This is a genomic window from Bacillus sp. RE35 (genome assembly GCF_052146655.1).
Classification (GTDB): domain Bacteria; phylum Bacillota; class Bacilli; order Bacillales; family Bacillaceae_G; genus Bacillus_A; species Bacillus_A cereus.
This window is the reverse complement of sequence record NZ_CP197377.1, coordinates 3,796,951-3,854,621: the sequence shown is the minus strand read 5'-3', so window position 1 is coordinate 3,854,621 and position 57,671 is coordinate 3,796,951. Positions and strand designations below refer to the sequence as shown.

The window sequence follows — 57,671 nt, the reverse complement described above, 5'->3', positions numbered from 1 at the left end:
AATCGATTTCACCTAGTTTTTTTGGTCAATATTTAATATAATATTTGAGGGGAGGTGAATGGAATGGCAGATGTTTTAGAGCGCGTAACAAAAATCATCGTTGATCGTTTAGGAGTAGAAGAGACTGAGGTAGTACCAGCTGCAAGCTTCAAGGAAGATTTAGGAGCAGACTCCCTAGATGTAGTAGAACTTGTAATGCAATTAGAAGATGAATTCGAAATGGAAATTTCTGATGAAGATGCTGAAAAGATTGCTACTGTTGGCGATGCTGTGACTTACATAGAGAGTCATCTATAATGCTTAAGTGAAGTCCCGTTTTTTAGCGGGGCTTTCTGGCTTATATCTGGAGGGACCTATGCCGTACCGAAAATATAGAGAAAAAAAATACGAAACAAAATATCGTGAAGCATTTAAAGTGTTTCAAGAAAAGATAGGTATTACGTTTACAGATGAAAAATTATTGATTCAAGCATTTACGCATTCATCGTATGTGAATGAGCATCGAAAAAAACCGCATGAAGATAATGAGCGTCTTGAATTTCTTGGAGATGCAGTATTGGAACTGACTGTATCGCAGTATCTGTTTCAAAAATATCCGACAATGAGCGAAGGAGAGTTAACAAAACTACGTGCAGCTATTGTATGTGAGCCATCTCTTGTTCGTTTTGCGAACGAATTGTCATTTGGTAGCCTTGTTTTATTAGGAAAAGGTGAAGAAATGACAGGTGGACGTGAACGACCAGCTTTATTAGCGGATGTCTTTGAAGCGTTTATTGGTGCCCTTTATCTTGATCAAGGGCTAGAAACAGTTTGGGAATTCTTAAAAGAAATTGTATATCCGAAAATTAATGAGGGTGCTTTTTCTCATGTGATGGATTATAAGAGTCAGTTGCAAGAATTGATTCAGCGTGATGGCAGTGGCAATGTTGAGTATCAAATTTTGCAAGAAAAAGGACCAGCTCACAATCGAGAATTTGTGTCACGTGTTACGTTAAATAACGTAGCTTTAGGTCTTGGTAGTGGTAAGTCGAAAAAAGAAGCAGAGCAACAAGCTGCTGCAGAAGCATTGAAAAAATTAAAAGAACAACTATAAGGAATCCCCCTTTGAATGAGGGGGATTCCTTGTGCATAGAATGAAACTTTCTTTTTGTTTATAATGAAAAAGAAGGTAAATCCGTATAATACTTGTTTTTGTATAGAGAACATTTATAACGACGGAGAATAGGAGGAAGGCCTTTCGTGTTTTTAAAAAGATTAGAAATAGCAGGGTTTAAGTCTTTTGCTGAGCGTGTATCTGTTGATTTTGTCCCAGGTGTAACTTCTGTAGTAGGACCTAATGGAAGCGGGAAAAGTAATATTACTGATGCAATTCGCTGGGTACTTGGTGAACAATCTGCAAAATCATTACGTGGTGCAAAGATGGAGGATATTATTTTTGCAGGCAGTGATACGAGGAGAGCGGTTAATGTTGCTGAAGTAACAATAACTTTAAATAATGAAGATCAACGTTTACCAATTGAATACAATGAGGTGTGTGTAACACGTCGTGTATCTCGTTCAGGTGATAGTGATTTTTATATTAATAAACAATCATGTAGATTGAAAGATATTATCGATTTATTTATGGACTCTGGTATGGGAAGAGAAGCTTTTTCAATTATTAGCCAGGGGAAAGTGGAAGAGATTTTAAGTAGTAAGTCAGAAGAGCGTCGAGGTGTATTTGAAGAAGCGGCAGGCGTACTAAAATACAAACTTCGCAAAAAGAAAGCTGAAGGGAAATTAGCAGAAACACAAGAAAACTTAAATCGTGTACAAGATATAATTCATGAATTAAGTAGTCAAGTAGAACCTTTAGAAAGACAAGCTTCTATTGCGAAAGATTATCTTGAGAATAAAGAAGAATTAGAGAAAGTAGAAGCTGCGCTTATTGTCCATGAAATTGAAGAATTGCACGAGAAATGGGAAGCGCTTCGAAATCAGTTTGGGCATAATAAAAACGAAGAAGCTAAAATGTCAACGAATTTACAAAAAAGTGAAGAAGAGCTTGAGGAATTACGAGGACAATTACAAGCGGTAGATGAGTCTGTAGACTCGTTGCAAGAAGTACTTCTTCTTTCTAGTAAAGAGCTAGAAAAACTTGAAGGGCAGCGCGAGTTGTTAAAAGAGAGAAAGCAAAATGCTACGACGCATTGTGCGCAACTTGAGCAGTTAATTGTTGAATTAACAGAGAAAACTAAAAGTTACGATGGTGAGATTGAGTCAAGTACAGAAGCTTTAATGCAATTTGTGAATGAAGTAAAAGAGTTGGAGCAAAAATTGCATGATAATGAGCAACTGCTTGCTACTTTTGCTGACAATTTAGAGGAACAGATTGAGAATTTAAAAGGTGACTATATTGAGCTTTTAAATCAACAAGCTAGTCATCGTAATGAATTATCTATGATTGAAGAACAATCTAAACAGCAAACGTCTAAAAACGAGCGTCTAGATGAAGAGAATGCGAAATATGTAGAAATGCGTATGGAAATTACAGCGAAAAAGACGAAACTTGTAGAAAGTTACGAACAAGCGAAAGGAAAAGTAGCTGGCATTCTCTCAAACATACAGAAGACAGAGGCGGCGCTTGGGAAATGTAAGACGCAGTATAGTGAAAATGAAACAAAACTGTATCAAGCATATCAATTTGTGCAACAGGCACGTTCTCGAAAAGAAATGCTTGAAGAGATGCAAGAAGATTATTCTGGATTCTATCAAGGTGTACGTGAAGTATTGAAAGCTAGAGAAAATAGGTTGCAAGGTATCGAGGGTGCTGTTGCGGAACTGTTAACGGTACCGAAAGAATACGAAGTTGCAATGGAAATTGCTCTAGGTGCAGCGATGCAGCATATTGTTGTACAAACAGAGGAGCATGCTCGTAATGCGATAGCATTTTTAAAGCAAAATAAACATGGACGTGCAACGTTTTTACCGCAAGCTGTTATTAAAAGCAGGTCTTTATCATTTGAGCAATTACGCATTGCAAATCAACACCCATCGTTTGTAGGTGTGGCGGCAGAACTTGTGCAGTACAACAATAAATATGAAAATGTAGTTTCAAATTTATTAGGTACGGTTATTGTTGCGAAAGATTTACGCGGAGCAAATGAGTTGGCGAAACAACTGCAATACCGTTATCGCATTGTAACAATCGAAGGTGATGTAGTGAATCCTGGCGGTTCTATGACTGGTGGGGCGGTAAAGCAAGCGAAATCTTCTTTATTAGGACGCCAACGTGAACTGGAAGAGTGGACTCGCAAGTTAACTGATATGGAAGAAAAAACAATGAAGTTAGAAAACTTTGTTAAAGCAGTAAAACAAGAGATTCAAGAAAAAGAAGTGAAAATACGCGAACTAAGGCAAACTGTAGAAGTAGATCGTGTAGATGAGCAGAAATTAAGAGAAGAGATTAATCGTCTAGAATTAGAAGAACATCGTATTAATGATCGATTGTCTATTTATGATTTAGAGATTGAAGGGTTTTTACAAGATCGAGTAAAAATGCAAGGGCGTAAAGAGGAGTTAGAAGGGATTTTAACGAATCTTCAAGCTGATATCACTAAGTTAGATAGTAAAATTGTAGCTTTAACAAAACAAAAAAGTGAGCAACATTCTTCGAAAGAAAAAGTTCAAAAAGAAATGACGGAGTTAAAAGTGCTGGTAGCTGAAAAGCAACAACGCTTATTTAATCAAAAAGAAAAAGTTGAACGATTGACGAAGGAAAAAGAAGAAACGGATGCGACACTTGTAAAAACGAAAGAGGATTTAGCGTTCTTAAAACAAGAAATGACATCTAATTCAAGTGGTGAAGAGCAAATTACGAATATGATTGAGAAGAAAGCATATGATCGTAATCAAACTTCAGAATTAATTCGCTCTCGTCGTGAACAACGTGTATCGTTGCAAGAGAGGGTAGAACATTTAGAGCGCAATTTGAAAGAAACGACAGGTAAACATAAATATATTCTTGAAATGTTGAAAGATCAAGAAGTGAGAATAAATCGACTTGATGTAGAGTTGGAAAATAGATTACAACATTTACGTGAAACATATACGATTTCATTTGAAGCGGCAAAACTAAAATATACAATGACAATGCCTGCAGAAGATGCGCGTAAGAAAGTAAAATTAATCAAATTATCTATAGAAGAGTTAGGTACAGTGAACCTAGGGGCAATTGATGAATATGAACGTGTAGCGGAGCGTCATACATTCTTACTAGAGCAGAGAGACGACCTAGAAGAAGCGAAAGCGACATTGCACCAGCTTATTACCGAAATGGATGAAGAAATGAAAAAACGCTTTTCTACTACGTTTGAAGGCATTAGAATGGAGTTTCAATCGGTATTCTCTGAATTATTTGGAGGCGGTAGAGCGGATTTAGTAATGACTAATCCAGAGGATTTACTAAATACGGGTATTGATATTGTAGCACAACCGCCAGGGAAGAAACTGCAGAACTTAGGTTTACTTTCAGGTGGAGAGCGTGCTTTAACAGCAATTGCGCTTTTATTTGGTATTTTAAAAGTACGCCCAGTACCATTCTGTGTACTAGATGAGGTAGAGGCGGCCCTTGATGAGGCGAATGTAGCTCGTTTTGCACAGTATTTAAAGAAATTCAGTAATGAGACGCAGTTTATTGTAATTACACATAGAAAAGGTACAATGGAAGAGTCTGATGTGTTGTACGGTGTAACAATGCAAGAATCAGGGGTATCTAAACTTGTTTCGGTTCGTTTAGACGCCGGAGAAGAACTTATTGCAAGTGAATAGGAAGGATGGGAAAGTATGAGTTTTTTTAAAAAACTAAAAGAAAAAATTTCAAAACAAACGGATACAGTTACAGAGAAATTTAAACAAGGATTAGAAAAAACGAGAAATTCATTTGCGGATAAAGTGAATGATTTAGTTTATCGTTACCGTAAAGTGGACGAAGATTTTTTCGAAGAGTTAGAAGAGATCTTAATCGGTGCAGACGTTGGCGTTGCGACGGTAATGGAATTAATTGACCAATTGAAAGAAGAAGTACAACGTCGTAACATTCAAGATCCAAAAGAAGTACAAGCTGTTATTTCAGAAAAACTAGTAGGAATTTACAAAGGCGACAGCGATTTTAGTAACGAAATTAATATGCAAGAGGACCAATTAACGGTTGTTTTATTTGTTGGTGTTAATGGTGTAGGAAAAACGACGACAATTGGTAAACTGGCGCATAAGTTTAAATCAGAAGGTAAGTCAGTCCTATTAGCGGCAGGAGACACATTCCGTGCTGGAGCGATTGAACAATTAGAAGTATGGGGCGATCGCGTTGGTGTAGAAGTGATTAAACAAGGATCTGGATCTGATCCAGCGGCGGTTATGTATGACGCTGTACAAGCTGCGAAAGCACGTAAGGTAGATGTATTACTATGTGACACAGCAGGACGCTTGCAAAATAAAGTAAATTTAATGAAAGAATTAGAGAAGGTGAAGCGTGTAATTGAGCGTGAAGTACCAGGTGCTCCTCATGAAGTATTACTTGTTATTGATGCAACAACAGGACAAAACGGTTTAAGCCAAGCGAAAACATTCCGTGAAGCAACGAATGTAACTGGTATTGTTTTAACGAAGTTAGATGGAACTGCTAAAGGTGGTATTGTATTAGCGATTCGTAACGAAATGGATGTACCAGTGAAGTTTGTTGGATTAGGAGAGCAAATGGATGACTTGCAACAGTTTGATCCAGAACAATATGTGTATGGTTTATTTGCGAACTTAGTAGAAACAGAAGAAGTATAAGTGAAAGGAGCGGTATTTCCGCTTCTTTTTCTATAAAAAATATATGATGTTAAGAAAAAAACTTGACACTCTTTTGGACTACATGTAAACTAATTCATGTAAAGGGAAATCACTTAACAAAGGATGATCCAACATGCTCGAAAAAACAACGAGAATGAACTATTTATTTGATTTTTATCAATCGTTGTTAACGCAAAAACAAAGAAGTTATATGTCGCTTTATTATCTAGATGATTTATCTCTTGGTGAAATTGCGGAAGAATTTGATGTAAGTCGCCAAGCCGTGTATGATAACATTAAACGGACTGAAGCGATGCTTGAAGAATATGAAGAAAAATTAGTATTACTTCAAAAGTTTCAAGAGCGACAGCGACTTGTTGCAAAGCTAAAACAGCTAATCAGCGAAGAAGAGCATGTAAATGAAGAAATGAAACAAGTTGTTGAAGCTATCGAAAAATTAGATTAGGAGGGCGGCAATATGGCATTTGAAGGATTAGCCGACCGACTTCAACAGACAATGCAAAAAATCCGCGGCAAAGGAAAAGTTTCTGAAGCCGATGTGAAAGAAATGATGAGAGAAGTTCGTCTAGCTCTTTTAGAAGCAGATGTTAACTTTAAAGTAGTAAAAGATTTTGTGAAGCGTGTGTCTGAACGTGCTGTCGGACAAGATGTAATGAAAAGTTTGACACCTGGACAACAAGTAATTAAAGTTGTACAGGAAGAACTTACAGAACTTATGGGCGGAGAGCAAAGCAAAATTGCTGTTGCTAATAAGCCACCGACTGTTATTATGATGGTTGGTCTGCAAGGTGCGGGTAAAACAACGACGACAGGTAAGCTTGCGAATTTGCTTCGTAAAAAGCATAACCGTAAACCGATGCTTGTTGCAGCGGATATTTACCGTCCAGCAGCGATTAAACAGCTTGAAACATTAGGGAAGCAATTGGACATGCCTGTATTCTCTTTAGGAGATCAAGTAAGTCCTGTTGAAATTGCGAAACAAGCGATTTCAAAAGCAAAAGAAGATCATCACGATTATGTTTTAATCGATACAGCGGGTCGCCTGCATATTGATGAAGAACTAATGGATGAATTAGCGAAAGTTAAAGAAGTTGCGAAACCGGATGAAATTTTCCTTGTTGTCGATGCGATGACGGGACAAGACGCGGTAAATGTTGCGCAAAGTTTCCATGAACAGTTAGGTTTAACAGGTGTTGTATTAACGAAATTAGATGGTGATACGCGCGGTGGTGCTGCATTATCTATTAAGGCTGTAACAAACACGCCGATTAAATTTGCTGGTATGGGTGAAAAACTAGATGCAATTGAAGCGTTCCATCCAGAGCGTATGGCATCCCGTATTTTAGGGATGGGCGATGTCTTAACATTGATTGAAAAAGCGCAAGCTACAGTTGATGAAGAGAAAGCGAAAGAACTTGAGCAAAAAATGCGTACGCTTTCGTTTACGCTTGACGATTTCCTAGAACAACTTGGACAAGTGCGTCAACTTGGGCCGCTTGATGAATTGTTAGGAATGCTTCCTGGTGCAAATAAAATTAAAGGGCTGAAAAATGCACAAGTTGATGAAAAACAAATTGGGCATATTGAGGCAATTATTCGTTCTATGACTAAATTAGAACGAGAACAACCGGAAATAATCAATGCTAGTCGCAAAAAGCGCATTGCCAAAGGTAGCGGTACAACTGTACAAGAAATCAATCGTCTAATTAAACAATTCGATGACATGAAAAAAATGATGAAGACGATGACGGGAATGCAAAAAGGTAAGAAAAAAGGACTAGGTGGATTGAAGTTTCCATTCATGTAAGGAAAAAAAGATGGCTCTGTTAAGAAAAAATACTTTACAAAGCAATAGTCTTTTTGCTAATATAATTATCTGTGTGAAATAAATTCGGAGGTGCTTTATAAATGGCAGTTAAAATTCGTTTAAAACGTATGGGAGCTAAAAAAACTCCTTTCTATCGTGTAGTTGTTGCAGATTCTCGTTCTCCTCGTGACGGACGTTTCATTGAGGAAATCGGAACTTACAATCCAGTTGCTCAACCAGCTGAAGTTAAGATCAACGAAGAAGCAGCATTAAAATGGTTAGGAAATGGTGCTAAACCATCTGATACAGTTCGTAACTTATTCTCTAACCAAGGTATCATGGAGAAATTCCACTTATCTAAACAAGGTAAGTAATTGAGGCAATGACTATGAAGAAGTTAGTCGAGACGATTGTCAAGCCTCTTGTCGATTATCCTGAAGATGTAAAAGTTACACAGGAACTTTGCAACGGAGAGATAAAGTATCGATTAACTGTACATCCTGAGGATGTTGGAAAAGTCATTGGAAAGCAAGGGAGAGTTGCGAAAGCGATTCGAATGCTCTTGTATTCAGTGGGACATCATAATGATGAAAAAGTAACACTGGAAATTCAATAAACGTAAAAAAGGGCGAGGAGTTATTCCTCTCCCTTTTTTAACATTTAAATAGAGAGTGCATGTTCCATCTGTGAAATGGAGATGCTTAATTTATATAGAAACCAGGGGTGACATACTATTTATGACAAAATGGTTTAACGTAGGGAAAATTGTAAATACTCATGGCGTAAGAGGAGAAATCCGTGTTATTTCTCGTACTGATTTTCCAGAAGAGCGATATAAAGTAGGAAACACGTTATACATATCGAATGAGAAAGGCACAGACTACCTTCCGGTGAAGGTAACTTCTCATCGCCAACATAAGACATTCGATTTATTAACATTTGAAGGATATAACAATGTAGATGAAGTAGAGAAGTTTAAAGGTTCTTTAATAAAAGTACCAGAAGAGCAGTTAGGTGAACTTGCTGAAGGTGAATACTACTATCATGAAATTATTGGTTGCAGTGTTGTAACGGAAGAAGGAGAAGCGCTAGGGACAATCAAAGAGATTCTATCTCCTGGTGCAAATGATGTTTGGGTAATTAAACGCCCGAAGGGTCAAGATCTCTTAATTCCTTATATCGATGACGTTGTACTTCAAGTTAATATTGAAAATAAATTAGTAACCATTCATGTAATGGAAGGGCTGCTATAATGAAAATTGATATTTTAACATTGTTCCCAGAAATGTTTACCGGTGTATTTGGATCTTCTATATTAAAGAAGGCACAAGAAAAAGAAGCGGTAAACCTTCGTGTTGTTAACTTTCGTGATTATACAACAAGTAAGCATAATAGTGTAGACGATTATCCTTACGGCGGAGGAGCTGGTATGGTGCTTACTCCTCAGCCTATTTTTGATGCTGTAGAAGATTTGACGAAAGAGACAGAGCGTAAGCCTAGAGTTGTCTTAATGTGTCCGCAGGGCGAAAGATTTACGCAGAAGAAAGCGGAAGAGCTTGCAGGGGAAGAACATTTGATCTTCGTATGTGGGCATTATGAAGGGTATGACGAACGAATTCGTGAGCATCTCGTAACGGATGAGATTTCTATTGGTGACTATGTATTAACGGGCGGAGAATTAGCCTCTATGGTTATTACTGATAGTGTTGTACGTCTCTTGCCAGGTGTGCTAGGAAATCATGCTTCACAAGTAGAGGATTCGTTTAGTACAGGTTTATTAGAGCATCCTCATTATACACGTCCGGCTGATTTTCGTGGTATGAAGGTACCGGATGTATTAATGTCAGGGAATCATAAAAACATTGATGAATGGCGACATAAGGAATCTTTGCGTCGAACGTATACGCGTAGACCGGATTTGTTAGATGAGAGAGAGTTATCTAAACAAGAGAAAAAATGGCTTGAGGAAATAAAGCGAGAGCAGTAATAACTTCATATATTTGCTATTGCAACAGGCCTAGTAATATGCTATTATAACATTTGTGCTACTGAAATCAGTAGCCGTATTAACGATGTTCCGCTGTAATTTATTAAGACTTTATAAGAGCATCTGTTTAAAGGAGAGAATTTAATATGCAACAATTAATCGCAGAAATTACAAAAGGCCAATTAAAAACTGACCTTCCTTCATTCCGTCCTGGTGACACTTTACGTGTACACGTAAAAGTTGTTGAGGGAACTCGTGAAAGAATTCAGCTTTTCGAAGGTGTTGTAATTAAACGTCGTGGTGGCGGAATCAGTGAAACATTCACAGTTCGTAAGATTTCTTACGGTGTAGGTGTTGAGCGTACATTCCCAGTTCACACGCCAAGAATCGCGAAAATCGAAGTACTTCGCCGTGGTAAAGTACGTCGTGCTAAGTTATACTACTTACGTAACCTTCGCGGTAAAAAAGCACGTATTAAAGAAATTCGATAAGACATGTATGGGAGCTTGTAAATGCACAAGCTCCCTTTTTCCAATCTATATGAAATTTTGGTATAATACGAGCAGTTTACATAACCGTGGAGGGGAAATGCATGAAAAAAGAGAAGAGTTCACTTTGGGAATGGATTAAGGCAATTTTGATTGCTGTTGTATTAGCTGGTGTTATTAGACAGTTTTTCTTTGCGCCAATTCTCGTAGACGGGGTATCGATGGCACCTACTTTACATGATCGTGATCGAATGATTGTGAATAAAATTGGTTATCACATTGGAGATCCAAAACGCTTTGATATTATCGTATTTCGAGCAACAGAAGATAAAGATTACATTAAGCGCATTATAGGCCTGCCAGGCGATGAAATAGAGTATCGTAATGATAAACTGTATGTTAACGGAAAGGCTTATGAGGAGCCGTATTTAGACAAGCAGAAAAAGCAAATTGCTGACGGACCGCTTACATATGATTTTAATCTTGAAGAAATGACAGGCAAGAAAACCGTTCCAAAAGATCAATTATTTGTTTTAGGTGATAATCGTCGTTTTAGTAAAGATAGCCGTTCAATCGGTACGATTTCAATGGATCAAGTAATTGGTAAAGCTAATATGTTATATTGGCCGTTAGAAGACGCACGTATTGTGAAATAAATGAAAAAGAAGGTGGCAACATGGTAATTCAATGGTTTCCAGGGCATATGGCGAAGGCTAGACGCCAAGTAACGGAGAAATTAAAATTAATTGATGTTGTAATTGAACTTGTAGATGCTCGATTACCATTATCATCTCGAAACCCAATGATTGATGAAATCATTACACATAAGCCAAGGCTTGTTGTTTTAAATAAAGCGGATATGGCGGATGATCGTTTAACAAAACAATGGATCGCATATTTTAAAGAAAAAGGCCATATGGCAATTTCGATTAACGCGCAAGCTGGACAAGGTATGAAGGAAATTGCAGCAGCTTGTAAAGTGCTTGTTAAAGAAAAATTTGATAAAATGGTTGCAAAAGGTATTAGACCGAGAGCGATTCGTGCATTAATTGTAGGTATACCAAATGTTGGTAAATCTACATTAATTAATAAATTGGCAAAGAAAAATATTGCTAAAACAGGAGATCGTCCAGGTGTGACAACAGCTCAACAATGGATTAAAGTTGGGAAGGAAATGGAATTGTTAGATACACCAGGTATTCTGTGGCCTAAATTTGAAGATCAATTAGTGGGTCTTCGTTTAGCGACAACGGGTGCAATTAAAGATTCAATTTTAAATTTACAAGATGTAGCTGTTTACGCATTACGTTTTATGGAGAAACATTATCCAGAACGCTTGAAAGAACGCTATAATTTAAATGAGATTCCAGAAGATATTGTGGAATTATTCGATGCAATTGGAAAAAATAGAGGCTGCTTAATGGGCGGCGGAATGATTGATTATGATAAGACATCTGAGCTTGTGCTTCGTGAGCTTCGTGGTGGCAAACTTGGAAAAATGACGTTTGAAACACCGGAAGAGTTTGGAGAGCAAGTGGAAGATGTGGAAAAAATAGAAGAAGTATAAGACGTGCGTTTGTGCGTCTTTTCTTTTTGGATATGTTTAAAAAGGAGCTTGTATAAATGCAAACTATGACGATAAAAGAAGCGGAAAATGTATTGAAAGAAATTATGAATGAAGAAGATGATCGCTTTCAGCTGTTAATGAAAGATGATCGAAAAGGTGTTCAAAAGCTCGTTTTGAAGTGGTATAAACAAAAAGAGTTAGAACAGAAAGAAAAAGAGAAGTTTTTTGAAATGTCCAAGTATGAAAATGCTTTGCGTGAAAAAGGGGTCACATATATCGCGGGTATTGATGAAGTAGGGCGCGGGCCATTGGCTGGGCCTGTTGTGACGGCAGCTGTCGTTCTTCCTGAGGATTTTTATATTCCAGGGTTAAATGACTCGAAAAAGTTGAGTGAAGCGAAACGTGAGCGTTTTTATGATGAAATAAAAGTACAAGCAATTGCAATTGGAGTAGGAATTGTATCACCGCAAGTTATTGATGACATTAATATTTACCAAGCAACGAAACAAGCGATGTTAGATGCAGTTGCAAATTTATCTTGTACACCTCAACATTTATTAATTGATGCGATGAAGCTTCCTACACCAATTCCGCAAACATCAATTATTAAAGGTGATGCGAAAAGTGTTTCGATTTCAGCAGCATCCATTATAGCAAAAGTAACGAGAGATCGTATGATGAAAGAACTGGGAGAGAAGTATCCTGAATATGGATTTGAGCAACATATGGGATATGGCACAAAGCAACATTTAGAGGCAATTGAAGTGCATGGAGTACTAGATGAACACCGCAAGTCATTCGCACCAATTAAAGATATGATTCAAAAATAAGCTGTAAATATACAGCTTATTTTTTTATTTTGGCATATAAACATTACTATTTTCGAAAAAGAATAAAGCGATTTCAGTTTTCTGACACTTTATTGTAGACAGCGTGCCAATCATCTTATACAATGGCAATGTAATGTTTTTTAAACATTAAAAAACTTTTCGAGTAAAACAGGAAAACAGGGGAGGATGGGACCATGAATATCCATGAGTACCAAGGTAAGGCAGTCCTTAGAAGCTATGGGGTTAGCGTTCCGAACGGGAAGGTTGCGTTTACAGTAGAAGAAGCTGTAGAAGCAGCGAAAGAATTAGGAACAGATGTATGTGTAGTGAAAGCACAAATTCACGCTGGTGGACGCGGCAAAGCTGGCGGAGTAAAAGTTGCGAAAAATTTAGATGAAGTTCGTACATATGCAGAAAGCATTTTAGGAACTACACTTGTGACACATCAAACAGGTCCTGAAGGTAAGGAAGTAAAACGCTTACTTATCGAAGAAGGTTGCGATATTAAAAAAGAATATTATGTAGGTCTAGTTTTAGATCGTGCAACTTCTCAAGTTGTTTTAATGGCGTCTGAAGAAGGCGGAACAGAAATTGAAGAAGTAGCAGAAAAAACACCTGAAAAAATCTTTAAAGAATATATTGATCCAGCAGTAGGCTTGCAAGGTTTCCAAGCGCGCCGAATTGCATTTAACATCAATATTCCAAAAGAGCTTGTAGGACAAGCTGTGAAGTTTATGATGGGCTTATATCGTGCGTTTATCGAAAAAGATTGCTCTATCGCTGAGATTAACCCACTTGTTACAACAGGCGAAGGTAAAGTTATGGCATTAGATGCAAAATTAAACTTTGATTCTAATGCGTTATATCGCCATAAAGACATTTTAGAGCTTCGTGATCTTGATGAAGAGGATTCAAAAGAAATTGAAGCTTCAAAATACGACTTAAACTACATTCCTTTAGATGGAAATATCGGTTGTATGGTTAATGGTGCAGGTTTAGCGATGGCTACAATGGATATCATTAAACATTACCACGGTGACCCAGCTAACTTCTTAGATGTTGGTGGCGGTGCAACTGCAGAAAAAGTTACAGAAGCATTCAAAATTATCCTTTCTGACAAAAATGTAAAAGGTATCTTCGTTAACATTTTTGGTGGCATTATGAAGTGTGATGTTATTGCAGAAGGTGTTATTGAAGCAACGAAACAAGTAGGTCTTGAGTTACCTTTAGTTGTACGTCTTGAAGGCACAAACGTAGAACTAGGTAAGAAAATTTTAAATGAGTCTGGCTTAAATATTGTTGCAGCAGAATCTATGGCAGACGGTGCACAAAAAATTGTTTCACTAGTGGGCTAATAGAAAGCGGGGGAGAAAAATGAGCGTATTAGTTAATAAAGATACAAAAGTTATTGTTCAAGGTATTACAGGTTCTCAAGGTTTATTCCATACAAAACAAATGATTGAATACGGTACGAAAATTGTCGGTGGTGTAACACCAGGTAAGGGCGGCACTGATATTGAAGGTGTACCAGTATTTGATACAGTAGAAGATGCAGTGAAAGCAACAGGCGCAAACGCTTCAGTTGTATACGTTCCACCCGCTTTTGCGGCAGATGCAATTATGGAAGCTGTTGATGCAGAAATTGATTTAGTAGTATGTATTACTGAAGGGATTCCTGTATTAGATATGGTAAACGTAAAGAGATATATGGCGGGTAAACATACACGTTTACTTGGACCAAACTGCCCAGGTGTAATCACACCAGATGAATGTAAGATTGGTATTATGCCAGGATATATTCATAAAAAAGGTCATGTTGGTATCGTATCTCGCTCTGGTACATTAACTTATGAAGCTGTACATCAGTTAACACAAGAAGGTATTGGCCAATCTACTGCTGTAGGTATCGGCGGAGACCCTGTTAACGGTACAGACTTTATTGATGCGTTAAAAGCATTTAATGAAGATGAAGAAACACATGCTGTAATTATGATTGGTGAAATCGGCGGTACAGCAGAAGAAGAGGCAGCTGAATGGGTAAAAGCTAATATGACAAAACCTGTCGTAGGCTTCATTGGTGGTCAAACAGCGCCTGCTGGCAAACGTATGGGCCATGCTGGTGCAATCATTTCTGGCGGTAAAGGAACTGCTGCTGAAAAGATTAAAACAATGGAAGCTTGTGGCATTAAAGTAGCTGAAACTCCAGCAGTTATGGGAGAAACGCTAATCTCTGTTTTAAAAGAAAAAGGTTTATTTGAGACTTGTAAAAACTATTAATCTGTTGAAAGACACCTTCTTACTTGAGGGTGTCTTTTTACACTTTTTTCTGTTTACATAATAAAAATTATGGGTAAGGAGAATCAAGATGAAAAGAGAGAGATTATTACATGTTCATTACTTGCTAGCAGATTATTGGAAAGCGATGGAGAGGCTACTATATGTCGATCCAGAATTAAAGAACATATATAATTTTAACGAAAAACAAATGGAACACTACACTGGAATATCCTCGAAAAAATCTTCAGAACTAGTAAAATTTCTTCAAAATTCAAATCTTCCGCAATATATATCTTATTTAGAGAGAAATCGTATTTTTTATATAACGATATGGGATGAAGATTATCCGCAATTATTACGTGAAATACAAGACCCTCCCTTCGTTTTATATGGAAAAGGAGAGAAAGATTTCCTGAATAAAGTAAATAAATTAGCAGTTGTTGGAACGAGAGAACCATCATTATATGGTCATGAGAGTTTGAAGTTTATTTTACACCCTTTATTAGAAAGAGAGTGGCTTATTGTCAGTGGGTTTGCAAAAGGGATAGATACAATGTCTCATGAGATTACAGTAAGGCATCATTGCCCGACTATTGCGATATTAGGGCATGGATTGTCTTTTATGTATCCGAAAGAAAATAGACATTTATATGAAATGTGGAAGGAATATATATTGTTATTGACAGAGTATCCGCCGCAATATGCACCGAAAAAATGGTATTTTCCAAAAAGGAACCGGATTATTAGTGGTATAAGTAAAGGTGTTTTAGTTGTAGAAGCGAAATCGAGAAGTGGAACACTTATTACTGCAGACCTTGCGTTAGAGCAAAATAGAGAGGTGTTTGCGCTTCCTGGACCTATATTTGTAGAGGGGGCATCGGGAACGAATCATCTTATTCAGCAAGGAGCAAAACTAGTAAGAAATGCAGAAGATATCTTGGAAGAGATTTTAAATTAACCTTATATTTTTATGTTTTTATTAAACAATTATTGACAAATGGTAGATTGGCACTGTATGGTATATTCATTCTTGATTGACAAAAACAAGAGAAATCAATAAGATTAATGAAGACTTGAATCCACCTCTTAAGGAGGCACTAGCATGTCAGATTACCTCGTAATCGTGGAGTCGCCTTCTAAGGCGAAGACCATTGAGAAATATTTAGGGAAAAAATACAAAGTTGTCGCGTCTATGGGACATGTTCGCGATTTGCCAAAAAGTCAAATGGGGATAGAAGTAAAGAACAACTTCACCCCGAAGTATATTACCATTCGTGGTAAAGGTCCCGTCTTAAAAGATTTAAAATCAGCGGCGAAAAAAGCAAAGAAAGTCTATCTCGCGGCCGATCCAGACCGTGAAGGGGAAGCGATTGCTTGGCATTTAGCGAATACGTTAAATGTGGACGTTGAATCAGATTGTCGGGTTGTGTTTAATGAGATTACGAAAGATGCAATCAAAGAATCATTTAAACATCCTCGTGCAATTAATATGGATTTAGTGGATGCACAACAAGCAAGACGTATACTTGATCGTCTTGTTGGTTACAATATTAGTCCTTTATTATGGAAGAAAGTAAAAAAAGGATTAAGTGCAGGACGTGTACAATCTGTAGCAGTTCGTTTAATCATCGAGCGTGAAAGGGAAATTCAAAACTTTGAACCTGAAGAATTCTGGACAATTAAAACAGAATTTGTAAAAGGAAAAGACACATTTGAAGCAAGCTTTTACGGTGTAGATGGTGAAAAAGTTCAATTAACAAATGAAACGCAAGTGAATGAAATAATTGAACAGATGAAAGACAATGCGTTTTCAGTTGAAAATGTAACGCGCAAAGAGCGAAAACGTAATCCTGCATTACCGTTTACAACATCTTCCTTGCAACAAGAAGCAGCACGTAAGTTAAACATGCGAGCAAAGAAAACAATGATGCTTGCACAGCAATTGTATGAAGGGATAGATCTTGGAAAACAAGGAACTGTAGGTCTTATTACGTATATGAGAACTGATTCAACACGTATCTCAGAAACAGCTCAAACAGAGGCTCGTACTTACATCACTGAAGCGTATGGTACGGAATACATAGGAACAGAAAAGAAGAAAGAAACGAAAAAGTCAAATGCGCAAGATGCGCATGAGGCAATTCGTCCTACTTCGGTAATGAGAAAGCCAGAGGAACTAAAAAGTTTCTTAGGTCGTGATCAACTTCGATTATATAAATTGATTTGGGAGCGATTTGTTGCAAGTCAAATGGCGTCTGCTATAATGGATACTGTGACAGCGAGACTCATTAATAACAATGTTCAGTTCCGTGCAAGTGGATCGGTTGTAAAGTTCCCAGGATTTATGAAAGTGTATGTAGAGTCAAAAGATGATGGTGCTGAAGAAAAGGATAAGATGTTGCCACCTTTAGAAGTAGGGGAAACTGTATTTTCAAAGGATTTAGAACCAAAGCAACATTTTACACAACCTCCTCCGCGCTATACAGAGGCTCGCCTAGTAAGAACACTTGAAGAACTTGGAATTGGAAGACCGTCAACATATGTACCTACACTTGAAACAATTCAAAAGCGTGGGTATGTAGGTTTGGATAATAAACGCTTCGTTCCGACTGAACTTGGTGAAATAGTAATTGAACTTATTTTAGAGTTTTTCCCAGAAATTATTAACATTGAATTTACTGCCAATATGGAGCAAAGCCTTGATGAAGTAGAAGAAGGAAATGCGAATTGGGTAAAAATTGTTGATGATTTCTACGTAGGTTTTGAACCGCGTTTAGAAAAAGCGGAAAAAGAAATGCGTGAAGTGGAAATTAAAGATGAACCAGCTGGGGAAGATTGTGAATTATGTAATCACCCAATGGTCTTTAAAATGGGTAAATACGGGAAATTTATGGCTTGCTCGAATTTCCCAGATTGTCGTAATACAAAGCCGATTGTGAAAGAAATCGGTGTTACTTGTCCAAAGTGTGATAAGGGTCAAATTATTGAACGCCGTAGTAATAAAAAGAAACGTCTTTTCTATGGGTGCGGTACGTATCCGGAATGCGACTTTGTATCTTGGGATAAGCCAATTGGTCGTAAGTGTCCGAAGTGCGAAGGCATGCTTGTAGAGAAAAAGTTGAAAAAAGGCGTGCAAGTACAATGTATTTCGTGCGATTATGAAGAAGAACAACAAATGTGAGCGTAACTGCTCACATTTTTTTCGGGAAGAAAAGGAAAGGTGATATAAATGACAACACAAGTAGTAAACGTCATTGGCGCAGGTCTTGCAGGAAGTGAAGCAGCTTACCAAATTGCAAAACGTGGTGTCCAAGTTAGATTATATGAAATGAGACCGGTAAGGCAAACGCCAGCTCATCACACAGATAAATTCGCTGAATTAGTATGTAGTAACTCACTTCGTGCAAACACTTTAACAAATGCAGTTGGAGTTATTAAAGAGGAAATGCGCTTAATGGATTCTGTAATTATTCGTGCGGCGGATGAGTGCTCTGTACCAGCTGGAGGTGCTTTAGCTGTAGATCGTCATGAGTTCGCAGCTAAAGTAACAGAATACGTAAAGAACCATCCAAATGTAACTGTAATGAATGAAGAAATTACAGATATTCCAGAGGGACCGACAATTATTGCTACAGGTCCATTAACATCTCCTGATCTTTCTGCAAAATTGAAAGAATTAACAGGAGAAGATTATTTCTACTTTTATGATGCTGCAGCCCCAATCGTAGAAAAAGACAGCATTGACATGAATAAAGTGTATTTAAAATCGCGTTATGACAAAGGTGAAGCTGCATATTTAAATTGCCCAATGACAGAAGAAGAGTTCGATCGTTTTTATGAGGCTCTAATTGCTGCTGAGACAGTGCCTTTAAAAGAGTTTGAAAAAGAAATTTTCTTTGAAGGTTGTATGCCAGTAGAAGTTATGGCAAGTAGAGGGAGACAGACGTTAGTATTTGGACCTATGAAACCTGTTGGATTGGAAGATCCCAAAACAGGGAAAACGCCATATGCTGTTGTTCAGTTACGTCAAGATGATGCAGCGGGAACTTTATACAATATCGTAGGTTTCCAAACTCATTTAAAGTGGGGACCGCAAAAAGAAGTGCTACAGTTAATTCCGGGATTGGAAAATGCAGAGATTGTACGTTATGGTGTAATGCATCGTAATACGTTTATTAATTCACCTAATTTGCTTCGTCCAACATATCAATATAAACAACGTGATGATTTATTCTTCGCTGGTCAAATGACTGGAGTAGAGGGATATGTTGAATCAGCAGCATCAGGATTATTAGCAGGAATTAATGCTGCGCGTCTTGTGCAAGGTGAAGAGCCAGTTGTATTACCGCCAGTAACTGCGATGGGTAGCATGGCAAATTACATTACGGCAACGAACGCTAAAAACTTCCAGCCGATGAATGCGAACTTCGGTCTATTTGCACCGTTAGAGAAGAAGATTAAAAAGAAAGCAGAACGAAATGAAGCGTACGCAGCACGCGCTTTAGAAACGATTCGAAATTTTGTAAATATTTAGTTAAATTTCTTGCAAAGGCTACTAAGTTGTGATACGATTTAGTAGCCTTTATTGAGGTGAGTTGTGTGAATGTGAAGAAATTGTTACAATTATTCGTTGGATATTTACAAATTGAAAGAAATTATTCAAAATATACAATTGCAAGTTATCAAAATGATTTAGAACATTTTGTGCAATTTATGGAACGAGAAGGCATATCCTCTTTTTTAGACGTTACATACGCGGATGTTCGTTTGTACTTAACGACGTTGCACGATGAAAAGTTAGCCCGTAAATCTGTCGCAAGAAAAGTATCAAGCTTACGAAGTTTATATCGTTTTTTGATGCGTGAAGGTTATCGAAAGGATAATCCGTTTGCACTTGCGTCACTCCCCAAAAAAGAATTGTCAATCCCAAAGTTTTTATATGCTGAAGAGTTAGAGGAATTATTTGAAGTTTCTGACACGGAAACGCCATTAGGTCAAAGGAATCAAGCTTTATTAGAGTTGATGTATGCGACTGGGATCCGTGTGAGTGAATGTGTCAATTTACAACTTACCGATATTGACTTTGCGGTGGGAACAATTTTAGTAATGGGAAAAGGAAAAAAACAAAGGTATATTCCGTTCGGAAGCTATGCGCAAGATTCTTTAATTACTTATATAGAGAATGGGAGAAAACAGTTAGTTAATAAGACTGACGAAGATTCTCATATGGTATTTTTAAATGCGAAAGGTACACCGCTAACAAGTCGTGGGGTTCGTTATGTTTTAAATGAACTCATTAAAAAGGCTTCGCTGACAATGCGGATAAGTCCCCATATGTTAAGGCATACATTTGCTACACATATGCTAGATGAAGGGGCGGATTTACGTACTGTACAGGAGCTATTAGGCCATGAAAATTTGTCGACGACACAAATTTATACGCATGTCTCTAAAGAAAGATTGCGTTCTGTTTACATGAAGCATCACCCGCGGGCATAAATTGCTTTAAAAGCTATAAAAACAAATAAAGGAGTTTTTTCTATGGGAAATTTCCACGCTACAACGATATTTGCAGTTCATCATAATGGAGAATGTGCAATGGCTGGAGATGGCCAAGTGACAATGGGAAATGCTGTTGTAATGAAACATACAGCTCGTAAAGTTCGTAAACTTTTCCAAGGTAAAGTTTTAGCTGGTTTCGCAGGATCAGTTGCTGACGCATTTACTCTTTTTGAAATGTTTGAAGGGAAATTAGAAGAGTATAATGGCAACTTGCAGCGTGCTGCTGTTGAAATGGCAAAACAATGGCGTGGCGATAAAATGTTACGTCAGCTAGAAGCGATGCTCATTGTCATGGATAAAACAACTATGCTCCTTGTTTCAGGTACAGGAGAAGTGATTGAACCGGATGATGGTATTTTAGCAATTGGATCTGGTGGGAATTATGCACTTTCTGCAGGTCGTGCTTTAAAGCAATATGCAAGTGAACACTTAACAGCGAAGCAAATTGCGAAAGCGAGTTTAGAGATTGCTGGCGATATTTGTGTTTATACGAATCACAACATAATTGTTGAAGAATTGTAGAATCGTAAGGGAGGCATTTTATATGCATTTACATTTTACTCCGCGCCAAATTGTGGAAAAATTAGATCAATACATCATCGGTCAAAAAGACGCAAAGAAAGCGGTTGCTGTAGCGTTGAGAAATCGATATCGCCGTAGTAAATTAGCTGAAAATTTACGTGACGAAATTGCGCCTAAAAATATTTTAATGATTGGACCGACAGGTGTTGGGAAAACAGAGGTAGCACGACGAATGGCGAAACTCGTTGGAGCACCTTTTATTAAGGTTGAGGCTACAAAATTCACAGAAGTTGGATATGTGGGTAGAGATGTAGAGTCGATGGTACGTGACTTGGTGGAAACATCGGTTCGTATCGTAAAAGAAGAAATGGTAGTGAAAGTTCAAGATAAAGCAGAAGAGCAAGCGAATCAACGTCTTGTTGAAATTTTAGTGCCGAGTCCGGAGAAGCAATCTGGATTCAAAAATCCATTAGAGATGCTTTTTGGAGGCGCTCAAAATTCGAATCAAACGTCTGATACACAAGAAGATGTTGAAATCGAAAAGAAACGTCAAGATGTGGAGAGAAAGCTTGCTGCAGGGCTTCTTGAAGAAGAAATTGTATCGATTGAAGTGACTGAACAACAGTCTTCCATGTTTGATATGTTACAAGGAACTGGCATGGAACAAATGGGAATGAATTTCCAAGATGCGCTAGGAAGTTTTATGCCGAAAAAAACGAAAAAACGTAAACTTTCTGTAAAAGAAGCAAGAAAACTCTTGACAAATGAAGAGGCACAGCGCTTAATTGATATGGATGAAGTTACACAAGAGGCTGTTTATCGTGCTGAACAGCTCGGGATTATTTTTATCGATGAAATTGACAAAATTGCTGGTAAGCAGTCGAATAGCGTAGATGTATCACGTGAAGGTGTGCAACGTGACATTCTGCCAATTGTAGAAGGGTCGAATGTTGCGACAAAATACGGATCAGTAAAAACGGATTATATTTTATTCGTTGCAGCTGGAGCGTTCCATATGTCTAAACCGTCGGATTTAATTCCGGAATTGCAAGGGAGATTTCCGATTCGAGTAGAATTAACAAAATTATCGACAGACGATTTTGTTAAAATATTAATCGAGCCTGACAATGCGTTAATTAAACAATATATGGCATTATTAGCGACTGAAGGTATAGAAATTGAATTTTCAGACGAAGCTATTCGTAAGATTGCTGAGATTGCTTATCAAGTTAATCAGGATACAGATAATATTGGAGCAAGAAGACTTCATACGATTATGGAGAAGCTCCTTGAAGATTTATCGTTTGAAGCATCTGAAATTACGTTAGAGAAAATAACGATAACACCTCAATACGTTGAGGAGAAATTAGCAACAATTGCTAAAAATAAAGATGTGAGCCAGTTTATTTTGTAATAGTGTCATCAGGTGACTCGCCCTAGTTTCCAAGTGATGAAAAAATATGTGAGTAACATGTAGGAGGAACTTTTGAAATGGAATTATTAGCAAAAACGAGAAAATTAAATGCGTTATTACAGAGCGCAGCAGGGAAGCCTGTAAACTTTAGAGAAATGTCTGACACAATGTGTGAAGTAATCGAAGCAAACGTATTCGTAGTTAGCCGTCGTGGTAAATTACTAGGTTATGCAATTCACCAACAAATCGAAAACGAACGCATGAAGCAAATGCTTGCAGAACGTCAATTCCCAGAAGAATATACACAAAGCTTATTCAACATTACAGAAACATCTTCAAACTTAGATGTGAACAGTGCTTACACAGCATTCCCAGTAGAAAACAGAGAATTATTCGGTCAAGGTTTAACTACAATCGTACCAATCGTTGGTGGCGGTGAGCGTCTAGGTACATTAGTATTAGCTCGTCTTGGTCAAGAGTTCTTAGATGATGATTTAATCCTTGCTGAGTACAGCTCAACTGTTGTAGGTATGGAAATCTTACGTGAAAAAGCAGAAGAGATCGAAGAGGAAGCGCGTAGTAAAGCTGTTGTTCAAATGGCAATCAGCTCATTATCTTACAGTGAGTTAGAAGCAATTGAGCATATCTTCGAAGAATTAAATGGAACAGAAGGTTTACTTGTTGCAAGTAAAATTGCTGATCGCGTAGGAATTACTCGCTCTGTAATCGTAAATGCACTACGTAAATTAGAAAGTGCTGGTGTTATTGAGTCTCGCTCTTTAGGTATGAAAGGAACATACATTAAAGTACTAAACGACAAGTTTCTACAAGAACTTGCTAAATTAAAAACAAACTAATTTATAAAAAACTCTCCTCAATTGAGGAGAGTTTTTTTGTGCAATGGATAGAAGATGCTTGTGAAAAGTGTCATAAGCGTGTTTTCTGGGAAAACTATTAATTGTATTTACTTTTTTGCTTAAAAGAAAAGAAGGTTGGTAATACTAGAATTCGAGTATGAACAAAGAAAGTTTTACATTGTTCGCATTTTCGACTTGATTGTAATATTTCAGTATGATATAGTAAGCAGTGGTGTCAGTACAAAGTACACACGTTTACTGATTTAAGTGTTGGTGCTACGTTTGTAGTTTCGCTTAGAGATGAAGTAAACGGAGGATATCAAAAACCATTTAGGAGGAACTATATTATGTCAGTAATTTCTATGAAGCAATTGCTTGAAGCTGGTGTTCATTTCGGACATCAAACTCGTCGTTGGAACCCAAAAATGAAGCGTTACATTTTCACAGAGCGTAACGGTATCTACATCATCGACTTACAAAAAACTGTGAAAAAAGTTGAGGAAGCTTACAGAACGATGCGCGACATCGCTGCTGAAGGCGGAGACATCTTATTCGTAGGTACTAAAAAACAAGCACAAGAAGCTATTAAAGAAGAAGCAACTCGTGCTGGTATGTACTTCGTTAACCAACGTTGGTTAGGTGGAACTTTAACAAACTTCCAAACAATCCAAAAGCGTATCAAGCGTCTTAAAGACATCGAAAGAATGCAAGAAGATGGTACTTTCGAAGTACTTCCTAAGAAAGAAGTTGTTCAACTTAAAAAAGAGTTAGAGCGTCTTGAGAAATTCTTAGGCGGTATTAAAGATATGAAAGGTCTTCCAAGTGCATTATTCGTAGTAGACCCTCGTAAAGAGCGTATTGCAGTTGCTGAAGCACGCAAATTACACATTCCAATCATCGGTATCGTTGATACAAACTGTGATCCAGACGAAATCGATCACGTTATCCCAGCAAACGATGATGCAATTCGTGCTGTAAAACTTCTTACATCTAAAATGGCAGACGCGATCCTTGAAGCAAAACAAGGTGAAGAAACTGTTACTGCGTAACAAAGTTGGAAAGGTGATAAGGGGTTCGGCCTTTTATCACCTTTTTTAAGGTATAAACACCTTTATAAAAGGTATAAATACATATTTTAGGAGGATGAAAAGTATGGCAATCACTGCTCAAATGGTAAAAGAATTACGTGAAAAAACTGGCGCAGGTATGATGGACTGCAAAAAAGCTTTAACAGAAACTAACGGCGACATGGAGAAGGCAATTGACTTCTTACGTGAAAAAGGTATTGCGAAAGCTGCTAAAAAAGCAGACCGCATTGCTGCTGAAGGTTTAACTTTCATCGAAACAAACGGTAACGACGCTTTAATCTTAGAATTAAACTCTGAAACTGATTTCGTTGCGAAAAACGAAGGTTTCCAAACACTAATTAAAGAATTAGCTGCTCACTTATTAACTAACAAACCAGCTAACGTTGAAGAAGCTATGGCTCAAACAATGGAAAACGGTAAAAAAGTTGAAGAGCACATCAACGAAGCAATCGCTAAAATTGGTGAAAAACTTACACTTCGTCGTTTCGAAATCGTATCAAAAACTGATGCAGATGCATTCGGCGCTTACCTACACATGGGTGGACGCATTGGTGTATTAACAGTTCTTGAAGGTTCTACTGATGAAGCTGCTGCTAAAGATGTTGCAATGCACATCGCTGCAGTTAACCCTAAATACATCGACCGCGATGCTGTAACAGCTGAAGAAGTTGAGCATGAGCGTCAAGTATTAACACAACAAGCATTAAACGAAGGCAAGCCTGAGAAAATCGTTGCGAAAATGGTTGAAGGCCGTCTAGGCAAATTCTTCGAAGAGATTTGCTTACTTGACCAAGCATTCGTTAAAAACCCTGATATGAAAGTTCGTCAGTTCGTTGAGTCTAAAGGCGGAACATTAAAAGGATTCGTTCGCTACGCTGTTGGTGAAGGTATCGAAAAACGCGAAGACAACTTTGCTGAAGAAGTAATGAACCAAGTAAAAGGTAGTAACTAATACAGATTAGGGAACACATTGTGTTCCCTTTTTTAAAATAAAGATGTAAGCAATTGGAGGTTCATTATGAGTAAACCGAAATATAATCGTGTCGTTTTAAAGCTAAGTGGAGAAGCTTTAGCTGGAGAGCAAGGATTTGGAATTAACCCAACTGTTATTAAGTCAGTTGCGGAACAAGTAAAAGAAATTGCAGAACTTGATGTAGAGGTTGCTGTTGTTGTTGGTGGCGGTAACATTTGGCGTGGAAAAATTGGAAGTGAAATGGGCATGGATCGTGCAGGGGCAGATTACATGGGCATGTTAGCGACAGTTATGAATTCATTAGCTCTTCAAGATAGCTTGGAGAATATCGGAATTCAAACTCGTGTACAAACTTCAATTGAGATGCGTCAAGTTGCAGAACCTTACATTCGTCGTAAAGCAGTTCGTCACTTAGAGAAAAAACGTGTTGTTATCTTTGCAGCAGGTACAGGTAACCCATACTTCTCTACAGATACAACAGCAGCATTACGTGCGGCAGAAATTGAAGCAGATGTAATTTTAATGGCGAAAAACAATGTAGATGGTGTATATAATGCGGATCCATCTATTGATCCAACAGCTACAAAATACGAAACGCTTACTTACTTAGATGTATTAAAAGAAGGTTTAGGTGTAATGGATTCTACAGCTTCTTCTCTATGTATGGATAATGATATTCCACTAATTGTATTCTCAGTTATGGAAAAAGGTAATATTAAACGTGCCGTTTTAGGCGAAAATATCGGAACAGTGGTAAGGGGGAAATAAATATGGGACAACAAGTATTGAAGTCTTCAAATGAAAAAATGGAAAAAGCAGTTGCTGCTTATTCTCGTGAATTAGCAACAGTTCGTGCTGGTCGTGCAAACGCGTCTGTATTAGATAAGGTACAAGTTGATTACTATGGTGCACCAACACCAGTTGTGCAATTAGCGAACATTACAGTTCCAGAAGCGCGTTTACTAGTAATTCAACCTTATGATAAAACTTCTATCGGTGATATTGAAAAAGCAATTTTAAAAGCAGATTTAGGCTTAAACCCTTCTAATGATGGAACTGTAATTCGTATTGCATTCCCTGCACTAACAGAAGAGCGTCGTCGTGATCTTGTAAAAGTTGTGAAAAAATATGCTGAAGAAGCAAAAGTTGCTGTTCGTAACGTACGTCGTGACGGAAATGATGATCTTAAGAAGCTTGAAAAAGCTGGCGAGATTACAGAAGATGATTTAAGAGGATATACTGAAGATATCCAAAAAGAAACAGATAAATATATTGCAAAAGTTGACGAAATCGCAAAAAACAAAGAAAAAGAAATCATGGAAGTGTAATAGCGATAACTTCGCAAATATGACCCTCTTCTTAAGGGGGTCTTTTTACACTTTTAGGCATACGTCTGCTTGCTGGAGGGTATGAATGATGTTTAAAAACTTTCCTTTTTTTAAAGGTAAAAAGGACACATCGTTTGATCATCTCGTTGAAGAAGTGAAAAAAGGATATATCCCAGAACATATTGCCATCATTATGGATGGGAATGGAAGATGGGCAAAGAGGAGAGCAATGCCTCGTATTGCGGGACATCATGAAGGTATGCAAGTTGTAAAGAAAATTACAAAATTTGCAAGTAAACTTAATGTGAAAGTGTTAACTCTCTATGCTTTTTCAACTGAGAACTGGAAAAGACCGAAAAAGGAAGTTGATTATTTAATGAAGCTTCCAGAAGAATTTCTAGGTACATTTTTACCAGAATTGATTGAAGAAAACGTACAAGTCCGAGTAATAGGGCAAAAAGATCGTCTTCCTACGCATACACGCAGAGCGATGGAGAAAGCCATGGAAGATACGAAAGAGAATACGGGATTAATTCTTAATTTCGCGTTAAACTATGGAAGTCGAGATGAAATCGTTTCTGCTGTGCAACATATGATGAAAGATAATGAGGAAGGAAAAATTCGTTCTGAAGAGGTGAGTGAAGAAATGCTTTCCTCCTACTTAATGACGAGTTCTTTACCTGATCCAGAGTTGTTAATCCGAACAAGCGGAGAGCTACGTATTAGTAATTTCATGTTATGGCAAATTGCATATTCGGAGTTTTGGTTTACAGACGTGTATTGGCCAGACTTCAAAGAAGAACATTTGCTAAATGCGATTACTGACTTTCAACATAGAGGGCGCAGATTCGGAGGCGTGTAGAAAGAGAGGGTTTGATAGTGAAACAGAGAATTATTACTGGAGTGGTTGCTGCCGCGCTATTCATTCCCATCGTAATATACGGTGGCGTGCCTTTTACGGTTTTAGTGTATGCACTTGCTTCTATAGGTTTATATGAATTAATTCGTATGAATAAGCTTACGCTTATTTCAGTACCGACAGTTTTAGCTGCAGTATTATTGTGGATTCTTTTAATTCCAAGTAGTGCATCAGAACTGTTTACATGGATTGGATTAGGTAAATTGGAAATCACATTTGTGATTGTTTTATTACTTTTATCATATACAGTCCTTTCTAAGAATACATTTACTTTTGATAATGCTTCATTTTTACTGATGGCAACGACATATGTGGCAATGGGATTCTTATATTTAAATGAAACGAGAATATTAGGAATTAAATATGTATTTTGCGCATTATTTGTTATATGGGCTACTGATTCAGGCGCATATTTCGTAGGAAAAGCATTGGGCAAGAGAAAATTGTGGCCAGAAATTAGTCCGAATAAAACGATTGAAGGTTCATTAGGCGGTATCGTTTGTGGAATTATTGTGGCACTTGTTTACAACGTGTTCTTCCCAGTCGAATCGAATGTAGTAATTTTAATTGTGCTGACAATTATCATTTCTATTTTTGGACAAATTGGTGATTTAGTACAATCTGCTTTTAAACGTCATTATGGCGTAAAGGATTCAGGTACAATTTTACCTGGGCATGGTGGTATATTAGACCGAACAGATAGTTGGTTATTCGTTTTACCAATTCTCTACTTCTTATTACAATACAATTAATAAATGAACGAGGGGTTGGAGTCATGAAAAACATTAGTTTATTAGGTGCAAGCGGATCAATTGGTACACAAACTTTAGATGTATTACGCTCGCACCCAGACCAATTCCGTCTCGTTGCTTTTTCTGTAGGGAAAAATATTGACTACGCAGTAAAGGTAATTCAAGAATTTTCTCCGCAAATCGTCTCTGTGCAAAGAGAGGAAGATGTTTTAAAATTACAATCTGTTTCTGGTAATACAAAAATTGTATATGGTAGTGAAGGACTTTTAGAAGTAGCATTACATCCAGATGCGGAGATTGTAGTAAATGCTGTTGTAGGTAGCGTAGGGTTGTTACCAACACTTCGTGCAATTGAGGCGAAAAAAACAATTGGAATTGCAAATAAAGAAACGTTAGTAACTGCAGGACATCTTGTAATGGAAGCAGCACGAAAACATAATGTTTCGTTACTTCCAGTAGATAGTGAACATTCGGCTATTTTTCAGTGCTTGAATGGTGAAAATGAAAAAAGAATTTCTCGTCTTATTATAACGGCTTCTGGTGGAAGTTTCCGTGATAAAACGAGGGATGAATTGCATCATGTGACCGTAGAAGATGCGCTTCGACATCCAAACTGGTCAATGGGTTCGAAAATTACAATTGATTCTGCTACAATGATGAATAAGGGACTAGAAGTAATTGAAGCACATTGGCTTTTTGGTATCCCTTATGAGCAAATCGATGTTGTTTTACATAAAGAAAGTATTATCCATTCTATGGTTGAATTTGAAGATCGTAGTGTAATGGCGCAGCTTGGTTCACCTGATATGCGAGTACCAATTCAATACGCACTTACATATCCTGATAGATTGCCTCTTTCAGACACAAAACAGTTAAACTTATGGGAAATAGGGACGTTGCATTTTGAGAAAATGGACCAAGAACGATTCCGTTGTTTACGTTTTGCGTATGAAGCTGGAAAAGCAGGTGGAAGTATGCCAGCTGTAATGAACGCAGCGAATGAAGTAGCTGTTGAAGCCTTTTTACAAAAGAGAATTGGTTTCTTAACAGTGGAAGACCTCATTGAAAAAGCAATGAACCATCACAATGTCATTGCACGACCGAGCTTAGAGGAAATTTTGGAAATTGATGCGGCCACAAGACGGTTTGTGATGGAACAAATTTAGCAAAGGTGGTTATGGAATTGAATACAGCGATTGCCTTTATATTAATTTTCGGTGCACTCGTATTTTTCCATGAGCTAGGGCATCTATATTTCGCAAAAAGAGCAGGTATTTTATGCCGCGAGTTTGCGATTGGTTTTGGTCCGAAAATATTCTCATTTGAAAAGAATGAAACGGTGTATACGATTCGATTACTGCCCCTTGGTGGCTATGTAAGAATGGCCGGCGAGGATGCGGACACAGTTGAGTTAAAGCCTGGGAAAAAGGTTGGCCTTGTATTAAATGAAAAAGACGAAGTTGTGAAATTAGTTTTTGATGGATATGAAAAGTATCCAAATGTTCGTGTTATTGAAGTCGAACAAGCTGATTTGGAGCATAATTTAACAATTTCGGGCTATGAAGAGTACGAGGAAGAGCTTCAAACATTCCGAGTGAATGAAAAGGCTCGTATTATTACTGCGGGGGAAGAAATTCAAATTGCTCCGTATAATAGACAATTTGGCTCGAAAAAACTAGGGCAACGCGCTTTAACAATCTTTGCGGGTCCTGCAATGAACTTCATTTTAGCATTTGTTATTTTTGTGATTCTTGGATTTGTACAAGGGGTTCCTATTGACAAACCAATGGTCGGAAAAGTGATGGATAACAGTGCAGCACAGCAAGCTGGATTGAAAGAGAATGATACAATTCAAGCTATTGATGGGAAAAACACAAGTACATGGAAAGATGTTGTTACTATTGTACGTGAAAACCCAAATAAAGAAATTACGTTACAAGTAAAGCGTGATAATGAACAGTTTAATGTGAAAGTAACGCCAACACTCGATAAAGAAGGAAAAGACGAAGTTGGTAGAATCGGTGTGTATTCTCCTGTAGAGAAAACAGTAATGGGTTCTATTAAATCAGGATTTGAACAAACGTACCAATGGACGAAACTAATTTTTGAATCTCTTGTTAAATTAGTAACTGGTCAATTTTCTATTAATGAGTTATCAGGTCCAGTAGGAATTTATAATCTAACAGATCAAGTTGTAGATTATGGGTTTACGCGTGTACTAAGTTTAGCTGCAGTTCTAAGCATTAATCTTGGTTTATTTAATTTATTACCAGTTCCTGCTTTAGATGGTGGCCGTTTATTCTTCTTCTTAATTGAAGCGTTACGAGGGAAACCAATTGATCGCCAAAAAGAAGGAATGGTTCACTTTATTGGTTTTGCATTATTAATGTTACTTATGTTAGTTGTAACTTGGAATGACATTCGTAAGTTTTTCTTGTAAAATAAAGTGAAACTTATAATGAAATAGAGCTCGTAGAATAAAATCCCTCACCTAACTCGAGGTGAGGGGTTTTACTGCGTGTAAGAGTAAAATGAAGAGGTGCAAATAAATGAAACAAAGTATGGTATTCAGTCCTACATTACGTGAAGTTCCAGCTGATGCTGAAATTAAGAGTCATCAGCTATTACTTCGTGCAGGTTTTATGCGTCAAAATGCTTCTGGTATTTATAGCTTTCTACCATTTGGATTAAAAGTATTACACAAAGTAGAACGTATCGTTCGAGAAGAAATGGAGCGCGCAGGAGCTGTAGAATTATTAATGCCAGCTATGCAAGCTGCGGAATTATGGCAAGAATCAGGTCGTTGGTATTCTTACGGATCTGAATTAATGCGTATGAAAGATCGTAATGCTCGTGAATTCGCATTAGGAGCGACACATGAGGAAGTAATTACGGATCTTGTGCGTGATGAAGTGAAATCATATAAAAAATTACCGTTAACATTATACCAAATTCAAACAAAATTCCGTGATGAGCAAAGACCTCGTTTCGGCTTATTACGTGGAAGAGAGTTTCTAATGAAAGATGCATACTCTTTCCATGCTACACAAGAGAGCTTAGATGAAGTATACGATCGTTTATATAAAGCATACTCTAACATTTTTGCTCGCTGTGGCTTGAATTTCCGTGCAGTTATTGCTGATTCTGGAGCAATGGGCGGAAAAGATACACATGAATTTATGGTATTATCTGATGTTGGTGAAGATACAATTGCATACTCTGACACATCTGATTATGCAGCAAACATCGAAATGGCTCCTGTTGTAGCTACGTATACGAAGAGTGACGAAGCAGAAAAAGCACTTGAAAAAGTAGCAACACCAGACCAAAAAGCAATTGAAGAAGTATCCGCATTCTTAAACATTGCAGCTGACAAGTGCATTAAGTCTATGGTGTTTAAAGTAGATGAGAAATTAGTAGTGGTACTTGTTCGTGGTGATCACGAAGTAAACGATGTGAAAGTGAAAAATGTATACGGCGCTTCAGTTGTTGAGCTTGCTTCTCATGAAGAAGTAAAAGCATTATTAAATTGTGAAGTTGGTTCATTAGGACCGATTAATGTAACAGGTGATATCGAAATTATTGCTGATCATGCTGTAGCATCAATTGTTAACGGATGTTCAGGAGCGAATGAAGAAGGATTCCATTATGTAAATGTAAATCCAGAACGTGACTTTAAAGTAAGTCAATATACAGATTTACGCTTCATCCAAGAAGGAGACCAATCTCCAGATGGAAACGGAACAATTCTTTTTGCACGCGGAATTGAAGTTGGTCATGTATTCAAATTAGGAACTCGTTATAGTGAAGCAATGAACGCAACATTCCTGGATGAAAACGGAAAAACACAACCACTTATTATGGGTTGTTACGGTATCGGGGTATCTCGTACAGTGGCAGCAATTGCAGAGCAGTTTAACGATGAGAACGGCTTAGTTTGGCCAAAAGCTGTAGCACCGTTCCATGTGCATGTAATTCCAGTAAATATGAAATCGGATGCACAACGTGAAATGGGTGAAAATATCTACAACTCATTACAAGAACAAGGCTATGAAGTGTTATTAGACGATCGTGCAGAACGTGCAGGTGTTAAATTTGCAGATGCAGATTTATTTGGTCTTCCAGTTCGTGTTACAGTTGGTAAAAAAGCAGACGAAGGTATTGTAGAAGTGAAAGTACGTGCTACAGGTGAGTCTGAAGAAGTAAAAGTAGAAGAACTTCAAACATATATTGCAAATATTTTAAAATAAGAAGAGGTACCTCGTAATGGGGTACCTTCTCTTTCTTTGTAAACGTATTTTGTAAAAGAAGAGGTGAGAAATCTTTCTTTGTGGTACGTTTCAATTTATAATAGCAAATGGAAGGAGAGTGCTTATGTCTTTAACAAATGAACAACAAGAGCGATTTCAAATTTTGCTCCAGCAGTTGCAAATACCAGACGACCTTATAAATCAATATTTACAAGGCGGTGGTATTGAAAGGCTCGTTATTGATAAAGCGAATAAAAGTTGGCATTTTGATTTACAAGTGCCACGTATTTTGCCTACAGAATTATATGAATTGCTAGAAACAAAGCTTAAGCAATCATTTTCTCATATTGCAAGAACAACATTTGCATTAGAAACAGAGAATAAACAATTTACAGAAGAAGAAGTGAGGGCGTATTGGCCGCTTTGTACGGAACGAATTACATTTTCACCTATGTTCGCATACTTAAAGAAGCAGCTTCCACAGGTGAATGGAGTGAAGTTGCTAATAAATGTGAATAACGAGTTGGAGTCTACTGCTTTAAAGAAAAACGTTGCGAAACCAGTAGGGGATCAATACGAAGTTTTTGGATTCCCGCGTTTTCAGTTAGACACACATATACAGCAAAATACAGAAGAAATGCAAAAGTTTCGTGAACAAACGCAGCAAGAAGACCGCGAGCGTGTTATACAAGCTATGGAAGAAATGGCGAAGAAGCAAGCTGAAGAAAGCAGCGTTGTGTATGAAGGACCGATTACACTCGGGTATCTTATTAAGCCAGATGAAGAGATTACACCGATGCGAGAAATTCAAGATGAAGAAAGAAGAAAAACGGTTCAAGGATATGTCTTCCATGTAGAAACAAAAGAGCTTCGTAGTGGACGTACGTTATTAACTTTAAAAATAACGGATTATACGGATTCTATTATGATCAAAATGTTCTCGCGTGACAAAGAAGATATTCCAATGCTGCAATCCTTGAAAAAAGGAATGTGGGTGAAAGCGCGTGGTTCTGTTCAAAACGATACATTCGTTCGAGATTTAGTAATGATTGCAAATGATATTAATGAAATCACAGGACCGTCTCGTAAAGATAAAGCACCAGAAGGCGAAAAACGAGTAGAGCTGCATCTCCATACTCCGATGAGTCAAATGGACGCTGTCACTCCAGTTTCTAAGCTTGTTGCTCAAGCTGGTAAATGGGGACATGAGGCTATTGCGGTTACAGACCATGCCGTGGCTCAGTCTTTCCCAGAGGCGTATTCTGCGGGGAAGAAGGCTGGAGTTAAAGTTATATATGGTGTAGAAGCAAATTTAGTTAATGATGGTGTACCGATAGCATATAACGAAGCGCATCGTTTACTTGCAGAGGAAACGTATGTTGTTTTCGACGTTGAGACGACAGGTTTATCAGCTGTATACGATACAGTTATTGAGTTGGCTGCTGTAAAAGTAAAGGGTGGCGAAATTATTGACCGCTTTGAATCTTTTGCAAATCCGCATCAACCATTATCGGCGACGATCATTGAATTAACAGGTATTACAGATGATATGTTAACTGATGCACCTGAAGTGGACGAAGTGTTTAAAAAGTTTGAGGAATGGATGGGCGACCATACACTTGTTGCCCATAATGCGAGCTTTGATATGGGCTTTATTAACGTAGGTTTTAAAAAGGCTGGACTAGAAAAAACGAATAACCCCGTTATTGATACGTTAGAACTTGCACGATTCTTATTCCCAGAAATGAAAAATCATCGATTAAATACGATGTGTAAAAAACTTGATATTGAATTAACACAACATCACCGTGCAATTTATGATACAGAAGCGACGGGATATTTACTTGTGAAAATGTTGAAAGACGTAATTGAAAAGGGATTTGAATATCACGATCAATTAAATGATAGCATGGGACAAGGGGATGCGTATAAGCGTGGCCGTCCAAGTCATATGACGTTACTTGCCACATCAGATGTTGGATTGAAAAATTTATATAAACTTGTTTCATATTCTCACCTTAATTACTTTTACCGTGTACCACGTGTGCCGAGGTCACTATTAAAAAAATACCGTGAAGGAATTTTAGTAGGAACGGCTTGTGATAAAGGTGAAGTTTTCGAGGCAATGATGCAAAAGGCACCTGAAGAGGTAGAAGAAATTGCCCAGTTCTATGATTACATTGAAGTAATGCCTCCAGAGGTGTTGCGTCATTTAGTAGAACGTGAACTTGTTCGAGACGAAGGTCAATTAAAAACAATTATTTCTAACTTAGTAAAACTAGGTGAGACGTTAGATAAACCAGTTGTTGCTACAGGAAACGTGCATTATTTAGACCCTGAGGATGCAATGTATCGTAAAATTTTAGTCAGTTCGCAGGGCGGAGCCAATCCGTTAAATCGACATTCATTACCGCCAGTACATTTCCGTACAACTGATGAAATGTTAGAATGTTTTTCATTCTTAGGTGAAGATAAAGCGAAAGAAGTTGTTGTAACAAATACACAAAAGATTGCGTCATTAATTGGTGATGTGCATCCAGTAAAAGACGATCTATACACACCGAAAATTGAAGGTGCTGATGATGAAACGCGTGATATGAGTTATAAAATGGCGCGTAGCATTTATGGTGAAGAGCTACCGGAAATTGTAGAAGCACGTTTAGAAAAAGAATTAAAAAGTATTATTGGGCATGGATTCGCCGTAATTTATTTAATTTCACATAAGCTTGTGAAAAAATCGTTAGTAGACGGATATCTAGTAGGTTCGCGTGGATCGGTAGGATCATCATTTGTTGCAACGATGATGGAAATTACAGAAGTAAACCCATTACCACCACACTATGTATGTCCGAAGTGTAAGCAATCAGAATTCTTTAATGATGGTTCTGTAGGCTCTGGTTTTGACTTACCAGATAAAGAATGTCCTGCTTGTAATATTCCATATGTAAAAGATGGACATGACATTCCGTTCGAAACATTCCTTGGATTTAAAGGAGATAAGGTACCCGATATCGATTTGAACTTCTCCGGGGAATACCAACCACGTGCCCATAACTATACGAAAGTACTGTTCGGTGAAGACTATGTATATCGTGCAGGAACGATTGGTACAGTTGCGGAAAAAACTGCTTACGGATATGTAAAAGGTTATGCAAATGATCATAACTTAACGATTCGAAATGCAGAGATTGATCGCTTAGTAGCAGGGTGTACCGGTGTAAAACGTACAACAGGACAGCATCCAGGCGGTATTATCGTTGTGCCAGATTACATGGATATCTTTGATTTCTCACCAATACAGTATCCAGCTGATTCAATTGGTGCTGAATGGAGAACAACGCATTTTGATTTCCACTCGATTCATGATAATTTATTGAAACTTGATATACTAGGACACGATGATCCGACCGTTATTCGTATGTTACAAGATTTAAGTGGTATTGATCCGAAAACAATCCCAACGGATGATCCAGAAGTAATGAAAATTTTCTCTGGTCCAGAATCGTTAGGGGTAACGGAAGAACAAATTAACTGTAAAACAGGTACACTTGGTATACCAGAGTTTGGTACAAAATTCGTAAGACAGATGTTAGAAGAGACAAAACCGACGACATTCTCAGAGTTAGTCCAAATTTCTGGACTATCACATGGTACCGACGTATGGCTTGGTAATGCAAACGAGTTAATTTATAACGGTACATGTACGCTGAGCGAAGTTATCGGTTGTCGTGATGACATCATGGTATATTTAATCTATCAAGGTCTAGATCCATCATTAGCCTTCAAAATCATGGAGTCGGTTCGTAAAGGTAAAGGTGTACCGGAAGAATGGGAAGAAGACATGAAAAATAATAATGTACCAGGTTGGTATATTGATTCATGTAAGAAGATTAAATACATGTTCCCTAAAGCCCATGCGGCTGCTTACGTACTTATGGCTGTACGTATCGCATACTTTAAAGTACATTTTGCACTGTTATTCTATGCCGCATATTTTACAGTTCGTGCAGATGATTTTGATGTAGAGGCAATGGCGAAAGGTTCAGCATCTATACGTGCAAGAATTGATGAAATTGCTCAAAAGGGACTCGATGCTGCGCCGAAAGAGAAGAGTTTATTAACGGTACTAGAAATGACACTTGAAATGTGTGAGCGTGGATACTCATTCCAAAAGGTGGATTTATACCGCTCACATGCAACAGAATTTATTATTGATGGAGATACATTAATCCCTCCATTTAATGCAGTACCTGGTCTTGGCACAAACGCAGCTTTAAGTATTGTAGAAGCACGTAAAAATGGAGACTTCTTATCAAAAGAAGACTTGCAACAGCGAAGTAAGGTTTCGAAAACAATTATTGAGTATTTAGATAGCCAAGGTTGTTTAGGAGACTTACCAGATCAAAACCAGTTATCACTGTTCTAGTAGGTAGGAAAAGTCTTTGCAAATCAACATTTCCTATGATATACTATTAACCGAGATAACCATGTCATGTATATTGTGTAAAGAAAAGAGTGGGGAAACCCACTCTTTCGTGTTACTATCTATGTTTTATCTACGTAGATAGGTAAAAGATTTCTGTCGTATATACATATTTTGTTACAAGTTTTACTTCTTAAATTTGGTAATACTAAGACAGATAATCCCTGCTGAACAGCAGGGGCTTTTGTTAGCTAACGAGAAAGAATAAGATAGACCGTTTTTAAATTGGCGGGGTCTTCTTCTTTTAAATGGTACATGACGGCAGGAAGGAGGCTGTTTATGGATAAGAAAGTCACAGAAGTTGTAGAAGCATTTGCGCAGCCGATCGTTGAAGAGTTAAATCTTGAACTTGTAGATGTAGAGTATGTGAAAGAAGGACAAGACTGGTTCTTACGCGTATTCATCGATTCTGAAAAGGGAGTCGACATTGAAGAATGCGGTGCGGTAAGTGAACGTTTAAGCGAAGCTTTAGATAAAGAGGACCCAATTCCTCATCTTTACTTTTTGGATGTATCATCTCCTGGAGCGGAACGCCCATTAAAGAAAGAAAAAGACTTCCAGCAAGCGGTAGGAAAACAAGTGGCAATTAAAACATATGAGCCGATTGATGGTGAAAAGATGTTTGAAGGAAAACTGCTTTCTTACGATGGTACAACAATAACATTATTATTAACAATTAAAACACGTAAAAAAGAAATCCAAATTTCGATGGATAAAGTCGCAAATGCGCGACTTGCTGTTACGTTTTAGTTAGAAGGGGGATCTTCATGAGCACTGAGTTATTAGATGCTTTGCTCGTATTAGAATCTGAAAAAGGCATTAGCAAAGACATTATTATTGATGCGATTGAAGCAGCTTTAATCTCTGCTTATAAGCGCAATTTTAATCAAGCACAAAACGTTCGTGTGAGCTTTAACCCAGAAGTGGGAACAATTCAAGTTTTAGCACGTAAAGACGTAGTAGACAATGTGTTTGATCCACGTCTTGAAATTTCTGTAGAGGAAGCAAGACAAATTAATCCAAACTACCAAGATGGTGACGTACTAGAAATTGAAGTAACACCAAAAGACTTTGGTCGTATTGCAGCACAAACTGCAAAACAAGTTGTAACACAACGAGTGCGTGAAGCAGAGCGCGGTGTTATTTACTCTGAGTTTAGTGATCGTGAAGAAGATATTATGGTAGGTATTGTACAACGTCAAGATGCTCGTTTCATCTATGTAAGCTTAGGAAAAGTAGAAGCTTTATTACCTGTAAGTGAGCAAATGCCTAATGAGCAATACAAACCACATGATCGTATTCGCGTATTCATTACGAAAGTAGAAAAAACGACAAAAGGACCACAAATTTACGTATCACGTACACATCCTGGTCTTTTAAAACGTTTATTCGAAATGGAAGTTCCTGAAATCTATGATGGAACTGTAGAAATTCGTTCTGTAGCACGTGAAGCTGGCGATCGCTCTAAGATCTCTGTATATGCAGAGAACACTGATGTTGATCCAGTTGGTTCTTGTGTAGGACCAAAAGGGCAACGTGTACAACGCATTGTAGACGAATTAAAAGGTGAAAAAATTGACATCGTTCGCTGGTCAAATGATCCAGTTGAATATGTTGCAAATGCATTAAGCCCATCACAAGTTGTTAAAGTACTTGTAGATGAAGAAGAAAAAGCGACAACAGTAGTTGTTCCAGACCACCAGCTATCATTAGCTATCGGTAAGCGTGGACAAAATGCACGTCTTGCAGCTAAATTAACAGGCTGGAAAATTGACATTAAGAGTGAGTCTGATGCGAAACAACTTGGTATTGTAACAGAAGAAGATAGCGTAATCGCATTTGGATTCGATTCAGTGGAAGACGAAATCGAATAGAGGTGATGAGTATGAGCAATCGAAAAGTTCCGTTACGAAAATGTGTTGCAACGCAAGAAATGAAATCAAAACGAGAGCTCGTTCGCATTGTTCGTTCCAAAGAGGGAGAAGTGTCCATTGATTTAACTGGGAAAAAATCAGGACGAGGTGCTTACTTGTCGAAGGACAAGGAGAGCATTCTTCAAGCTCAAAAGAAAAATGTTTTGGAACATCATCTAAAAGCGAAAATCGACGGTTCTTTATATGAAGAGCTTCTTGAGCTTGTTGAGAAGGAGTCGAAATAAGTGTCCGATTGGAAATCGTTTTTAGGACTAGCAAACCGGGCTCGGAAAATTATTTCGGGTGAAGAACTCGTTTTAAAAGAAGTACGAAGTGGCAAAGCAAAACTTGTATTGCTATCTGAAGATGCGTCAGTAAATACTACAAAACGCATCACAGATAAAACTACGTACTACAACGTACCAATGAGAAAGGTCGAAAATCGACAACAATTAGGGCATGCGATTGGGAGAGATGAGCGAGTCGTTGTAGCTGTGTTAGATGAAGGCTTTGCGAAAAAGCTGCGTAGCATGCTCGATACAAATTACCGGGGGTGAAGGTATGAGTAAAATTCGAGTGCATGAATATGCAAAAAAACATAATATCTCAAGTAAAGATCTTATGACAAAACTAAAAGAAATGAATATCGAGGTTTCGAATCATATGACAATGTTAGACGATGAAGTAGTAAATAAATTAGATAATGAATATCAAACTGAAAAACCTTCTGTTGCAGATGAGTTTGAAGTAGAAGAAAAAGTTGTTCGCAGTAAAAAGAACAGCAATAAGAAAAAGAAAAAAGGCAAAGGAAACGAAGACAAACGTCAAGAGAACTTTGCTGGTAGACAACAAACTCAAATTGTAGAAACACCAGATAAAATTACTTTCTCTGGAAGCCTTACAGTAGGAGATCTTGCTAAAAAATTAAGCAAAGAGCCATCTGAAATTATTAAGAAGCTCTTCATGCTTGGAATTATGGCAACAATTAACCAAGACTTGGATAAAGATACAATTGAGTTAATTGCTAACGACTACGGTATTGAAGTAGAAGAAGAAGTAATTGTGAGCGAGACTGAGTTTGAAACATTCATTGATGAGCAAGATGATGAAGAGAACTTAAAAGAACGTCCAGCTGTAGTTACAATCATGGGACACGTTGACCACGGTAAAACAACATTACTGGATTCTATTCGTAACTCAAAAGTAACTGCAGGCGAAGCGGGTGGAATTACTCAGCATATCGGTGCATATCAAGTTGAAGTAAACGATAAGAAGATTACATTCTTAGATACACCTGGTCACGCAGCATTTACAACGATGCGTGCTCGTGGTGCACAAGTAACGGATATTACAATCCTTGTTGTTGCAGCGGATGACGGTGTTATGCCACAAACGGTTGAAGCAATTAACCATGCGAAGGCAGCAGGAGTACCAATTATTGTTGCTGTGAATAAAATGGATAAACCAGCTGCAAACCCTGATCGCGTAATGCAAGAACTAACAGAATATGAATTAGTTCCAGAAGCTTGGGGCGGAGATACTATTTTCGTACCAATTTCTGCAATTCAAGGCGAAGGCATTGACAACTTACTAGAAATGATCCTTCTTGTAAGTGAAGTAGAAGAATACAAAGCAAATCCAAACCGCTATGCAACTGGTACAGTAATCGAAGCGCAGCTTGATAAAGGTAAAGGAACTATCGCGACATTACTTGTTCAAAACGGTACGCTTCGAGTTGGAGATCCAATCGTTGTTGGAACTTCATTCGGACGTGTTCGTGCAATGGTAAGTGATATTGGTCGTCGTGTAAAAGTTGCTGGTCCATCAACTCCTGTTGAAATTACTGGTTTAAACGAAGTACCACAGGCTGGAGATCGTTTCATGGCATTCGCTGATGAGAAGAAAGCTCGTCAAATTGGTGAATCACGTGCACAAGAAGCGTTAGTTGCACAACGTGGTGAGAAATCTAAATTAAGCCTTGAAGATTTATTCCAACAAATCCAAGAGGGCGATGTAAAAGAAATTAACTTAATCGTAAAAGCAGACGTACAAGGTTCTGTTGAAGCGATGGCAGCATCACTTCGTAAAATTGATGTTGAAGGCGTAAAAGTTAAAATCATTCACACTGGTGTAGGTGCGATTACAGAATCTGATATCATTTTAGCTTCTGCATCTAATGCAATTGTAATTGGATTTAACGTACGTCCAGATGTGAACGCGAAGCGTACAGCTGAATTAGAGAACGTTGATATTCGTTTACACCGTATTATTTATAAAGTAATCGAAGAGATTGAAGCAGCGATGCAAGGTATGCTTGATCCAGAATTCGAAGAAAAAGTAATCGGTCAAGCAGAAGTTCGTCAAACGTTTAAAGTAACAAAAGTTGGAACAATCGCAGGTTGTTATGTAACAGACGGTAAAATTACGCGTGATAGTGGCGTACGTATTATCCGTGACGGCGTAGTAATTTTCGAAGGACAACTTGATACGTTAAAACGTTTCAAAGACGACGTAAAAGAAGTTGCACAAAACTATGAGTGTGGTATTACAATTGAGAGATATAATGATCTTAAAGAAGGGGACATCATTGAAGCGTATATTATGGAAGAAGTGAAGCGATGATTATCGCTTCACTCTCATTCGAGTGTATGATTTACGATGTGCATTCTTTAAAAGAGAAACGTGCAATTTTACAACGTGTGTTAACTCGTGTGAAACAGCGCTATAATGTAGCTGTTTCTGAAATTGGGCACCAAGATGTATGGCAACGTACAGAAATTGCAATTGTTTCCGTATCCTCAAATCGTGTTATCTGTGAAAAAGAAATGAATCGTGTACTTGAGTACATCGATTCATTTCCTGAAATTGAACGTACAATAACACATTTGGAATGGTATTGAATGAGGTGAAGAGTTATGAAATTACGTGCGAACCGTGTGGGCGAGCAAATGAAAAAAGAATTAGGCGATATTATCAGTCGTAAAATTAAAGACCCACGTATTGGATTTGTTACAGTAACAGATGTACAAGTGAGTGGTGATTTACAAATTGCTAAAGTATATATTTCTGTTTTAGGTGACGAAGAACAGAAAGAAAATACTTTAAAAGGTTTAGCGAAGGCAAAAGGCTTTATTCGTTCAGAAATTGGCCAACGTATTCGTCTTCGTAAAACACCGGAAATTACCTTTGAGTTTGATGAGTCTATCGGATATGGTCATCGAATTGATACACTTTTACATGAAATTAATAAAGACGGTAAACGTGAAGAATAATGGATAGACATTTGTCTATCCATTTTTTCAATGCAAAATAAGTTTTGGATATTTAATACGAAAGAATTATGATGAGGTGAACATATATGGAAGGTGTAGTATTATTACATAAGCCAAAAGGCATGACATCACATGATTGTGTATTTAAATTAAGAAAGATATTGCGAGAAAAGAGAATTGGTCATACGGGAACATTAGATCCAGATGTAACAGGAGTATTACCAATTTGCGTTGGAAGAGCAACGAAAATTGCACAATTTTTAACAAGTGAAACGAAAACATATGAAGGTGAAGTAACATTAGGGTTTTCAACGACAACTGAAGACGCTTCTGGTGAGGTTGTTGAAACGAAAAATGTAGATCGTACTATTACTCGTATGGAAGTAGAGAAAGTCCTTGCGGAATTAACAGGCACGATTGAACAAATGCCACCAATGTTCTCGGCTGTAAAAGTAAACGGGAAAAAATTATATGAATATGCAAGAGCAGGACAAGAGGTGGAACGTCCAGTTCGTACAATTACAATTCATGAATTCGTATTACTTGATGATCGTGAAGTTTTTGAAGGAGAAAATATTTCATTCCGTTTCCGTGTAACGTGTAGTAAAGGAACATATGTAAGAACGTTAGCTGTAATGATCGGGGAGAAACTTGGTTTCCCATCACATATGTCTCACCTTGTAAGAACGGCATCTGGTGAATTTTTATTAGAAGATTGCATATCATTTGAAGAAATTGAAGAAAACGTGCAAAATGGAACAGTAGAGTCTATCTTCATTTCAATTGATGAAGCATTAAGTAAGTTTCCAAAAATGGTTGTAGATGAAAAGCAAGCAGAGAAAATAAAGAATGGTATGTTCTTAAAGAATGAATTAGAAATAACAGCACCATTTATTACAGTGTTTGATAAAAATGATCGTTGCTTAGCAATTTATGAACATCATCCGAAACATCCTGGCATGTTAAAGCCGATGAAAGTACTTGTGAATAATCAAGAACTAAAGCTATAATGAATTATTGGAAGGATTATTACAGAAAAAGGTGAATTCAAGCGTGAAACTTATTCATTTAACTCATCCACATGAACAAAATAAATTAGAATTACCACCTACTGTAATGGCATTAGGATTTTTTGATGGCATTCATTTAGGACATCAATGTGTAATTCGAACTGCGAAAAAAATAGCGGACGAACGAGGATATAAAAGTGCAGTTATGACATTTCATCCTCATCCATCTGTTGTTTTAGGGAAAAAGGATGCGCATGTGGAGTATATTACACCAATGCGTGATAAAGAAAAAATAGTCGAAAGCTTAGGAATCGATATATTATATGTGATTAAATTTGATGAATCATTTGCAGGGTTATTACCGCAACAATTTGTAGATGATTATATTATTGGTTTAAATGTAAAGCATGTAGTAGCAGGGTTTGATTATTCATATGGACGTTTAGGAAAAGGAAAGATGGAGACTTTACCATTTCATGCAAGAGGGGAGTTTACACAGACTGTGATTGAAAAAGTTGAATTTCAAGAAGAGAAAGTAAGTTCTACAGCATTACGAAAGTTAATTCGAAATGGCGAAATGGAGCAAATTCCATCTATTTTAGGTAGAGCCTATACTGTAGCGGGAACAGTTATACACGGCGACAAACGTGGGCGTCAAATTGGTTTCCCGACAGCTAATGTAGGTTTAAGTGATGAGTATTTATTGCCACCTGTAGGTGTTTATGCAGTGAGATTAAAAGTTCACGATGAATGGTACGATGGTGTATGTAATATTGGATATAAACCGACTTTTAAAGAAGATGAGCGTCAATTATCAATTGAAGTGCACTTATTTGAATTTAACAAAGATATATACGATCAAAATGTTACAGTAGAGTGGCATATGCGTATAAGAGCAGAAAAGAAATTCAACGGTATTGATGAGTTAGTTGAACAAATCGCAAAAGATAAGAAAACAGCACAAGAATATTTTATGAGCGAAAAGAATATACTTGCTTTTTCAAATGAAAAGTAGTATTCTATGTTATGTACTTTATGACAACCATTGCTTGGCATTGCGACTCACCGACGCTTGCTAGGTAATTGGGGGTTTAATTAATAGGAGGTGAAATAGGATGGCTTTAACACAAGAACGTAAAAATGAAATCATTGCACAATTTAGAACTCATGAGACTGATACTGGTTCTCCAGAGGTTCAAATTGCTGTCCTAACGGAGCAAATTAACACTCTAAACGAGCACTTACGTACTCACAAGAAAGATCATCATTCACGTCGTGGTCTATTAAAGATGGTTGGTAAACGTCGTAACTTACTAACTTACCTTCGTAATAGCGATATCACACGTTACCGTGAATTAATCACAAAGCTTGGCTTACGTCGATAGTCAAAGAAGCGGGAATATTCCCGCTTTTTTGTTAGGTAAAAATATATCTTCTACGCTTTATAGCTTACTTAATTTTAGGCAATACTAGAGGTAGAATATTGTGATATACTATCCATTTACATAGAAGAATTGAATACTTTAAATTGAGAGGGGTACTTAAATGAGTCAAGAAAAGCAAGTCTTCTCGATAGATTTAGCTGGTCGCCAGCTAACAGTTGAAACTGGTCAGCTTGCAAAACAAGCGAACGGAGCAGTATTAGTAAGATATGGCGATACAGCGGTTCTATCTACAGCAACTGCATCAAAAGAAGCAAAAAATGTAGATTTCTTCCCACTTACAGTAAACTATGAAGAGCGTTTATATGCAGTCGGAAAAATTCCTGGCGGTTTTATTAAGCGTGAAGGTCGTCCAAGTGAAAAAGCAATTTTGGCAAGTCGTTTAATCGACCGTCCAATTCGTCCGCTATTCGCAGATGGCTTCCGTAACGAAGTACAAGTTGTCAGCATTGTAATGAGTGTTGATCAAGATTGTTCTTCTGAAATGGCAGCTATGCTTGGTTCTTCATTAGCGTTATCGATTTCAGATATTCCATTTGAAGGTCCAATCGCTGGTGCGACAGTTGGCCGTATTAATGGCGAATTCGTTATTAACCCAACAGTAGAACAGCAAGAACAAAGTGATATCCACTTAGTTGTAGCTGGTACGAAAGATGCGATTAACATGGTTGAAGCAGGAGCAGATCAAGTACCTGAAGAAACAATGTTAGAAGCAATTATGTTTGGTCATGACGAAATTAAACGTCTAATTGCATTCCAAGAAGAGATTGTACAAGCTGTAGGTAAAGAGAAATCAGAAGTGAAACTTTATGAAGTTGACGCTGATCTTAACCAAGCTGTACGTGAAATGGCTGAAGAAGATATGCATTCAGCAATTCAAGTACATGAGAAACATGCACGTGAAGATGCAATTAACGAAGTGAAAAAGCGTGTTATTGAGCATTACGAAGCGCAGGAAGCTGACGCTGATACATTAGGACAAGTAAATGAGATTTTATATAAAATTGTAAAAGAAGAAGTACGTCGTCTTATTACAGTTGAAAAAATCCGTCCAGATGGCCGTAAAGGTGACGAAATCCGTCCATTAGCATCAGAGGTTGGTATTTTATCTCGTACACACGGTTCTGGTTTGTTCACTCGTGGACAAACACAAGCATTAAGTATTTGTACATTAGGTGCATTAGGCGATGTGCAAATTTTAGATGGTCTTGGTGTAGAAGAATCAAAACGCTTTATGCACCATTACAATTTCCCATCATTTAGTGTTGGTGAAACAAGACCAATGCGTGGACCAGGTCGTCGTGAAATCGGTCACGGTGCACTAGGAGAACGCGCACTTGAGCCTGTAATTCCATCTGAAAAAGATTTCCCATACACAGTACGTCTTGTATCTGAAGTTTTAGAATCAAATGGTTCTACTTCACAAGCAAGTATTTGTGGTAGTACTTTAGCAATGATGGATGCTGGTGTTCCACTTAAAGCTCCAGTTGCAGGTATTGCAATGGGTCTAGTTAAAACTGGTGAGCATTACACAATTTTATCTGATATTCAAGGTATGGAAGATCATTTAGGTGATATGGACTTTAAAGTAGCAGGTACAGCACAAGGTGTAACTGCACTACAAATGGACATTAAAATCGATGGTCTATCTCGTGAAATTTTAGAAGAGGCATTACAACAAGCGAAAGTTGGTCGTGTGCACATTCTAAATCATATGTTATCTGTTATTCCAGAGCCACGCACTGAATTATCAGCGTACGCTCCAAAGATTATTACAATGACAATTAATCCAGATAAAATCCGTGACGTTATCGGACCGAGCGGTAAACAAATCAATAAAATTATTGAAGAAACTGGCGTTAAAATTGACATCGAGCAAGATGGCACAGTATTCATTTCTTCAATAAACCAAGAAATGAACGACAAAGCTAAGAAAATTATCGAAGATATCGTTCGCGAAGTACAAGTAGGTGAAATCTACGAAGGAAAAGTGAAACGTGTTGAGAAATTCGGTGCTTTCGTTGAATTATTCAGCGGTAAAGATGGATTAGTTCATATTTCTGAACTTGCACTTGAGCGTGTAGGTAAAGTAGAAGACGTTGTAAAAATCGGTGATGTAATTACAGTTAAAGTTATCGAGATTGACAAGCAAGGTCGCGTAAATCTATCTAGAAAAGTATTGCTAAAAGAAGAGCAAGAAAAAGAAGCTGCTAAAGAAGAAAACAAACAAGAGCAGCAATAAGTAAAAGCCAGTTTAACTGGCTTTTTTTGTTATGTAAAAATATGATTTATATATATTTTTATGTCAGCATAGGTATAGTTTTCATTATAACGCTCAAATTAACAAAGATAAGAAGAAAATGTTTTTATATAGTTAATTTGGGAGGGTTTATATGAAAGTTCGTATATTGGCATACATATGTATATTTTCTTTATATGTCAGTTTAGGCTCTTATTCTGTTTTTGCACAAGATAACTTGCATGAAGAAATTCAAAAGCATGCAAAAAAGTATGAGATTGCACCTCAAAATGCGATGATTGATAAAATATGGAAGGCAACACCTGGATATAATGGAAGACAAGTGGATATTGAAGCATCGTATAATAATATGAAGAAGCTAAAGGAATTTGATCAAAAATATCTTGAATTCAAAGAAGTCTCACCGAGTGTTCATTTAGAAGATTTATCATCCGCTCCAATTTATAGAGGCCATCCAAATAAAAAAATGGTAGGATTAACAATAAATGTGGCATGGGGAAATGAGTATTTGCCTCGCATATTAGAGATATTGAAAAAGCATGATGTGAAGGCCACTTTCTTTTTAGAAGGACGTTGGGTGAAAGAAAATTTACGATTTGCAAAAATGATTGTCGATGCAAATCAAGAAGTCGGAAATCATTCTTATACGCACCCTAATATGAAAACGCTATCGTCTGATGAAATACGAGAGCAGTTACAAAAAACAAATCGAATGATAGAAGTAGTAACGAATCAAAAAGTAAGATGGTTTGCCCCGCCGAGTGGAAGTTTTCGGGATGAAGTCGTGAAAATCGCTGATGATTTCCAAATGGGAACGATTATGTGGACTGTCGATACAATCGATTGGAAGCGACCTGAGCCAGATGTACTATTGCAGAGAGTAATGAGAAAAATACACCCAGGTGCTATCGTATTAATGCATCCTACTTCGTCAACGGCAGAAGCATTAGATACAATGATTAAAAAATTGAAGGAACAAGGATATAAAGTGGGGAATATAACAGAATTACTGGATGAAAAACGTGTGGATTAAATACATTTGCATGACATTCATCCTTAAACTTGTTATCATTAAATAATAGCACTTATTTAGAGAAACTGGCAGTAGGAGGAAAGTTTTTGATTAAAAAATATACTTGTAAAAATGGTGTAAGAATAGTTATGGAGAATATACCAACTGTAAGATCGGTTGCGATTGGTATTTGGATCCATGCGGGATCAAGAAATGAAAATGAAAAAAATAACGGGATTTCTCACTTTTTAGAGCATATGTTCTTTAAAGGGACAGAAACACGTAGTGCACGAGAGATTGCAGAATCATTTGATAGCATTGGTGGTCAAGTGAATGCATTTACTTCAAAAGAATATACATGTTACTATGCAAAAGTATTAGATGAGCATGCTAAATATGCTTTAGATGTTTTAGCAGACATGTTCTTTAATTCAACATTTGATGAGGAAGAACTGAAAAAAGAGAAGAATGTCGTATGTGAAGAAATTAAAATGTACGAAGATGCTCCAGATGATATTGTGCATGATATGTTAACGAAAGCAACATATGAAACGCATCCACTTGGATATCCTATTTTAGGAACAGAAGAAACGCTTAATACGTTTACAGGTGATACGTTACGTCAATATATAAAAGATCATTACACACCTGAAAATGTAGTTGTATCAATCGCAGGAAATATTGATGAAGCATTTTTACAAACAGTGGAGCAATATTTCGGTAGTTATGAAGGAACAACAAACCGTGAACAAGTACATAGCCCAATTTTCCATTTCAATAAGGTAGCCCGTAAAAAAGAAACGGAACAAGCTCATTTATGTCTAGGATATAAAGGCTTACAAATGGGACACGAAGATATTTATAACTTAATTGTATTAAATAATGTTTTAGGCGGTAGCATGAGTAGCCGTTTATTCCAAGAAGTACGTGAGCAACGTGGATTAGCTTACTCAGTATTTTCTTACCACTCTTCTTATGAAGATACAGGCATGTTAACACTTTACGGTGGAACAGGTAGCCAACAATTAGATACATTGTATGAAACAATGCAAGAAACATTAGAGACATTGAAAAATACAGGTATTACAGAAAAAGAGCTTATGAATAGTAAAGAGCAATTAAAAGGAAACTTAATGTTAAGTTTAGAAAGTACAAATAGCCGTATGAGCCGTAACGGTAAAAATGAATTGCTTCTTCGTAAACATCGTTCACTTGATGAGATTATTGAAAGTGTAAACACTGTAACAAAAGAAAATGTGGACGGATTAATTCGCAATATGTTTACTGACGAGTTCTCTGCGGCACTTATTAGTCCAGACGGAAAACTTCCAAAAGGAATAAAACTATAATCAATTTTTACGATGTATCTGAAAATAACCTTCTTTCTTTTTAAATGAGAGAAGGTTATTTTTTTTATACATATAGAATAGGTACTAATTATAGACAATGCAAATGAAAAATTCATTAGGGGAGTGGAGTGTGTATGCGATTAAGTGAATTAAGTGGTAAAGAGGTTGTAGATATAGAAAAAGCGGAAAAAATGGGAGTCTTAGGTTATATGGATTTAGAGATTAATGTGAAAGACGGACAAATACAAACACTTATAATACCTGTAGGGAAGTGGGGAGGTTTTAAAAAGGAACCACAAGAAGTAAGGGTGGCATGGAGTCAAATAAAGAAAGTCGGACACGTGCTCCTTTGTGATAGTATAGATCGTTCAAATTCGGAGTGAAGGATGGCCATTTTGGTCATCTTTTTTTGTATCTACATAGAAACCTGATAAATCATATGTGCACTTGGATTTTCAATCACCATAAACTCGTACATTACATATGATGTGGAGGAAAAAGAAAAAGTAGGCACTTTTCTTATAAATGACAGAAAAAGAAGGTGAATTAGGGAATGTTGACTGAGATGCATATTGCTGTCATAGGAGGAGATGCAAGACAGCTAGAAGTAATTCGTAAGCTAGTTGAATTGGATGCGAAACTTTCTTTGATAGGTTTTGATCAGTTAGATCATGGTTTCACAGGGGCAGCAAAAGAAAGTATACAAAATTTAGATTTCACTTCTGTAGACGCAATTATTTTGCCGGTTGCCGGTACAAATGCCAAAGGAGAAGTAGATACTATTTTTTCAAATGAAAAAGTTTCAATAACGAAAGAACAAATTGAAAATACACCAGAACACTTTACTATATATTCAGGTATTGGTACACCTTACTTGGAAAATCTCGTATCTACTACGAACCGAAAACTTGTTAAATTATTTGATCGTGATGATGTAGCAATATACAATTCTATTCCAACGGTAGAAGGTACATTAATGATGGTAATTCAACATACCGACTATACAATTCATGGGTCCAATGTAATGGTTCTAGGATTTGGTAGAACAGGAATGAGTGTTGCGAGAGCATTTCAATCATTAGGAGCCCATGTCAAAGTTGGAGCAAGACGATCTGAACATATTGCACGTATTACAGAAATGATGTTTTCTCCTTTTCATATGCAAGACATAGAGAAAGAAGTAGGAAATATCGATATTGTAATTAATACGATTCCGCACCTCGTTGTAACAGCGAATGTTATTGCAAAAATGCCAGCTCATACGTTAGTGATTGATTTAGCTTCTAAACCAGGCGGTACCGACTTTAGATATGCAGAAAAAAGAGGAGTCAAAGCATTGCTAGCACCTGGATTACCAGGTATTGTTGCCCCAAAAACGGCTGGGCAAATCTTAGCAAATGTTCTTTCTCAGTTATTAGCAGCAGATGCAATCGCAAAGGAGGAGGAAAAGAAATGAGTTTGAAGGGGAAACGAATTGGTTTCGGATTTACAGGTTCACATTGTACGTATGAGGAAGTTATGCCGCACTTAGAAAAATTAATTGCTGAAGGAGCAGAAGTACGTCCTGTTGTTTCATACACTGTTCAATCAACAAATACTAGATTTGGAGAAGGAGCAGAGTGGATTAAGAAGATTGAAGAAATAACAGGTTTTAAAGCAATTAATTCAATTGTTGGAGCAGAGCCACTTGGACCTAAAATTCCATTAGACTGCATGGTAATCGCTCCTTTAACAGGAAATTCTATGAGTAAATTTGCAAATGCAATGACAGATTCTCCAGTACTAATGGCAGCAAAAGCGACGCTAAGAAATGGCAAGCCTGTCGTATTGGCGGTTTCGACGAATGATGCTTTAGGGTTAAATGGGGTAAATCTCATGCGCCTAATGGCAACAAAAAACATCTACTTCGTCCCATTCGGTCAAGATGCGCCAGAGAAAAAACCGAACTCAATGGTAGCTCGTATGGAGTTACTGGAAGATACAGTATTAGAAGCGCTGCAAGGGAAGCAATTGCAACCGGTGGTCGTAGAAAAATTCAGATATATGAATTAAAAAACGAAAAAAAACGGACAATTTTTGATGAAACCATCATTCTTACTGTAGAATATGATAAAATTAACGTTATTAAGATTAGAAGGGGTATTGTATACTCCTTCTGATTCTAAGTTATAGAAGGATTGGTATCTAGAAAGGGGCATAGTGATGGAAAAGCAAAAAACTTTTCATGTCGCTGTAGTTGGAGCAACCGGCGCAGTTGGTGAACAAATGTTAAATACTTTAGAGAAACGAGAATTTCCAATCGGGAAATTAACGTTACTTTCATCTAAACGATCTGCAGGTAAGAAACTTGTATTTAAAGGCGAAGAATTTACAGTTCAAGAGGCAACTCCTGAAAGCTTTGAAGGAGTAGATATTGCACTATTTAGTGCTGGTGGATCTGTATCGAAACAATTAGCGCCAGAAGCAGCAAAACGCGGTGCGATTGTTGTTGATAATACAAGTGCATTCCGTATGACAGAAAACGTGCCACTTGTTGTACCTGAAGTAAATGAAAACGCCTTAAAAGAACATAATGGTATTATTGCAAATCCAAACTGTTCTACAATTCAAATGGTAGTAGCTCTTGAGCCAGTTCGTCAGCAATATGGTTTAAAACGAGTAATCGTTTCCACATATCAAGCTGTATCAGGTGCTGGTGCGGCAGCTATTGAAGAACTGCATGAACAATCACAAGCAATCTTAAATGGCGAAGAAGTTAAGGCAAATGTTCTTCCTGTATCAGGTGATAAGAAGCATTTCCCAATTGCTTTTAATGCGATTCCACAGATTGATAAATTCCAAGATAATGGATTTACGTTTGAAGAAATGAAAATGATTAACGAAACGAAAAAAATTATGCATATGCCTGAATTAGAAGTAGCGGCAACATGTGTACGTTTACCAGTTGTATCAGGACACTCTGAGTCTGTTTACATCGAAGTAGAAAAAGAAGGCGTAACAGTAGCAGAATTAAAGAGCTTACTTGCAAATGCGGAAGGTATTGTTCTACAAGATAATCCAGAAGAGCAGTTATATCCAATGCCAGCTACTGCAGTAGGTAAAAACGAAGTATTCGTTGGAAGAATCCGTAAAGATTTAAATAACGATAAAGGATTCCATCTTTGGGTCGTATCTGATAACTTATTAAAAGGCGCTGCATGGAATTCTGTTCAAATTGCAGAGCGCTTAGTAAAATTACAATTAGTGTAAACGGCTAAGAGAAGGTGCAAAATATGAAAATAATTGTTCAAAAATTTGGTGGCACATCAGTACGTGATGACAATGGACGTAAGCATGCGCTTCATCATATAAAAAAATCATTAGCTGCTGGTTATAAAGTAGTTACTGTCGTATCTGCTATGGGCCGTAAAGGTGAACCATATGCAACGGATACGTTATTAAGTCTTGTAAATCAAGAGGAATCTACTATTTCTAAGCGTGAGCAAGATTTATTATTATCGTGTGGAGAGTTAATCTCTGCAATTGTTTTCTCTAATATGTTGAATGAGAACGGTATAAAAGCAGCAGCATTAAATGGTGCACAAGCTGGTTTTGTAACGAATGATGACTTTACGAATGCAAAGATTATTGAAATGAATTGCGATCGTATACATGAAGAGTTAGAAAATGTAGATGTAATCGTCGTTACAGGATTCCAGGGACAAACGAAAAAAGGTGATACGACAACACTTGGACGCGGAGGTAGTGATACTTCAGCTTCAGCATTAGGTGTTGCACTTCATGCTGAATACATCGATATATTCACTGATGTAGAAGGTGTTATGACTGCGGATCCTCGTATTGTAAAAGATGCACGTCATCTTCAAACTGTAACGTATAACGAAATTTGTAACATGGCTTATCAAGGTGCGAAAGTCGTTCATCCACGTGCAGTTGAAATTGCGATGCATGCAAAAGTGCCACTTCGTGTACGTTCTACGTATTCTGATAGTGAAGGTACGCTTATTTCAGCATATGACGGTGCTACAAGAGGTCGTGATGTAGAAGAACGTCCTGTTACAGGCATTGCCCACGTATCAAACGTAACGCAAATTAAAGTGCTTGCAAAAGAAACGGCATATGATTTGCAACAACATGTGTTTAAAGAGATGGCGAACGAAAGAATAAGTGTTGATTTAATTAATATTTCACCTACTGGCGTAGCATATACAGTGAGTGATAATGTATCAAGTCATGCAGTTAAATTATTACAGAACCTTGGATATGAGCCAATTGTGACAGAACATTGTGCGAAAGTATCTATCGTTGGGGCTGGAATGGCAGGATACCCAGGGGTTACTGCGAAAATCGTTACAGCTTTAGCGGAAAAAGGTATTCAAATCCTGCAATCGGCAGATAGTCATACAACAATTTGGGTTCTTGTAAAAGAAACTGATTTAGTGGAGGCTGTAAATGCATTACATAGTGCGTTTGAGCTTTCAAAAGAAAAGCAACTGGAACAATAAGGAGTGAGACCATGATAGATTTTGGGACAATTGCAACCGCGATGGTAACACCGTTTGATATAAACGGGAATATCGATTTTGCAAAGACAACGAAATTGGTAAATTATTTAATTGATAACGGTACAACAGCAATCGTGGTAGGAGGAACGACAGGAGAATCTCCTACATTAACTTCAGAAGAGAAAGTAGCGTTATATCGCCATGTCGTATCTGTTGTCGATAAAAGAGTGCCCGTAATCGCTGGAACAGGTAGCAATAATACGCATGCTTCTATTGACTTAACTAAAAAGGCAACAGAAGTTGGTGTGGATGCAGTAATGCTAGTAGCACCGTATTATAACAAACCGAGTCAAGAAGGAATGTATCAGCATTTTAAAGCAATTGCTGAAAGCACGCCGCTTCCGGTTATGCTATATAACGTTCCAGGACGATCTATTGTACAAATCTCCGTTGATACAGTTGTTCGTTTATCAGAAATAGAAAACATTGTTGCTATTAAAGATGCCGGCGGCGATGTGTTAACAATGACAGAAATCATTGAAAAAACAGCGGACGACTTTGCGGTATACAGCGGTGATGACGGTTTAACGTTACCAGCTATGGCAGTTGGAGCGAAAGGTATCGTTTCGGTAGCCTCTCATGTTATCGGAAACGAAATGCAAGAAATGATTACAGCATTTCAAGCAGGAGAATTTAAGAAGGCACAAAAATTACATCAATTACTTGTAAGAGTAACTGATTCATTATTTATGGCGCCAAGTCCAACTCCAGTAAAAACAGCGTTACAAATGGTTGGATTAGATGTAGGTTCTGTACGTTTACCACTTCTTCCATTAACAGAAGAAGAAAGAGTAACGTTACAATCTGTAATGCAATCTATCCCTCGTTAATAAAAAATGACCTAGTGTAGAACTAGGTCATTTTTTATTATATGCAAATCTTTTCCTCTTTTTCTTACTTATATGTGTTCTTATAAGAATATTAATCGCTTCTTCATTATGTGTATAAGAAAATAATCGTATCCCTTTAACTGAGTCAAAAAATGATAGATATTATGGCATAAACGTAATAAACTACGGTGTCTGTTTTTAGAGAAATCCCCTCAAATGTGACGTAATTCATAAAAAAACTCCATTTTGTAAGTGTTTTTGTTGGATTCTAGAAAAATAAATCTTGAAACTCCCTATTATGAAATGAATTTAGCGTATGTATGGCTAGTTCTTCAAAATAATATGGAGTATAAAATCGGAGTAAATATAAAGGAAATACGTTCGATACTTTTGTTGTCATTCCGTTCTTTTCCTCTTTCTTTCGCACGATTTAACTTGTGTTCTATTTCTTGTATCAGGTATAATATGGCTAAGTAGCTTAGTACGGGTATGCTTAGCAAAATTGGGAAAAATTATAATTTAATTAAATTTTCATATCATATCGAATAAGATATTTGATTTATATAATGAAAGAGAGGTGAAACCTGGTTTAAAAAATAAACAAGGACATGATATCGCATAACGGTAAGGACATTCGTCTTGGACGGTGAAAATATGGTGGTTGTAGAGTTTCCCCTGGTGTCTCTGCAATTTTAGTGAAATCAGTGTTTGCAAGATTTTTAAACCAGGCAACAACATGAAGAGAAAAGAGAATGAGTCTGTTAAAGTATTTGCTCTTGGTGGAGTAGGTGAAATCGGGAAAAACATGTACTGTGTTGAAATTGATTCTGAAATCTTTATCGTAGATGCAGGGTTAATGTTCCCGGGAGATGAAATGTTTGGAATTGATATCGTTATTCCTGATATTACATATTTAGTGGAAAATCAAGAGCGAGTAAAAGGTTTATTTATTACTCACGGTCATGAAGATCATATTGGTGGAATTGTGTATGTACTTCGTAAATTATCTATTCCAGTCTATGCAACGAAATTAACAGTAGGACTTATACAAGAAAAACTTGGTGAAGCGGGCATGTTAGGCCGTGTAGACCTAAAAACAATCGATTCAAATTCAACAGTAGAATTTAACACTACAACGGTGTCATTCTTCGGAACGACACATAGTATTCCGGATTCTGTTGGCGTTTGTTTCCATACATCAAAAGGTGCAGTCGTATATACGGGAGACTTTAAATTCGATCAAACTCCAATTGGAAATAGTGGAGCAGACCTTGGTAAAATGGCACAAATCGGAAATGAAGGCGTACTTTGCTTGTTATCTGATAGTACAAACGCAGAGCGCCCAGGCTATACAGGTTCAGAAAAAGAAGTTGGTGTAGAAATCTCTAAAGTGTTCTACGGCGCAGAAGGTCGCATTATCGTTGCTTCATTTGCATCGAATGTACATCGTATTCAACAAGTATTTGATGCAGCTGCTGAAACAGGGCGAAAAGTAGCAGTAGTAGGACGTAGTATGGTGAAAGTAGTAGACATTGCAAGACGTCTTGGTTATTTAGATGTTCCAGAAGGTATGGTTATTTCATTACAAGAAGTAGACAACTTCCCAGAGAAAAAGGTAGCTATTTTAACGACAGGTAGTCAAGGTGAACCGATGGCTGCTCTATCTAGAATGGCAAAACAAGCGCATAAACAAATTTCAATTCGTAAAGGTGATACTGTTATCATTGCTGCTTCGCCAATTCCGGGTAATGAAATATCTGTATCAAAAATTATTGATTTGTTATTTAGAGCTGGAGCTGAAGTTGTTTATTACGGCGAACGAAAAGTTCACGTGTCAGGTCACGGTAGCCAAGAAGAATTAAAATTAATGTTAAATTTAATGAAACCAAAGTACTTTGTACCCGTACATGGTGAGTTCCGTATGCAAAAAGCACATGCATATTTAGCTGAAGATGTAGGTATTACAAGAGAAAATATCTTTATCGTAGAAAAAGGCGATGTAATTGCTTTTGGTGACGATGAAGCAAACTTAGTCGGTAAAGTACAAGCTGGTAATGTTTTAATTGATGGATTAGGTGTAGGTGACGTTGGTAATATCGTTCTTCGAGATAGAAAGATGTTATCTCAAGATGGAATACTAGTAGTTGTTGTAACGCTTGGTAAAGATGAAAAGAAAATTATCTCTGGCCCAGAAATCATTTCACGTGGTTTCGTATATGTTCGTGAATCAGAAGCGTTAATTGAACGATCTACAGAGATTGTACGTATGATTGTTGAGCAGTCAATTAAAGAATATTCAATTGAATGGTCAATGTTAAAACAAAATATTCGTGAATTATTAGGACAGTTCTTGTACGAAGAGACAAAGAGAAAACCTATGATTTTACCGATTATTATGGAAGTATAAAAAGATCACCCTTATGGGTGATCTTTTTTCTTTTTAACCCTATCGAATGAAATTTATAACTTAAGAAATAATAGTTATATACGAGTGAAAGGGGATGCGAAATGACAGAACGTGATCGATATACAAATGAAGAAAAAGAAGCTGAGCCAAAAGAAGCTGGAAAAGAGGCTTCAATAGTTGAAAAAATTCAACAGCTTGGACAGACAAATGTACCACAGATGAATGAATCACGTATTCATTGTTTAACGATTATCGGACAAGTGGAAGGTCATGTTCAATTACCACCGCAAAATAAAACAACAAAATATGAGCATATCATTCCGCAAATTGTTGCGATTGAACAAAATCCGAAAATTGAAGGTTTGCTTTTAATATTAAATACAGTTGGAGGTGACGTTGAAGCTGGGCTAGCAATTTCTGAAATGGTAGCTTCACTTTCAAAACCAACAGTATCTCTAGTTTTAGGTGGGGGACATTCCATCGGTGTACCGATTGCTGTTTCTACTGACTATTCGTTTATTGCGGAAACTGCGACGATGACAATTCATCCAATTCGTTTAACAGGTCTTGTCATAGGTGTGCCACAAACATTTGAGTATTTGGATAAGATGCAAGAAAGAGTCATTCGTTTTGTGACGAAGCACTCGAAAGTAACAGAAGATCGTTTTAAAG

At 37.3% G+C, this 57,671-nt stretch carries 54 protein-coding genes (1 of these 54 running past the window's edge); all 54 read left to right on the top strand.

Features of this window, described 5'->3' with window-relative positions:
* The first annotated feature begins 63 nt into the window (after nucleotides 1-63).
* Nucleotides 64-297 (top strand): acyl carrier protein, encoded by a 234-nt coding sequence (gene acpP, locus ACTL4X_RS19510; protein WP_000786062.1) that lies wholly within the window; start codon nucleotides 64-66, stop codon nucleotides 295-297.
* Between the two features lie 58 nt (nucleotides 298-355).
* Nucleotides 356-1,093 (top strand): ribonuclease III, encoded by a 738-nt coding sequence (gene rncS, locus ACTL4X_RS19505; RefSeq protein WP_001146875.1) that lies wholly within the window; start codon nucleotides 356-358, stop codon nucleotides 1,091-1,093.
* Nucleotides 1,094-1,239: 146 nt separating this feature from the next.
* Nucleotides 1,240-4,809 (top strand): chromosome segregation protein SMC, encoded by a 3,570-nt coding sequence (gene smc, locus ACTL4X_RS19500; protein ID WP_234574205.1) that lies wholly within the window; start codon nucleotides 1,240-1,242, stop codon nucleotides 4,807-4,809.
* Between the two features lie 15 nt (nucleotides 4,810-4,824).
* A complete protein-coding gene (gene ftsY, locus ACTL4X_RS19495; RefSeq protein WP_000007655.1) occupies nucleotides 4,825-5,814 on the top strand; it encodes a signal recognition particle-docking protein FtsY in 990 nt (329 codons plus the stop codon).
* Nucleotides 5,815-5,947: 133 nt separating this feature from the next.
* Nucleotides 5,948-6,280, top strand: coding sequence for a putative DNA-binding protein (locus tag ACTL4X_RS19490; RefSeq protein WP_000891062.1), 333 nt, complete (start codon nucleotides 5,948-5,950; stop codon nucleotides 6,278-6,280).
* 12 nt (nucleotides 6,281-6,292) lie between these two features.
* Nucleotides 6,293-7,642: a signal recognition particle protein gene (ffh, locus tag ACTL4X_RS19485; protein ID WP_075717459.1), complete on the top strand. Its 1,350-nt coding sequence runs from the start codon at nucleotides 6,293-6,295 to the stop codon at nucleotides 7,640-7,642.
* Between the two features lie 101 nt (nucleotides 7,643-7,743).
* On the top strand, nucleotides 7,744-8,016 hold the full coding sequence (gene rpsP / locus ACTL4X_RS19480; RefSeq protein ID WP_000268750.1) for a 30S ribosomal protein S16: 273 nt from the start codon (nucleotides 7,744-7,746) through the stop codon (nucleotides 8,014-8,016).
* A gap of 14 nt (nucleotides 8,017-8,030) precedes the next feature.
* A complete protein-coding gene (locus ACTL4X_RS19475; RefSeq protein WP_000737401.1) occupies nucleotides 8,031-8,258 on the top strand; it encodes a KH domain-containing protein in 228 nt (75 codons plus the stop codon).
* A gap of 121 nt (nucleotides 8,259-8,379) precedes the next feature.
* Entirely contained in the window at nucleotides 8,380-8,895 is a 516-nt protein-coding gene (rimM, locus tag ACTL4X_RS19470) for a ribosome maturation factor RimM (RefSeq protein ID WP_000170278.1), read from the top strand.
* On the top strand, nucleotides 8,895-9,629 hold the full coding sequence (gene trmD / locus ACTL4X_RS19465) for a tRNA (guanosine(37)-N1)-methyltransferase TrmD (RefSeq protein ID WP_086400993.1): 735 nt from the start codon (nucleotides 8,895-8,897) through the stop codon (nucleotides 9,627-9,629). Before rimM ends, trmD begins: the two co-directional genes overlap by 1 nt.
* A gap of 146 nt (nucleotides 9,630-9,775) precedes the next feature.
* A complete protein-coding gene (rplS, locus tag ACTL4X_RS19460) occupies nucleotides 9,776-10,120 on the top strand; it encodes a 50S ribosomal protein L19 (protein ID WP_001186516.1) in 345 nt (114 codons plus the stop codon).
* 101 nt (nucleotides 10,121-10,221) lie between these two features.
* Nucleotides 10,222-10,773, top strand: coding sequence for a signal peptidase I (gene lepB, locus ACTL4X_RS19455; RefSeq protein WP_000711853.1), 552 nt, complete (start codon nucleotides 10,222-10,224; stop codon nucleotides 10,771-10,773).
* A 20-nt stretch (nucleotides 10,774-10,793) separates the two neighbouring features.
* Nucleotides 10,794-11,684 carry a ribosome biogenesis GTPase YlqF gene (gene ylqF, locus ACTL4X_RS19450; protein ID WP_000236704.1) on the top strand — a complete coding sequence of 297 codons (891 nt, stop codon included), beginning with the start codon at nucleotides 10,794-10,796 and terminating at the stop codon, nucleotides 11,682-11,684.
* A gap of 56 nt (nucleotides 11,685-11,740) precedes the next feature.
* Nucleotides 11,741-12,514 (top strand): ribonuclease HII, encoded by a 774-nt coding sequence (locus ACTL4X_RS19445; protein ID WP_001194265.1) that lies wholly within the window; start codon nucleotides 11,741-11,743, stop codon nucleotides 12,512-12,514.
* 194 nt (nucleotides 12,515-12,708) lie between these two features.
* Entirely contained in the window at nucleotides 12,709-13,869 is a 1,161-nt protein-coding gene (gene sucC / locus ACTL4X_RS19440) for an ADP-forming succinate--CoA ligase subunit beta (protein ID WP_001020791.1), read from the top strand.
* Nucleotides 13,870-13,888: 19 nt separating this feature from the next.
* Nucleotides 13,889-14,791: a succinate--CoA ligase subunit alpha gene (gene sucD / locus ACTL4X_RS19435; protein WP_000115178.1), complete on the top strand. Its 903-nt coding sequence runs from the start codon at nucleotides 13,889-13,891 to the stop codon at nucleotides 14,789-14,791.
* A gap of 88 nt (nucleotides 14,792-14,879) precedes the next feature.
* Nucleotides 14,880-15,749, top strand: coding sequence for a DNA-processing protein DprA (gene dprA / locus ACTL4X_RS19430; RefSeq protein WP_071741405.1), 870 nt, complete (start codon nucleotides 14,880-14,882; stop codon nucleotides 15,747-15,749).
* Between the two features lie 144 nt (nucleotides 15,750-15,893).
* Nucleotides 15,894-17,972: a type I DNA topoisomerase gene (gene topA, locus ACTL4X_RS19425; RefSeq protein ID WP_001286963.1), complete on the top strand. Its 2,079-nt coding sequence runs from the start codon at nucleotides 15,894-15,896 to the stop codon at nucleotides 17,970-17,972.
* A gap of 48 nt (nucleotides 17,973-18,020) precedes the next feature.
* Nucleotides 18,021-19,325: an FADH(2)-oxidizing methylenetetrahydrofolate--tRNA-(uracil(54)-C(5))-methyltransferase TrmFO gene (trmFO, locus tag ACTL4X_RS19420; RefSeq protein WP_000213002.1), complete on the top strand. Its 1,305-nt coding sequence runs from the start codon at nucleotides 18,021-18,023 to the stop codon at nucleotides 19,323-19,325.
* Nucleotides 19,326-19,390: 65 nt separating this feature from the next.
* Complete coding sequence (gene xerC / locus ACTL4X_RS19415; RefSeq protein WP_001101243.1) at nucleotides 19,391-20,290, top strand: tyrosine recombinase XerC; 900 nt, start codon at nucleotides 19,391-19,393, stop codon at nucleotides 20,288-20,290.
* Nucleotides 20,291-20,332: 42 nt separating this feature from the next.
* On the top strand, nucleotides 20,333-20,875 hold the full coding sequence (hslV, locus tag ACTL4X_RS19410) for an ATP-dependent protease proteolytic subunit HslV (RefSeq protein WP_000526272.1): 543 nt from the start codon (nucleotides 20,333-20,335) through the stop codon (nucleotides 20,873-20,875).
* A 22-nt stretch (nucleotides 20,876-20,897) separates the two neighbouring features.
* Complete coding sequence (gene hslU / locus ACTL4X_RS19405; protein WP_000550078.1) at nucleotides 20,898-22,289, top strand: ATP-dependent protease ATPase subunit HslU; 1,392 nt, start codon at nucleotides 20,898-20,900, stop codon at nucleotides 22,287-22,289.
* Between the two features lie 77 nt (nucleotides 22,290-22,366).
* Nucleotides 22,367-23,146, top strand: coding sequence for a GTP-sensing pleiotropic transcriptional regulator CodY (codY, locus tag ACTL4X_RS19400; protein WP_000421290.1), 780 nt, complete (start codon nucleotides 22,367-22,369; stop codon nucleotides 23,144-23,146).
* 347 nt (nucleotides 23,147-23,493) lie between these two features.
* Nucleotides 23,494-24,195, top strand: coding sequence for a 30S ribosomal protein S2 (rpsB, locus tag ACTL4X_RS19395; protein ID WP_000111485.1), 702 nt, complete (start codon nucleotides 23,494-23,496; stop codon nucleotides 24,193-24,195).
* A 103-nt stretch (nucleotides 24,196-24,298) separates the two neighbouring features.
* Nucleotides 24,299-25,186: a translation elongation factor Ts gene (gene tsf / locus ACTL4X_RS19390; protein WP_001018578.1), complete on the top strand. Its 888-nt coding sequence runs from the start codon at nucleotides 24,299-24,301 to the stop codon at nucleotides 25,184-25,186.
* Nucleotides 25,187-25,252: 66 nt separating this feature from the next.
* Nucleotides 25,253-25,975 carry a UMP kinase gene (gene pyrH / locus ACTL4X_RS19385; protein WP_000042668.1) on the top strand — a complete coding sequence of 241 codons (723 nt, stop codon included), beginning with the start codon at nucleotides 25,253-25,255 and terminating at the stop codon, nucleotides 25,973-25,975.
* Between the two features lie 2 nt (nucleotides 25,976-25,977).
* Nucleotides 25,978-26,535: a ribosome recycling factor gene (gene frr / locus ACTL4X_RS19380; protein ID WP_000531501.1), complete on the top strand. Its 558-nt coding sequence runs from the start codon at nucleotides 25,978-25,980 to the stop codon at nucleotides 26,533-26,535.
* Between the two features lie 85 nt (nucleotides 26,536-26,620).
* On the top strand, nucleotides 26,621-27,397 hold the full coding sequence (gene uppS / locus ACTL4X_RS19375; protein ID WP_000971296.1) for an isoprenyl transferase: 777 nt from the start codon (nucleotides 26,621-26,623) through the stop codon (nucleotides 27,395-27,397).
* Between the two features lie 17 nt (nucleotides 27,398-27,414).
* Nucleotides 27,415-28,206, top strand: a complete 792-nt coding sequence (gene cdsA / locus ACTL4X_RS19370; protein WP_000813592.1) for a phosphatidate cytidylyltransferase — start codon at nucleotides 27,415-27,417, stop codon at nucleotides 28,204-28,206.
* 23 nt (nucleotides 28,207-28,229) lie between these two features.
* On the top strand, nucleotides 28,230-29,372 hold the full coding sequence (dxr, locus tag ACTL4X_RS19365; RefSeq protein ID WP_000790373.1) for a 1-deoxy-D-xylulose-5-phosphate reductoisomerase: 1,143 nt from the start codon (nucleotides 28,230-28,232) through the stop codon (nucleotides 29,370-29,372).
* A gap of 17 nt (nucleotides 29,373-29,389) precedes the next feature.
* Nucleotides 29,390-30,646 carry an RIP metalloprotease RseP gene (gene rseP, locus ACTL4X_RS19360; RefSeq protein WP_001090243.1) on the top strand — a complete coding sequence of 419 codons (1,257 nt, stop codon included), beginning with the start codon at nucleotides 29,390-29,392 and terminating at the stop codon, nucleotides 30,644-30,646.
* A 109-nt stretch (nucleotides 30,647-30,755) separates the two neighbouring features.
* On the top strand, nucleotides 30,756-32,456 hold the full coding sequence (locus ACTL4X_RS19355; RefSeq protein WP_000814299.1) for a proline--tRNA ligase: 1,701 nt from the start codon (nucleotides 30,756-30,758) through the stop codon (nucleotides 32,454-32,456).
* A 124-nt stretch (nucleotides 32,457-32,580) separates the two neighbouring features.
* A complete protein-coding gene (locus ACTL4X_RS19350) occupies nucleotides 32,581-36,882 on the top strand; it encodes a PolC-type DNA polymerase III (protein ID WP_000060005.1) in 4,302 nt (1,433 codons plus the stop codon).
* A 336-nt stretch (nucleotides 36,883-37,218) separates the two neighbouring features.
* Nucleotides 37,219-37,689, top strand: a complete 471-nt coding sequence (gene rimP, locus ACTL4X_RS19345; protein WP_000359096.1) for a ribosome maturation factor RimP — start codon at nucleotides 37,219-37,221, stop codon at nucleotides 37,687-37,689.
* Between the two features lie 17 nt (nucleotides 37,690-37,706).
* Nucleotides 37,707-38,813 (top strand): transcription termination factor NusA, encoded by a 1,107-nt coding sequence (gene nusA / locus ACTL4X_RS19340; RefSeq protein WP_000102604.1) that lies wholly within the window; start codon nucleotides 37,707-37,709, stop codon nucleotides 38,811-38,813.
* An 11-nt stretch (nucleotides 38,814-38,824) separates the two neighbouring features.
* Complete coding sequence (rnpM, locus tag ACTL4X_RS19335; protein ID WP_000071127.1) at nucleotides 38,825-39,097, top strand: RNase P modulator RnpM; 273 nt, start codon at nucleotides 38,825-38,827, stop codon at nucleotides 39,095-39,097.
* The gene (locus ACTL4X_RS19330; RefSeq protein ID WP_001286523.1) at nucleotides 39,098-39,409 is read left to right on the top strand and encodes a YlxQ family RNA-binding protein; all 312 of its coding nucleotides are present in this window, start codon (nucleotides 39,098-39,100) and stop codon (nucleotides 39,407-39,409) included.
* A gap of 4 nt (nucleotides 39,410-39,413) precedes the next feature.
* Nucleotides 39,414-41,474, top strand: coding sequence for a translation initiation factor IF-2 (gene infB, locus ACTL4X_RS19325; protein ID WP_000036343.1), 2,061 nt, complete (start codon nucleotides 39,414-39,416; stop codon nucleotides 41,472-41,474).
* Entirely contained in the window at nucleotides 41,471-41,752 is a 282-nt protein-coding gene (locus tag ACTL4X_RS19320; RefSeq protein WP_086400996.1) for a DUF503 domain-containing protein, read from the top strand. The genes infB and ACTL4X_RS19320 overlap by 4 nt, the downstream gene beginning before the upstream one ends.
* A 15-nt stretch (nucleotides 41,753-41,767) precedes the next feature.
* Entirely contained in the window at nucleotides 41,768-42,124 is a 357-nt protein-coding gene (gene rbfA, locus ACTL4X_RS19315) for a 30S ribosome-binding factor RbfA (protein WP_000776437.1), read from the top strand.
* An 86-nt stretch (nucleotides 42,125-42,210) separates the two neighbouring features.
* Nucleotides 42,211-43,134 (top strand): tRNA pseudouridine(55) synthase TruB, encoded by a 924-nt coding sequence (gene truB / locus ACTL4X_RS19310; protein WP_000399352.1) that lies wholly within the window; start codon nucleotides 42,211-42,213, stop codon nucleotides 43,132-43,134.
* A gap of 43 nt (nucleotides 43,135-43,177) precedes the next feature.
* Nucleotides 43,178-44,149 (top strand): bifunctional riboflavin kinase/FAD synthetase, encoded by a 972-nt coding sequence (gene ribF / locus ACTL4X_RS19305; RefSeq protein ID WP_000766706.1) that lies wholly within the window; start codon nucleotides 43,178-43,180, stop codon nucleotides 44,147-44,149.
* Between the two features lie 100 nt (nucleotides 44,150-44,249).
* Complete coding sequence (gene rpsO / locus ACTL4X_RS19300; protein WP_001229392.1) at nucleotides 44,250-44,519, top strand: 30S ribosomal protein S15; 270 nt, start codon at nucleotides 44,250-44,252, stop codon at nucleotides 44,517-44,519.
* A gap of 160 nt (nucleotides 44,520-44,679) precedes the next feature.
* Complete coding sequence (gene pnp, locus ACTL4X_RS19295; protein WP_000076737.1) at nucleotides 44,680-46,818, top strand: polyribonucleotide nucleotidyltransferase; 2,139 nt, start codon at nucleotides 44,680-44,682, stop codon at nucleotides 46,816-46,818.
* Between the two features lie 151 nt (nucleotides 46,819-46,969).
* Nucleotides 46,970-47,869: a polysaccharide deacetylase family protein gene (locus ACTL4X_RS19290; RefSeq protein ID WP_086400997.1), complete on the top strand. Its 900-nt coding sequence runs from the start codon at nucleotides 46,970-46,972 to the stop codon at nucleotides 47,867-47,869.
* Nucleotides 47,870-47,955: 86 nt separating this feature from the next.
* On the top strand, nucleotides 47,956-49,197 hold the full coding sequence (locus ACTL4X_RS19285; protein WP_000592996.1) for a M16 family metallopeptidase: 1,242 nt from the start codon (nucleotides 47,956-47,958) through the stop codon (nucleotides 49,195-49,197).
* A 134-nt stretch (nucleotides 49,198-49,331) separates the two neighbouring features.
* Nucleotides 49,332-49,580 carry a YlmC/YmxH family sporulation protein gene (locus ACTL4X_RS19280; protein ID WP_033696401.1) on the top strand — a complete coding sequence of 83 codons (249 nt, stop codon included), beginning with the start codon at nucleotides 49,332-49,334 and terminating at the stop codon, nucleotides 49,578-49,580.
* A gap of 170 nt (nucleotides 49,581-49,750) precedes the next feature.
* On the top strand, nucleotides 49,751-50,653 hold the full coding sequence (dpaA, locus tag ACTL4X_RS19275) for a dipicolinic acid synthetase subunit A (protein ID WP_000954735.1): 903 nt from the start codon (nucleotides 49,751-49,753) through the stop codon (nucleotides 50,651-50,653).
* Complete coding sequence (dpaB, locus tag ACTL4X_RS19270; RefSeq protein WP_000053596.1) at nucleotides 50,650-51,249, top strand: dipicolinate synthase subunit B; 600 nt, start codon at nucleotides 50,650-50,652, stop codon at nucleotides 51,247-51,249. The genes dpaA and dpaB overlap by 4 nt, the downstream gene beginning before the upstream one ends.
* A 150-nt stretch (nucleotides 51,250-51,399) precedes the next feature.
* Nucleotides 51,400-52,446, top strand: coding sequence for an aspartate-semialdehyde dehydrogenase (locus ACTL4X_RS19265; protein WP_441394942.1), 1,047 nt, complete (start codon nucleotides 51,400-51,402; stop codon nucleotides 52,444-52,446).
* 23 nt (nucleotides 52,447-52,469) lie between these two features.
* Nucleotides 52,470-53,702: an aspartate kinase gene (dapG, locus tag ACTL4X_RS19260; protein WP_086400998.1), complete on the top strand. Its 1,233-nt coding sequence runs from the start codon at nucleotides 52,470-52,472 to the stop codon at nucleotides 53,700-53,702.
* Between the two features lie 11 nt (nucleotides 53,703-53,713).
* Nucleotides 53,714-54,592 carry a 4-hydroxy-tetrahydrodipicolinate synthase gene (gene dapA / locus ACTL4X_RS19255; RefSeq protein WP_000564763.1) on the top strand — a complete coding sequence of 293 codons (879 nt, stop codon included), beginning with the start codon at nucleotides 53,714-53,716 and terminating at the stop codon, nucleotides 54,590-54,592.
* Nucleotides 54,593-55,328: 736 nt separating this feature from the next.
* Complete coding sequence (locus tag ACTL4X_RS19250; RefSeq protein WP_000823096.1) at nucleotides 55,329-56,999, top strand: ribonuclease J; 1,671 nt, start codon at nucleotides 55,329-55,331, stop codon at nucleotides 56,997-56,999.
* A gap of 101 nt (nucleotides 57,000-57,100) precedes the next feature.
* On the top strand, nucleotides 57,101-57,671 hold the 5' portion of the coding sequence (gene tepA, locus ACTL4X_RS19245) for a translocation-enhancing protein TepA (RefSeq protein WP_000139806.1). 179 nt of this gene lie beyond the right edge of the window; the window shows 571 of its 750 coding nt (coding positions 1-571); the start codon lies at nucleotides 57,101-57,103; the stop codon falls past the right edge of the window.

Bases quoted from the DNA above. Each gene is read 5' to 3' on its own strand.
- nusA (WP_000102604.1), top strand. From the start codon at position 37,707: ATGAGCACTGAGTTATTAGATGCTTTGCTCGTATTAGAATCTGAAAAA.
- dapA (WP_000564763.1), top strand. From the start codon at position 53,714: ATGATAGATTTTGGGACAATTGCAACCGCGATGGTAACACCGTTTGAT.
- rbfA (WP_000776437.1), top strand. From the start codon at position 41,768: ATGAAATTACGTGCGAACCGTGTGGGCGAGCAAATGAAAAAAGAATTA.
- rpsB (WP_000111485.1), top strand. From the start codon at position 23,494: ATGTCAGTAATTTCTATGAAGCAATTGCTTGAAGCTGGTGTTCATTTC.
- codY (WP_000421290.1), top strand. From the start codon at position 22,367: ATGGAATTATTAGCAAAAACGAGAAAATTAAATGCGTTATTACAGAGC.
- ACTL4X_RS19490 (WP_000891062.1), top strand. From the start codon at position 5,948: ATGCTCGAAAAAACAACGAGAATGAACTATTTATTTGATTTTTATCAA.
- dprA (WP_071741405.1), top strand. From the start codon at position 14,880: ATGAAAAGAGAGAGATTATTACATGTTCATTACTTGCTAGCAGATTAT.
- trmD (WP_086400993.1), top strand. From the start codon at position 8,895: ATGAAAATTGATATTTTAACATTGTTCCCAGAAATGTTTACCGGTGTA.
- dpaA (WP_000954735.1), top strand. From the start codon at position 49,751: ATGTTGACTGAGATGCATATTGCTGTCATAGGAGGAGATGCAAGACAG.
- rimP (WP_000359096.1), top strand. From the start codon at position 37,219: ATGGATAAGAAAGTCACAGAAGTTGTAGAAGCATTTGCGCAGCCGATC.
- acpP (WP_000786062.1), top strand. From the start codon at position 64: ATGGCAGATGTTTTAGAGCGCGTAACAAAAATCATCGTTGATCGTTTA.
- ACTL4X_RS19250 (WP_000823096.1), top strand. From the start codon at position 55,329: ATGAAGAGAAAAGAGAATGAGTCTGTTAAAGTATTTGCTCTTGGTGGA.
- ftsY (WP_000007655.1), top strand. From the start codon at position 4,825: ATGAGTTTTTTTAAAAAACTAAAAGAAAAAATTTCAAAACAAACGGAT.
- lepB (WP_000711853.1), top strand. From the start codon at position 10,222: ATGAAAAAAGAGAAGAGTTCACTTTGGGAATGGATTAAGGCAATTTTG.
- ylqF (WP_000236704.1), top strand. From the start codon at position 10,794: ATGGTAATTCAATGGTTTCCAGGGCATATGGCGAAGGCTAGACGCCAA.
- rnpM (WP_000071127.1), top strand. From the start codon at position 38,825: ATGAGCAATCGAAAAGTTCCGTTACGAAAATGTGTTGCAACGCAAGAA.
- rpsP (WP_000268750.1), top strand. From the start codon at position 7,744: ATGGCAGTTAAAATTCGTTTAAAACGTATGGGAGCTAAAAAAACTCCT.
- ACTL4X_RS19445 (WP_001194265.1), top strand. From the start codon at position 11,741: ATGCAAACTATGACGATAAAAGAAGCGGAAAATGTATTGAAAGAAATT.
- topA (WP_001286963.1), top strand. From the start codon at position 15,894: ATGTCAGATTACCTCGTAATCGTGGAGTCGCCTTCTAAGGCGAAGACC.
- ACTL4X_RS19265 (WP_441394942.1), top strand. From the start codon at position 51,400: ATGGAAAAGCAAAAAACTTTTCATGTCGCTGTAGTTGGAGCAACCGGC.
- rpsO (WP_001229392.1), top strand. From the start codon at position 44,250: ATGGCTTTAACACAAGAACGTAAAAATGAAATCATTGCACAATTTAGA.
- sucD (WP_000115178.1), top strand. From the start codon at position 13,889: ATGAGCGTATTAGTTAATAAAGATACAAAAGTTATTGTTCAAGGTATT.
- pyrH (WP_000042668.1), top strand. From the start codon at position 25,253: ATGAGTAAACCGAAATATAATCGTGTCGTTTTAAAGCTAAGTGGAGAA.
- ffh (WP_075717459.1), top strand. From the start codon at position 6,293: ATGGCATTTGAAGGATTAGCCGACCGACTTCAACAGACAATGCAAAAA.
- ACTL4X_RS19355 (WP_000814299.1), top strand. From the start codon at position 30,756: ATGAAACAAAGTATGGTATTCAGTCCTACATTACGTGAAGTTCCAGCT.
- ACTL4X_RS19475 (WP_000737401.1), top strand. From the start codon at position 8,031: ATGAAGAAGTTAGTCGAGACGATTGTCAAGCCTCTTGTCGATTATCCT.
- trmFO (WP_000213002.1), top strand. From the start codon at position 18,021: ATGACAACACAAGTAGTAAACGTCATTGGCGCAGGTCTTGCAGGAAGT.
- hslU (WP_000550078.1), top strand. From the start codon at position 20,898: ATGCATTTACATTTTACTCCGCGCCAAATTGTGGAAAAATTAGATCAA.
- rimM (WP_000170278.1), top strand. From the start codon at position 8,380: ATGACAAAATGGTTTAACGTAGGGAAAATTGTAAATACTCATGGCGTA.
- ACTL4X_RS19320 (WP_086400996.1), top strand. From the start codon at position 41,471: ATGATTATCGCTTCACTCTCATTCGAGTGTATGATTTACGATGTGCAT.
- hslV (WP_000526272.1), top strand. From the start codon at position 20,333: ATGGGAAATTTCCACGCTACAACGATATTTGCAGTTCATCATAATGGA.
- infB (WP_000036343.1), top strand. From the start codon at position 39,414: ATGAGTAAAATTCGAGTGCATGAATATGCAAAAAAACATAATATCTCA.
- truB (WP_000399352.1), top strand. From the start codon at position 42,211: ATGGAAGGTGTAGTATTATTACATAAGCCAAAAGGCATGACATCACAT.
- rplS (WP_001186516.1), top strand. From the start codon at position 9,776: ATGCAACAATTAATCGCAGAAATTACAAAAGGCCAATTAAAAACTGAC.
- ACTL4X_RS19290 (WP_086400997.1), top strand. From the start codon at position 46,970: ATGAAAGTTCGTATATTGGCATACATATGTATATTTTCTTTATATGTC.
- dapG (WP_086400998.1), top strand. From the start codon at position 52,470: ATGAAAATAATTGTTCAAAAATTTGGTGGCACATCAGTACGTGATGAC.
- uppS (WP_000971296.1), top strand. From the start codon at position 26,621: ATGATGTTTAAAAACTTTCCTTTTTTTAAAGGTAAAAAGGACACATCG.
- ACTL4X_RS19350 (WP_000060005.1), top strand. From the start codon at position 32,581: ATGTCTTTAACAAATGAACAACAAGAGCGATTTCAAATTTTGCTCCAG.
- ACTL4X_RS19280 (WP_033696401.1), top strand. From the start codon at position 49,332: ATGCGATTAAGTGAATTAAGTGGTAAAGAGGTTGTAGATATAGAAAAA.
- pnp (WP_000076737.1), top strand. From the start codon at position 44,680: ATGAGTCAAGAAAAGCAAGTCTTCTCGATAGATTTAGCTGGTCGCCAG.
- dpaB (WP_000053596.1), top strand. From the start codon at position 50,650: ATGAGTTTGAAGGGGAAACGAATTGGTTTCGGATTTACAGGTTCACAT.
- rncS (WP_001146875.1), top strand. From the start codon at position 356: ATGCCGTACCGAAAATATAGAGAAAAAAAATACGAAACAAAATATCGT.
- tsf (WP_001018578.1), top strand. From the start codon at position 24,299: ATGGCAATCACTGCTCAAATGGTAAAAGAATTACGTGAAAAAACTGGC.
- dxr (WP_000790373.1), top strand. From the start codon at position 28,230: ATGAAAAACATTAGTTTATTAGGTGCAAGCGGATCAATTGGTACACAA.
- sucC (WP_001020791.1), top strand. From the start codon at position 12,709: ATGAATATCCATGAGTACCAAGGTAAGGCAGTCCTTAGAAGCTATGGG.
- frr (WP_000531501.1), top strand. From the start codon at position 25,978: ATGGGACAACAAGTATTGAAGTCTTCAAATGAAAAAATGGAAAAAGCA.